Genomic DNA, 57,671 nt, shown 5'->3' on the forward strand with positions numbered 1-57,671 from the left:
CGCTCCTCAACCAGCGGGGAGGAGACGGGGGGTGTCGTTGGTCGGGGTGCCCGCGAGCGGAGCGAGTCGGCGTCTCGAGACCATGACGGCCGGTGGCCGGGGGGTGGTTTCGAGTCGCGTCCTCGCTGCGCTCGGGCGCTCCTCAACCAGCGGGAGGAGACGGGGTGTGTCGTTGGTCGAGGTGCCCGCGAGCGGAGCGAGCCGGCGTCTCGAGACCATGACGGTCGGCGCGCCGGTGGTTTCGAGACGCGTCCTCGCTGCGCTCGGGCGCTCCTCAACCAGCGGGAGGAGACGGGGGGTGTCGTTGGTCGGGGTGCCCGCGAGCGGAGCGAGCCGGCGTCTCGAGACCATGACGGTCGGTGGCCGGGGGTGGTTTCGAGTCGCGTCCTCGCTGCGCTCGGGCGCTCCTCAACCAGCGGGGAGACCTCGGGCGCTCCTCAACCCGCGAAGGGACGGGTCAGGCCGCGAAGGGACGGGTCAGGCCGCGGGGGGAGGCGTCGGCTGGCCGCCCGCGGGGCGACGGCGACGACGGCGACGGCGCGTGGGGGAGGCCCCGTCGTGGGTGCCGGATCCCTCGGGCTTGGGCGCGGCATCCGTCGGTCCGTTGTCGACGGCGGCGGTCGAGGCGGCGCTCGACGGGCCCGAACCGGCCACGCTCGACGCCGAACCCGTGCCCGAGCCGCCGCTGCGCGTGCGGGTGCGCTGACGCGCCGGGCGGCCGCCCGAGCGCTCGCCGCGCTCCGAGCCCGAGCCCCGCTCCGAGCGAGCCGCGCGCTCGGTCGTCGCGGGCTGGTGCGAGCTCTTGATGCGGCCCTTGGTGCCCTCGGGGATGCTCAGATCGCTGTACAGGTGCGGGCTCGACGAGTACGTCTCGAGCGGCTCGACGCCCATCTCGAGCGCCTTGTTGATGAGGGCCCACTTGTGCAGGTCCTCCCAGTCGACGAAGGTCACCGCGATGCCGGTCTTGCCGGCGCGGCCGGTGCGTCCGGCGCGGTGCAGGTACGTGTCGTGGTCGTCAGGCACGGTGTGGTTGATGACGTGCGTGACGTCGTCGACGTCGATGCCGCGAGCCGCGACATCCGTGGCGATGAGGATCTCCTTCTTGCCCGCCTTGAACGCGGCCATGGCGCGCTCGCGCTGCTCCTGGTTGAGGTCGCCGTGCACGGCGACCGCCGGGAAGCCGCGGTCGGTGAGCTCCTCGACGAGCCGGGCGGCGGCGCGCTTCGTGCGCGTGAACACGACCGTCTTGCCGCGGCCCTCGGCCTGCAGGATGCGGGCGATGACCTCGTCCTTGTCGAGCGAGTGCGCGCGGTACACGATGTGGCGGATGTTCGCCTGGGTGAGGCCCTCATCCGGGTCCGTGGCGCGGATGTGGATCGGCTTCGACATGAAGCGGCGCGCGAGCGCGACGATCGGGCCGGGCATCGTGGCGGAGAACAGCATCGTGTGCCGCACCTCGGGCACGCGGGCGAAGATCTTGTCGATGTCGGGCAGGAAGCCGAGGTCGAGCATCTTGTCGGCCTCGTCGAGCACGACCTCGCTCACGCGGCTGAGGTCGAGCAGGCGCTGTTTCGCGAGGTCGATGAGGCGGCCGGGGGTGCCGACAACGATCTGCGCGCCGGCCTTGAGCTGCTCGACCTGGCCCTCGTAGGCCTTGCCGCCGTAGATCGCCACGACCTTTGTCGGGCGGTTCGAGGTCGCTAGCTCGAGATCCTCGGCGACCTGCACGCACAGCTCGCGGGTCGGTACCACGACGAGCACCTTGACGCCGGGCTCCGGGTCCGGGCCGATGCGCTGGATGATCGGCAGGCCGAAGCCGAGGGTCTTGCCCGTGCCGGTCTTGGCCTGGCCGATGATGTCCTGGCCGGAGAGGCCGAGGGGGATGGTCTGCTCCTGGATCGGGAACGGCTCGATGATGCCCTTGCCGGCGAGTGCGTCGACGATGTCCTGATCGATGTTGAGTTCTGCGAAAGTCACGTGGTCCTCTGAGGGTGCCGGGCGGATGCCCGTGTTCGGTGCTGCGCCCGAATTCGTCCACGAGGGCGCTGCCGGCTCCCGCCAGAATCGGGGAGCGCCCGACGAGTCTACCCGCGCGGCCGCGATCCCGGCCCGGCGCGCCCCGCGACGCGCCCTATGCTGGCGTTCGTGAAGTGGTTCGGACGTCGCCGTTCGCGCGCGGCGGCGCCCACGGTGCGCTCCCGATCGGATGCCGCGGCCGCCCGCCGCGTCGACCTCGCCGAGCTCACGCCGTCGCTGCTGCACTACCTGGGGCTCGCGTCGTACGTGCAGCTGGCGCTGTTCGAGAACCTGTCGCGCGCCGTGCAGACCGCGCCGACCGCCGACGCCAAGGAGGCGGTGAGCCGCGTCGCTGCGCTCTCGCTCGAGAAGCACCATGCTCTCGCTGGGCTCATCGTGCGCCACGGCAACCAGCCGGGCCCGGTGATGGAGCCGTTCGCGGCATCCATCGACGAGTTCCAGCGCCGCACACGCGGCGCGGACTGGGCCGAGACGCTCCTCGCCTGCTACCTCACAGCGGGCTTCCTCGACGACTTCTTCCTCGCGCTCGCGGGCGGTCTGTCGCGCGACTACGCGGACGACGCGGCCGCCGCCCTCGCCGCCGACAACGCCCACGACATCCTCAAGGACCGATTGCGCGACCTCATCGACGCGCAGCCGCGGCTGTCGTCCCGCCTCGCGCTGTGGGGCCGCCGCCTCGTGGGCGACACGATGCTCGTGGCCCGTGCGGGTCTTGCGCCGACCGCCAACGGCGTGCCCGACGAGGAGCGCATCGAGCCCGTGTTCTCCGAGCTCATCGCGGCGCACTCGCGCCGTATGGACGGGCTCGGCCTGACCGCCTAATCGAAGCTGCGGAAGCGCGACTGAGCGCCGAAGGGGGCGGACGGGGGCGCGATGAGCCCGCGTCCGCTCCCCTTCGGCCAGTCAGATTGTTCAGAATCTGTGCGCGTTTGCCACCAGCTGCGAGAGAACGTCCCCGCCTCCGTTGTCGAGAACATAGGCCCAGTAGCCGTCGCCGAATGCGTATCCGCCGTCGTAGCCATCCGGGTGTGTGTAGCGCTCGAAGGCGGCGTCCACGGGCTTGGAGCCCTGCTCGATGAGACTCTTCTTCTCTGCCTCGGCGTCCTGCGCGCTGATCGGCCCGTATGCGAACAGCACGCCGGCTTCATCGTTTTCGAGGCCCCAGGCGCAGATCACCCCGCCTCGTTTGACAAATCGCGCGACCGATGTCGGCACGTCGCTACTCTCCGCCACGATCTTCTTTTCGAACTCAGAGCCCCATGCCGTCCAGCCGTACCCGCGGTATGTCTCGACCGTCTTGGCGTCAAGGAGCGACGTGCAGAGCGAATAGTCGCCTGCGATCGCTGTCGATACTGCAGTCTCGGTTACATCTGGACTCGCCGCGGGCAGTGCGACAGAGTTGCTGCCGTCGGCCTGGCCAGCACAACCAGCGAGGCTGACAGATGCAGCCACCACTAGGCCGGCGAACATAACGATCGTCGTCTTCTTCATCGAAACTACTCCTCGTGAGGCTCGCAAAACGATCACTCCTGCCCAGTCCATCCGTTTGCGCCCACGCCGTGAGTGGTCAGGAAGGCACGCCCGTCGAAGAAGTGTGTACTGGCCCATCCGAGCCAGCTGCCCTTAAACATGCTGAAGTGTTCGTGATCGACGCCGCCGACACACCCCGTCCCACCCGAGTCGGCAAGCTTCTTTCCCTTGTCGAACGTTGTGTCTGCCACAGTCATGCCGGTGTTGTATGCGGACAGGTGTCCGAAAGCAGCGCGATTGCCGTCGCCGAAGCGGATGACGAGGTAGTTACCCATATGTTGCGGTTGCCGTCCCAGCGCAGCTCGCGCGTCATCCGGCGCTCAGGCGCGGCCGTGCGAGAGGTCGCGCAGGAGCGTGCGGTCGTGCTCGACGCGGCGGCGCGGGAGCGTGAGCGCGACGATGAGGGCCACGAGCGGACCCGAGAGAAGGCCGACGACCCAGATCCAGGTGCCGTCGAACGTCCAGCCGAGCCAGAGGAGCGCCTCCCACACGATCGCCGTCACGACGGCGGCGACGGCGGGCACGAGCAGCACGCCGTAGGTGTCGCGGCCGCGGCGGCTCGCGTAGCGCACGATCACGCCGAGGCCCGCGGCGATGAGGATCGCGAACATCGTCTCCATGACGGCTCTCCCGGCGATCAGGCGACGAAGCCGACGCGGCGCGACTGCTCCGTGCCGAGCTCGATGTAGGCGATGGCGGCCGTCGGCACGATGACGACCTTGCCCTTGACATCCGTGAAGGTCACGAGCGGCGACGACGAGGCGAGCGCGTCGGCGATGGCCTGCTGCACCTCCGCCGAGGACTGCGCGGACTCGAACGAGATCTCACGCGGGCTGTTCTGGATGCCGATGCTGATGTCCACGGAGGAGAGATTACGGCACGCGCGCACGGCGAACGCGTGCGTTCACCGTCGGCAGAACGCGTACAGCGGCGGGAGCGTCGGTGGTGGCTGGCTAGCGTGGGCGGGTGCCTCACGACGTGCCCGCGCTCGATCCGTCGCAGCGCGCCGTGCTCGAGCTCGCGGACGCCGCGTCCGCCGTCGTGCTCGGCGCCCCCGGAACCGGCAAGACGACGACCCTCGTCGAGCTCGTCGCCGACCGCGTGCTCGGGCGCGGCCTCGATCCGGATACCGTGCTCGCGCTGGCCGCGACGCGCGCGACCGCGACCCGGCTGCGCGACCGCCTCGCCCGGCGGCTGGGCGTGCCGACGAACGGTCCGCTCGCGCGCACGGCGGCGTCGCTCGAGTTCGAGGTCGTTGCGGCCGCCGCGGCCCGCGCGGGGTTGTCCGCGCCGCGCCTGGTCTCCGGCGCCGAGCAGGATCGCGATCTCGCCGAGCTGCTCGCGGGCGACCTCGCGGACGGCACTGGCCCGTCGTGGCCTGACGAGCTCGGCGCCGAGGTGCGCTCGCTCGCGTCGTTCCGCGCGGAGCTGCGCGACCTGCTCGCGCGCGCCACCGAGTACGGCATCGATCCGCAACGGATGCGGCGCCTCGCCGCCGCGCACGGTCGCCCCGAGTGGGCGGCCGCCGCCGACTTCGCCGACGAGTACCGCCGGGTCGTGACGGCTTCGCGTCCCGACCAGCTCGATGGCGCCGAGCTCGCCCAGTTCGCGATCGCCGCGGTGGCCGACGGCGGCGCGGGCGAGCGCGTCGACCGGCTGCGGCTCGTCGTCGTCGACGACCTGCAGGAGGCGACGGCGTCGACCGTGCACCTGCTGCGCGCGCTCGCGGCTCGCGGCGTCGCGGTCGTGGCGTTCGGCGATCCGGATGTCGCGTCGAACGCGTTCCGCGGCGGAGAGCCCGAGCGCGTGGGCCGGTTCGGCGCGGACCTCGGCGCGCCGACGCTCCTGCTCGACCGGGATCACCGGCACGGCGTCGAGCTGCGCGGGCTCGTCGCCCGGGTGACGGCGCGCATCGGGGCGGCCGCCGCGGGCACGCAGCGCCGGGTGACCGCGGCCGGCGGAGGGACGGATGCCGCTCCCGCGGTCGATCGCGTCGGCGTGCGCGCGGGAGCGACGGCGCCGGTCGCGACGATCGCGGCCGCGACGCCCGCGCGCGAGATCGCCGCGATCGCCCGTGAACTGCGCATCGCGCACCTCGAGCGGGGGGTGCCGTGGGGCGAGCTCGCGGTCGTCGTGCGCAGTGGGTCGGCGGCGGACGGCATCCGTCGCTCGCTCGCGCTCGCGGAGGTGCCGACGCGGGCCGCGGCCTCGCGCCGGCCGCTGCGCGAGCACCGGGCGGCGCGAGCGCTGCTCGACCTCGTGTCGGTCGGCGTCGGACGGGAGCCGCTCGACGCAGCGTCGGCGACGGCTCTGCTCACCGGTCCGTTCGGCGGTCTCGATCGGCTCGCGCTTCGGCGGCTGAAGCTGGCGCTGCGCGCGGAGGAGCTCGCGGGCGGCGGCACCCGCACGGCCGACGCGCTGCTCGTAGAGGCGCTCGAGGATCCCGCGCGCCTGGCCACGATCGACCACCGCGTCGGACGGCGGGCGACACGGCTCGCGCAGACGCTCGCCGCACTGCGCGCGGCCGCGGGCGCCGGCGCGGGCAGGGAAGGGGCTGCGGATGCGCGGGCGACGGGCGCGGGCGCGGCCGGCCCGGCGAGCGTCGAGGAGCTCCTGTGGCTCGCGTGGGAGCGCAGCGGGCTCGCGGAGCCGTGGCGGCAGCAGGCGCTCGGCGCCGGGCTCGCGGCGGCGGAGGCCGACGATGCGCTCGACGGCATCGTCGCGGTGTTCGCGGCGGCCCGCGACTACGTCGAGCGCGTGCCCGCGGGGTCGGCGGTGAGCTTCCTGCGCCGCGTGCTCGAGGAGTCCGTCGGCGACGACACCCTCGCCCCGGCGTCCGCGGTCGACGCCGTCGTCGTGACGACGCCCGCGGGTGCCGTCGGGCTCGAGGTCGACACGGTCGTCATCGCCCAGCTGCAGGAGGGCGTCTGGCCGAACCTGCGCCTGCGGGGGTCCATGCTCGGTGCGGCCGACCTCGTGCGCGCGGCGACCGACCCGGACGCCCCGGTCCCGACGATCGATGAGCGCCGCGCGGTGCTCGACGACGAGCTGCGGCAGTTCGCGCTCGCCGTCTCCCGCGCCCGTACGCGCGTCGTGCTCTCGGGCGTCGAGAACGACGACACCGCGCGCAGCCCGCTCGTCGCGTTCGCGCCGGCCGACGCGGAGGTCGTCGACGTCGCATCCGCTGCCCCGTTCACCCTGCGCGGCGCCGTGGGACGGATGCGGCGGCAGCTCTCCTCGCCGCGCGCGACCGTCGCGGAGCGGGCCGCCGCGGCATCCGGGCTCGCGCAGCTCGCGCGCGCCGGCGTGCCGGGCGCCGATCCCGACGACTGGCACGGCCTGCGGTCGCCCTCGACCGACGTGCCGCTCTACGTGCCCGGCGAGGACGTGCCCGTGTCGCCGTCGCAGCTCGGGCGGTTCGAGGAGTCTCCGCTCGACTGGTTCCTCGGCCTCGTGACGGATGAGACCATGCCCGCGATCGTCGGCCTCGGCACGATCCTGCACTGGGCGATGGAGACGGCGACCGATCCGAGCGTCGACGGGCTCCTCGCCGCGGTCGAGTCGCGCTGGGGCGAGCTGCTCTTCGAGTCGCCGTGGCTCGCCGAGCGGCACCGGCGGATGGCGCGCACGTTCGCGACGGGGATCGCCGGATACCTCGCGGATGCCGCGGCGAGCGGTGCCGCCGTGGTCGGTGCGGAGAAGCGCTTCGAGCTGCCGGTCGAGATCCCCGCCGACGGCGATGAGCCGCGAGTCGAGCGCGCCGTCATCCGCGGCTCGATCGATCGCGTGGAGCGGCAGGGCGACGGTCGCGTGCTGATCGTCGACCTCAAGACCGGCACGCCCGAGCCGCCGAAGCGCATCCCGGAGCACCCGCAGCTGAGCGCCTACCAGCTCGCCTACGCGAGCGGGGCTCTCGACGACGTGCTCGCCGAGCACGGCGAGCACTCCGGCGGCGGCGCGCGCCTGCTGTGGGTCAAAGAGCGCACGCGCGATCGGGCCTACAAGACGAGCGACCAGGAGCCGTTCGACGCCGAGGCGGTCGAGCGCTTCCGCGATCGCATCCGGGTGGCGGCGCTCGGCATGGCCGTCGCCGAGTACCAGGGACTCATCGAGCCGGCCGGCCGCGGGGGCGCGCCCGGCTGGTCGGTGCTCGTGCACCGGGTCGGGCAGGTCTCGGGTGACTGACCTCTCGACGCGCACCATCACGGCGGATGAGATCGCCGACGCCCTCGGCCGCCCGCGACCGACGGCGCAGCAGCGGGCCGTCATCGAGGCGGAGGACGGACCTGCCCTCGTCGTCGCGGGCGCGGGCAGCGGCAAGACCGAGACGATGGCGAATCGCGTGCTGTGGCTGCTCGCGAACGGCCGGGTGCGTCCGAGCGAGGTGCTCGGGCTGACCTTCACGCGCAAGGCTGCGGGGGAGCTCGCGGTGCGCATCCGCGAGCGGATCGCGCAGCTCGAGGCCTCCGGGCTCGAGCTGGTGCGGCCGGCGCGCGACGACGAGCCGATGACGGATGCCGTGGTCGCCACGACCGCATCCGTGGCGCCGGGCGTGGGCGCCGCATCCGTCGCCGGCACGCACATCGACGAGTTCGACGTGCCGACGATCGCGACCTACAACGCGTTCGCGGCGACGCTGTGCCGCGACAACGCCATGGCGATCGGCCGCGAGAGCGACGGCGCGGTGCTCGGCGAGGCGGCCGCCTGGCAGCTCGCCCGGTCGGTCGTGCTCGAGGCGCACGACGACCGGCTGCCCGACCTCGACAAGACCGCCGACCTGCTCACCTCGGCGGTGCTCGAGCTCGCCCGCGCGATGGCCGAGAACGTGGTCGATGCCGACGACGTGCGCCGGGTCGCCCGGGAGGTCGGCGCGCTCGACGCGCTGCCGCTCGGCGACCGGGCGGTGCGTCAGCCGGTGATCGACCGCGTCCGTCCGGTCGCGGCGCTCGACGTGCTCGTCGATCTCGCGCTCGAGTTCGAGCGGCGAAAGTCCTCGCGCGACCTCATCGAGTTCAGCGATCAGGTCGCGCTCGCGCTGCGGGTCGTGCGGCGCGCGCCGAAGGTCGTCGCCGAGCTGCGCTCGCGCTACCGCGTCGTGCTGCTCGACGAGTACCAGGACACCTCGGTCTCGCAGACCTGGCTGCTCTCAGAGCTCTTCGGCGGCATGTCGGTCATGGCCGTCGGCGATCCGAATCAGTCCATCTACGGATGGCGCGGCGCCTCCGCCGCGAACCTCGAGCAGTTCTCCGCCCAGTTCGCCGAGTCTCTCGGGGCGCCCCCGGCGCAGCGGTTCAGCCTCTCGACGAGCTGGCGCAATGGACACGGCATCCTCGCGGCGGCGAACGTGCTCGCGGCGCCGCTCGCGGCCGTGACGCGCGTTCCCGTGTTGCCGCTCGACGCGAGCCCGATCGCGAGCGGAGCGCCCGTCGACTCGGTCGTCGCCGAGACGATCGAGGAGGAGGCCGAGGCGGTCGCGCGCTGGTTCGCGTCGATCCTGAACGCGCCGCGGCATCCGGAGCGGGCGGTGCCGAGCGCCGCGCTGCTGTTCCGCGCGCGGGCCGCGCAGCCGCCGTTCCTCGCCGCGCTGCGCCGCGCGGGCGTGCCGTTCCACGTGCTCGGCGTCGCGGGACTGCTCGCGGAGCCGGAGATCGCCGACCTCGTGAGCGCGCTGCGCGTCGTGCACGACCCGACCGCGGGCACCGAGCTCGTGCGGCTGCTCGCCGGGTCGCGCTGGCGCATCGGCGTGCGCGACCTGCACGCGCTCTCGCGGCTGGCGTCGTGGCTGCGCGACCGCGACCACGCCTACCAGCGGCTCGACGACGACGTGAAGCAGCTCTTCCGCGACTCGGTCGCCGAGGGCGAGTCGGGCTCGATCGTCGAGGCGCTCGATTTCCTGGTCGACGCGCGGGACGGCCACTCCGAGCTCGGACGGTTCAGCGCCGAGGGGCTCGAACGGATGCGGGACGCCGGCCGCGTGTTCCGCCGCCTCCGGGCGCGGGCAGGCCTCGAGCTCGTCGACTTCATCGCCTACGTCGAGCAGGACTTCCAGCTCGACATCGAGGTCGCGGCGAACGAGTCCCGCGCGCTCGGCGCGGCGAACCGCGACGCGCTCGCCGACGCGCTCACCGGCTACCTGGCGGTCGCGGAGTCGAGCTCGCTCGGCGGTTTCCTGTCGTGGCTCGACGAGGCGCAGCGCCGCGAGGACCTCGCCGCCCGTCAGGAGGAGCCCGAGCCCGGCACGGTGCAGGTGCTCACGATCCACTCGGCGAAGGGCCTCGAGTGGGACGCCGTCGCGGTTCCCCGGCTCGTGCGCGACGAGGTGCCGTCGAAGCCCCGCGACTCGACCGGCTGGCTCTCGCTCGGGCGGCTGCCCTACGAGCTGCGCGGCGACGCAGCCGACCTGCCCGTGCTCGCCTGGCGCGCGGCGACCACCCGCAAGGAGCTCGCGGCTGCGATCGACGCGTTCAAGGTCGAGGTCGCCGAGCGGCACGCGCGCGAGGAACGGCGACTCGCCTACGTCGCGGTGACGCGCGCCCGCCATCGCCTGCTGCTCTCGGCGTCGTTCTGGGGGCGGCAGGTCGCGCCGCGACCGCCGAGCGTGTTCCTCGAGGAGCTCGCGGCCGCCGGGGTCGTGCCGTCGCTGCCCGCGGAGCCTGCGGCCTCCGAGAACCCGCTCGGCGACCAGGCGTCGCTGTTCAGCTGGCCGATCGACCCGCTCGGCGAGCGGCGCGCGCGCGTCGAGGCGGCGGCCGAAGCGGTCCGCGCCGCCGAGCCCGGGCACGCCGGGCGATGGCAGCGCGACCTCGACCTGCTGCTCGCGGAACGCGAGGCGCGCTCGGCGGGCGACGCCGGCATCCGGGTGCCGTCGCGCGTGCCGGCGTCGCGGTTCAAGGACTGGGTGACGGATGCCGCGGCGGTCGCGCGGGATCTGCGGCGGCCGATGCCCGAGCGCCCGTATCGCGCCACCCGGCTCGGCACGGTGTTCCACCGCTGGGTCGAGCAGCGCTACGGCGCCGGGGTGCGCGGCGGCGCGTCGAGCGACGAGCTCGACGCGCTCGGTACGGAGCTCGACGTGGCGGAGTTCGCCGAGGAGGAGCGCCTCGCCGAGCTGCGGGCGACGTTCGAGCGCTCGCCGTGGGCCGGGCGTGCGCCGCTCGAGGTGGAGCGCGAGATCGAGCTCGTGCTCGACGGCCAGGTGATCGTGTGCAAGATCGACGCGGTCTACGCCGCCGACGGGGACAGGCTCGAGATCGTCGACTGGAAGACCGGCAAGGCGCCGCGGGATGCCGCCGATCTCGAGGCGAAGCAGTTCCAGCTCGCGCTCTACCGACTCGCCTACGCGCGCTGGAGGGGCATCGACCCCGACCGCATCGACGCGCTGTTCTACTTCGTGGCCGACGACGAGGTCGTGCGCCCGGCCCGCGTCTACGACGAGGCGGAGCTGGTCGCCGCCTGGCGCGCCGCGACCACGAAGCGCTAGGCGCGACCGGGAACGGGGACGGGACGGACGACGGGGTGTGCCCGTCGCGTTCGCCAGATCCGCCGTGCCCGGCCCGTCGCGAGTCCGAACCGGATGCGTCGCTACGCGCGGTCCGGGGTCGCCGTGATCACGTGCCCGGCTGGGCGGGGCAATCCGGTGCCCCGAAGGTGCGACGTTGGAACGCGTCGCGTGAGGACGTTTTCGGCGTGTGAGGACGGTCCATACCGTCCTCACACGCCGAAAACGTCCTCACACGGGGTAGCTCGCGGGGCAGTTGGCCGGGCGCGGGGCGGCGCTGGGCGCGGGTCAGACGGCTCGCTCGGCGCGGGCGAGGAACTCGGCGAGCTCCTCGTCCGAGTGCACGATCCCGTCCTCGGCATCCGTCGGCCCTGTCGCTGTCGCCGTCGCTGCCCCTGCGCCCGCTGCTGCCCCCGCGCCCGCCGCCGGAGCGGCGCTCGCCTGCACCGAGGTCGGCGCCGTGGGCACCTTCTGCGTGTGCAGGGGGTTCATGACGTCGTTCTCGGTGCTGTCGACGAGGCCGCCGAGCATCTCGACCGCGTCGTCGACGATGTCCGTCGAGCGCGTGTCCGTGCCGTGCAGCAGCCACTTCGCGACCTCGAGCTCCGCGTAGAGCGTGGCGCGCTGGCGCACCTGGCGGTCGCCGGGGCGCACGCCGAGGTAGGCGTCGAACGCCGAGTCGACAGCGCCCTCGTCGCGAGCGCCGAGGACCCAGGCCAGGTCGCGCGCCGGGTCGCCGACGCGCAGGTCGTGCCAGCCGAGGATGCCCGTGACGGTCCGGTCCTGCACGAGCAGCGACTCGGCGGACAGCGCGCCGTTGATGACGGCGGGCTGGAACTGCCACAGCGCCTGGTCGTCGACGGCCTTCTGCCACCGCTCGAGCAGCGGCTGCGGCACGAGTCCCGTCGCGGCGGCGCGGTCGATGACGCTCACGGCGCTGCGCAGCGCCTCGATCGGCGCGAGCTGCGGCAGTCCGGCGTCCGCGACGAACCCGGTCTGCAGGCTGTGCACGGCGGCGAGCGCGCGGCCGGCGGATGCGGCGAGGCCGTCGGGACCTGCGCCGAGGTCGCCGAGGCCGACCTTCGAGCCGTACACGAACCGGTAGACGATGGCGCGGGTCGAGCCGTGGGCGACCTGGCCCGCGTAGGTCGAGATCGTGAACGGCAGGCGCTCGCGCACGCCCGGGCTCAGGGCGCGCAGCGCGACGAGATCCGCGGACTGCTGGGCCTCGGCGCGCGGGTTGCGGGGGATGCGGATGATCCAGTGCGAGCCGTCGCGGTCGGTCAGCAGGGCGGAGAGGTAGTCGGCGTCGCCGTGGGCCGTGAACCCGGAGGCGTTCACGAGGTCGATGCCCGGAACGGCCGCGGTCGCGAGCGCGGCTAGAGTGAGGTGGGGTCTGGCCATGAGGGCATGGTAGGTCGGGGTCCGGGCAGTTCCGGGGCACGCCACGCGCGAGTCGTCGCCCGCGGCGCCGATCGCACCGGACGCAGCACAGCCCCGCAGCGCGGGTCGCGCCGGCCCGCAGCGCAGCTCACGCAGGGGAGAACGGATGCCGCGATCGTTCGCCGATCGGCTGCCGCTCGCGCACGTGCCCGTCGATCGCGACCACGCCTCCCGCGCGGATCCGGGCGTCTTCGACCGCCCCGCGATGCGGTTCCTGGTTCTCGAACGCGGTGCCGCGCTGCTCGACGAGCACGGCGGGCTCGCCCTCGTCGAGCGCGACGCGCTGCCCCCGGACGCGCTGCTCGTGTACCTCGGCGTGACGCTCGAGCCCGCGGCCGGGGCGCCCGCGGGCACGCCCGTCTCGGCGGCCGTCGTCGACCACGCCGACGAGCCGTACACCCCGGGCCCGGGCGGACGCTTCGGCGACCTGCGCCGGCTCGTCGCGACCCTCGGGCCGCGCGACGCGGCGCTGTACGCGCACGCGCTCGCGATGGCGAACTGGCACGCGGCGCATCCGTTCTCGCCGCGCACGGGCGAGCCGACGGTGCCCGCGTCGGCGGGCTGGACCCGCCACGGCGCGGACGGCCGGGAGCTGTTCCCGCGCACCGACCCCGCGGTCATCGTGGGGGTGACGGATGCCGCCGACCGCCTGCTGCTCGGCCGCAACGCCGCCTGGCCCGCCGACCGCTATTCGCTGCTCGCCGGGTTCGTCGAGCCCGGCGAGAGCCTCGAGGCGGCGGTCGTGCGCGAGGTGCACGAGGAGGCCGGCATCCGCGTCGTCGAGCCGCGCTACCTCGGCAGCCAGCCGTGGCCGTTCCCCGCGAGCCTGATGCTCGGCTTCCGGGCGAGGGTCGACCCGGCCGCCGCCGAGCTCGCGCCGGACGGCACGGAGATCCTCGACCTGCGCTGGTTCACGCGCGACGAGATCCTCGCCGGCGTCGTGGCGCTGCCCGGCCGAGCCTCGATCGCGCACGCGATCATCGCCGACTGGGCCGGCGCCGAGATCCCGGACGGCTCCTGAGCGTGGGCGCCGAGGAACTGCTGGCGCCGCTCGACGAGCAGCAGCGGCGGGCGGCCACGAGCCTGCTCGGGCCGGTGTGCATCCTCGCGGGCGCGGGCACCGGCAAGACCCGCGCGATCACGCATCGCATCGCGTACGGCGTGGCGACCGGCGTGTACCCGCCGAACCGCGTGCTCGCGCTGACGTTCACGAGCCGTGCCGCGGGCGAGCTGCGCGCCCGACTGCGGATGCTGGGCACCGGCGCCGTGCCCGCGCGCACCTTCCACGCCGCGGCGCTCAGCCAGCTCGGCTACTTCTGGCCGCAGGTCGTCGGCGGGCAGATGCCCGCCCTCGTGCCCGGGAAGGCGCGGCTCATCGCGCACGCCGCCGACGGTCTGCACCTGCGCCTGGACACCGCGGCGCTGCGCGACCTCGCCGCCGAGGTGGAGTGGCGCAAGGTCTCGAAGCTCTCCGTCGAGCAGTGGGCGGCGCGTGCGGGGGCGAGCACGGCATCCGGTCATCCGGCGCGCCCGCTGCCGCCGCGCGTGACGATCGAGCAGGCCGCCGATCTCATGCAGCGCTACGAGGACCTGAAGGACGAGCGCCGCCAGCTCGACTTCGAGGACGTGCTGCTCGCCGCGGCCGGGATGATCGCCGTCGAGGAGCGGGTCGCCCAGCAGGTGCGCGAGCAGTACCGGTTCTTCGTGGTCGACGAGTACCAGGACGTCAACCCGCTGCAGCACGACCTGCTCGCGCTGTGGCTCGGCGACCGTGACGACGTGTGCGTCGTCGGCGATGCGAGCCAGACCATCTACAGCTTCACGGGCGCGACGAGCGACTACCTGCTGCGCTTCGGCGCCGAGCACCCGCAGGCCCCGGTGCTGCGGCTCGAGTCGAACTATCGCTCGACGGGTGCGATCGTCGAGACCGCGAACCGCCTCGTGCGCGGGCGCGCCGGGGCGCTCGACCTGCGCGCGGTCGGCGAGCGCGGGCTCGCCCCCGTCGTGACGGAGCACGCCTCGGATGTCGCGGAGGCATCCGCTGTCGCCGCGGCCGTGGTCGACGAGATCGTGCGCGGCACGGCGCCCTCGGACATCGCCGTGCTGTTCCGGGTCAACGCGCAGTCGGCGGGCCTGGAGGCGGCGCTCGCGCGCGCGGGCGTCTCGACCCGCACGATCGGCGCGAAGGCGTTCTTCGACCGACCCGAGGTGCAGCACGCGATGAGCACGCTGCACGCGCAGGCGAATCTCGTCGACCCGGCGACGCCGCTGTTCCAGTCGGTGAGCGACATGCTCCGGGTGGTCGGCTGGACCCACGAGGCCCCCGCCGGGCCGAGCGTGGAGCGGGAGAAATGGGAGAACCTCGACGCGATCATGTCGCTCGTCGACAGCGCGCCGGCGGGCACGACGCTGCGGCAGTTCGTCGACGACCTGCGCGACCGGCAGCAGGTGCAGCACGCTCCCGCGGTCGCCGCCGTCACGCTCGCGACGCTGCACTCGGCGAAGGGCCTCGAGTGGCCGAGCGTGCACCTCGTCGGCCTCTCCGAGGGGCTCGTGCCGATCTCGTACGCCACGACGCCGGAGGCGGTCGACGAGGAACGGCGGCTGCTCTACGTGGGCGTCACGCGGGCGCGGACGAGCCTGCGGATGTCGTGGGCCGCACGGTCCGGCGGGTCGGGAGCATCGCGGCGGCCGAGCCGCTTCCTCGCCGACCTCGGCTGAGGCGCGGCTCGTCGGCGCACGCGCAGTCCGGGTGCCGGTGCTCGACGCGTTCCTCGAGCGTGCCGTCCGCGACCGCGATGCGGACGGTGCGGTGCTCGCTCGCGGCGCCGTCCCGCAGCCGGGCGAGCACGCGCCGGCCGGCGAGCGCCGAGACCTCGGCGACGACGAGCGCCGGCTCGGGCGCGGCGCGCGTCTGCAGCTGCGCGGCGATCGCGGGCCACGCCGGGTCGGCATCCATCCGGGCGCGGGCCAGGCAGTAGCCGCACGGACCGACACCGGCCTCCACGACCGGGCCGAGCTCGACGTGACGATCGCCGATGACGACGGGCAGGTGCGGGATGTCGCGGCGCAGCCACGGTCCGTAGCGCGCGGGTTCGACCGCCCAGGCCGCGACGACGACGGCGAGGTCGGGGGAGCGCCGGGCGAGCGGCTCGTCCTCGCCCGTGAACACCGCGACGCCCAGGTCGGCGAGCTGTGCGGCGATCGCGGCCGCGGTCGCGCCCGAGCCGCTCACCGCGACGCGCGGGGCCGGGGCATCCGTCGCGGTGTCGAGCACGGGTGCGATGGTGGCGAGCAGGCGGTCGACGTCGGCCGACTCCCCGCCCGCGTCGCACGCGATGACGTCGAGGGCGCTGCGGGCGGCACCGCGGCTGAGCGCGCCGAGCATGAGCTCGTCGACGGGGGCGAGATCGCGGATCACGACGAGCGGTTCGGTCACGCCGAACTGCAGGCTCGCGGGATCGCGCCAGACCAGGGGGATGCGGGGGTCGAGTCGGAGCACCATGGCGCGGGAGTATGCGCGCTCGCTCTCGCCCGTGCGGCTTTCCACAGGGAAGCGTTCCCCCCGCTGGTCGAGGAGCGCCCGAGCGCAGCGAGGTCGCGTCTCGAGACCATCACGGGTCGAGTGGTCTCGAGACACGACGCTCTCTTCGGTCGCGGCGTTCCTCGACCAGCGGGTGGGCGGGTCGGAGGGCCGTGGCGTGGGGGTGTGCGCGCCCGTGCGGCTTTCCACAGGGAAGCGTTCCCCCCGCCCCGTTGGTCGAGGAGCGCCCGAGCGCAGCGAGGTCGCATCTCGAGACCATCATGGGTCGAGTGGTCTCGAGACACGACGCTCTCTTCGGTCGCGGCGTTCCTCGACCAGCGCGGCGGGTCCGGTCGCGGCGTTCCTCGACCAACGGGGCGGGCCCGGGGGCGGCGTTCCTCGGCCGGCGCGCGGCGCGCTGCGCTACTCCTCGCGGGGGCGGTCCGTGTCGTCGCGCAGCAGGTCCTCGATGGCGCGATCGATCGAGTCGGCCTCCGGCTCGTCGCCCGCGGCCCGCGCGATGAGCAGGGTCGGCTCGTCGATGTCCGCCGCCGTGGGTGCGAGGTCGGGGTGCGACCAGAGCGCGTCGCGCGCGTCCGCTCCGACCGCATCCGTCACGGCGTGCCACATGGCGGCCGCCTCCCGCAGCCGGCGCGGCCGCAGCTCGAGGCCGACGAGCGCCGCGAGCGCCTGCTCCGAGGGACCGGCGGATGCGCGCCTGCGCCGCACGGCCTCCGCGATCGACGCGGCGTGCGGCAGGCGCGCGGTCGCCTGCTCGGTGACCACGTCGACCCAGCCCTCGATGAGCGCGAGGGTCGTCTCGATGCGCGCGAGCGCGGCCTCCTGCTCGGGCGAGCGCTTCGCGAGCAGCTCCCCGTTCGTGAGCGCGTCGCGCAGCCGCTCCGGGTTCGACGGGTCGAAGTCGGCCATGAGCTCCTCGAGGCGGTCGGTGTCCACGCTCGTGCCGCGCGTCGCCTCGGCGATCGCGGTGAGGAACTGCAGGCGCAGCCAGCGCGCGTGCCGGAACAGCCGGGCGTGCGCGATCTCGCGCACCGCGAGGTAGAGCCGCACCTCGTCGGCGGGAACGTCGAGCCCGGCGCCGAAGGCCTGCACGTTCTGCGGGATCATGACGGCCCGCTGATCGCCCTCGCCGGCCCCGATGAGCGGCAGGCCGATGTCGCCGCCCGAGACCACCTCGGTCGAGAGGCCGCCGACGACCTGACCGAGCTGCATCGCGTACATCGTCTGGGTCACCGAGCGCATGATGCCGCCCGCGTTCGCGAGCGCGGCGCCGAACTCCTCGGGCGCCTGCTCCTGGAGCAGCTGGCCCATCGAGGTGCCGATGTTGCCGACGACCGGCTCGACGAGCTCGATCCAGACGGGCATGGTCGCGGCGACCCACTCGGCGCGGCTCATGATCTGCGGATCGTTGCCGAGCTCCGAGATCGACGTCGCCTCGGCGAGCCACAGGCTCGCGATACGCAGCGCCTGTTCGAGCTCCACCCGCTCGGATGCGATCGACACGACGGACGACCGCTGGGCGATCTGCGTGGCCTGGTTCGTCGCGACGGACCAGTCCGGCCCGCTGCCGTCGGCATCCGCCCGGATCGCGTTCTGCAGTTGCGACATCAGCTGCGCGATGAGCGCGGGATCGCTCGGCAGACCCGCGGCGCTCGCGAGCTGGGCGGGGTCGATCTCCCCGTTTCCCTCGAGGAAATCGCGCAGCATGTCGCGGATGTCGCGCTCGCCATCGTCGCCGTTCCGGTCGTCGTCGGCGCGGTCGTCACCGGGGTCATCGGACATGCGATCCACGCTAGACCGCCCTCAGCCGGCCGTCAGGACGATTCCCCTAGGCTGAGGCTCCCCGCGATGCGCTCGTGGCGAACACCCCCCAGCACGGCCCTCGATCGGGAGAACGGTGACCCTCTTCTCCTCCGCAACCGACGACGGGGCGACCGACGGCGACGCCCCGGCATCCGGCCGCCCGCCGCGCCGCCCCCGCCGGAATGCCGCGCTCTGGGTCGTCGGCATCGTGCTCGTCGCCGGGGTCGGCATCGCGGCGTTCGCGCCGTCGCCGTACGTCGTCGAGAAGCCGGGACCCGTCTACGACACGATCGGCGACGTGCGGGTCGACGGCGACCGGGTGCCGCTCATCGACATCCCGCACGAGCAGACCTACCCGACCACCGGCACGCTCGACATGCTCACCGTGACGGTCGCGGGATCCCGCGAGCACCCCGAGTCGTGGCTCGACATCGCGCTCGCGCGCCTCAACCCGAGCTACTCGGTGCTCGACGTGGACGACGTCTACCCGGCGGGCCAGACCGTCGAGCAGTCGAACGAGGAGGGTGCCGCCGAGATGAAGTCGTCGCAGCAGTCGGCGATCGCCGCAGCGCTTCGGCATCTCGGCTACGACGTGCCGGGCGAGCTGGCCGTCGCGTCGATCCAGCGCGGCGGACCCTCGGACGGCGTGCTGAAGGAGGGTGACGTCATCCGCTCCGTCGACGGCACCGCGGTCACCGACTTCGACGCGCTCCGGTCCGCCATCTCCGCGAACGGCACCGCCGCGCCCGTGACGATCGGTGTCGAGCGGGACGGCACGGCGTCATCCGTCGCGATCACGCCCGAGACGAGCGACGACGGCGCGATCATCGGCGTCGCGGTCGGCGTCAGCTACCACTTCCCGATCGACGTGACGATCCGGCTGCAGGACGTCGGCGGCCCGAGCGCCGGGCAGATGTTCGCGCTCGGCATCATCGACAAGCTCACCCCCGGCTCGCTCACCGGGGGAGCGGATGTCGCGGGCACCGGCACGATCGACGACGACGGCGAGGTGGGCGCGATCGGCGGCATCGTGCAGAAGATGCACGGTGCGCGGAATGCGGGAGCCGACTGGTTCCTCGCGCCGGAGTCGAACTGCGGCGAGGTCGCCGGCCACGTGCCGCAGGGCCTCACCGTGGTCGCGGTGCGCACCCTCGACGACTCGCTCGCGGCGCTCGGCGCCATCGCGGCGGGCGACGCGAGCGGCCTGCCGAGCTGCACCGCCGGCTGAGCGCGTCGGCCGCATCCGCCCGCCGGAAACCGCCGGAATCCGCCGCCGACGGGGGACGCGCCCGGCGCACTCCCCGCACCCCGCCCATACAATGACCACCGACCGCCGGGCTCCGTCCATCACGAGCCCGGGAAGGGATCCCGAGTGTCCACCCCCGCAGCAGCCCCCCGCAATCGCACGCGGATCGCGCTGACCATCACCGCCGTCGTCCTCGCAGCCCTCGTGGTGCTGCTGTTCATCGGGTCGGGCCTGTACACCGAGGTGCTCTGGTACGACCAGCTGCACTTCCTCAGCGTGCTCACGACGCAGTGGGCGGGCATCGCGATCCTGTTCGTGATCGGATTCCTCGCGATGGCCGTGCCGGTCTTCGTGAGCATCGAGATCGCCTACCGTGCGCGCCCGGTCTACGCCAAGCTCAACCAGCAGCTCGACCGCTACCAGCAGGTCATCGAGCCGCTGCGCCGCCTCGCGACGTTCGGCGTGCCGATCGTGCTCGGCATCTTCGCGGGCGTCTCCACGGCGAGCCGGTGGACGGTCGTCGCGCAGTGGCTGAACCGCACGCCGTTCGGCGACGCCGATCCGCAGTTCGGCCTCGACAGCTCCTTCTACGTCTTCGAGCTGCCGTTCTACCGCGGCGTCGCGGCGTTCGCCTCCGCCGTCGTTCTCGTCGCCGGTCTCGCCACGATCGCGACCGCGTACCTCTACGGCGCGGTGCGCATCGCGGGACGCGAGGTGCGCATCTCGAAGGCGGCCCGCATCCACCTGGCCACGCTCGCCGCGGTCTACCTCGCGGTGCAGGCGGTGAGCATCTGGCTCGACCAGTACACCTCGATCATCGACGCGAGCCAGGGCTACCTCTCGACGGGCGCCGGCTACACGGAGGCGCACGCGACGATCCCGGGCCGCGCGATCCTCGCCGGCATCGCGGCGTTCGTCGCGATCCTGTTCATCGTCACGGCCGTCATCGGCCGCTGGCGCCTGCCCGTCATCGGCACGGCGCTGCTGCTCGTGAGCGGACTCGTGGTCGGCTCCATCTACCCGTTCGTGCTGCAGCGGTTCATGGTCGACCCGAGCGCGCGATCCCTCGAGGCCGACTACATCCAGCGCAACATCGACGGCACCCGCGAGGCGTACGGCGTCGCCGACGTGCAGGAGCAGGACTACAGCGCGGTGACGGATGCCGAACCCGGCGCCCTGCGCGCCGACGCGAACACGACCGCGAGCATCCGCATCCTCGATCCGTCGCTCGTGTCGGACTCGTTCCGCCAGCTGCAGCGCTTCAAGCAGTACTACACCTTCGAGCAGCACCTCGACGTCGACCGGTACACGATCAACGGCGCGACCCAGGACACCGTGCTCGCCGTGCGCGAGCTCGATCAGTCCGGTCTCGGCGACGCGCAGACCTGGTACAACGACGCCCTCGTCTACACGCACGGCTACGGCGTGGTGGCGGCGTACGGCAATCAGCGCGCGAGCGACGGCCAGCCCGCGTTCCTCGAGTCGAATATCCCGGTGTCCGGCGAGCTCGGCGACTACGAGCCGCGCGTCTACTTCGGCGAGTCGTCGCCGGCGTACTCGATCGTCGGCGGTGCGAAGGGCTCGACGCCCATCGAGCTCGACTACCCCTCGGGCGACAACGACGACTCGCAGAACGCGAAGACGACGTTCGACGGCGACGGCGGCCCGAAGCTCGACAACGTGTTCACCAAGCTCGCCTACGCGATCAAGTTCTCGAGCGAGCAGATCCTGCTGTCGGATGCCGTCACGAACGACTCGCAGATCCTCTACGACCGCGACCCGCGCGACCGGGTGCAGAAGGTCGCGCCCTACCTGACCCTCGACTCCGACCCGTATCCGGCGATCGTGAACGGCCGCATCCAGTGGATCGTCGACGGCTACACGACGACCGCGAGCTACCCGTATTCGACCACCGAGGACCTCTCCGACGCGATCGCGGACACCCAGACGGAGCCCGGGACATCCGTGCTCGACCAGATCAACTACATCCGCAACTCGGTGAAGGCGACGGTCGACGCCTACGACGGCTCCGTCACGCTCTACGCGTGGGACGCGAAGGACCCGCTGCTGAAGACGTGGGAGAAGATCTACCCGGGCACGATCAAGCCGGCGAGCGACATGAGCACCGAGCTGCTCGCGCACGTGCGCTACCCGGCCGACCTGTTCAAGGTGCAGCGCGCCGTGCTCGGCTCGTACCACGTGACCGATCCGGAGTCGTTCTACTCGGGCGACGACCAGTGGGTGACGCCGCCCGACCCGACCGGGTCGGCCGCAGCGCCGACCCTGCAGCCGCCGTACTACCTGACGATGCAGGTGCCCGGCACCGACTCGCCCGCGTTCACGCTGTACTCCACGTACATCCCGAAGTCGAGCGCCAACTCGAGCAGCAACGTGCTCACGGGCTACCTCGCGGTCGACTCGGATGCCGGGAAGGACTACGGCAAGCTCACACTCCTGACCCTGCCGAAACAGAAGACGGTGCCCGGGCCCGGCCAGGTGCAGAACCAGTTCAAGTCGGACACGGCGGTGTCGTCGTACATCAACACTCTCTCGATCGGCGGCAACACGACGCCGAAGTACGGCAACCTCCTGACCCTGCCGGTCGGCGGCGGACTGCTCTACGTGCAGCCCGTGTACGTGCAGTCCACGGGGGAGACGAGCTACCCGCTGCTGCGCAAGATCCTCGTCGGCTTCGGCAACAAGGTCGCGTTCGAGGACACCCTCGACGCGGCGCTGAACTCGCTGTTCGGCGGCGAGTCGGGCACCGACGTGCCCGACAGCGGCGACGGAACGGATGACGGCGGCGGCCCGGCGGAGGGCGGCGGCGGTCCGACCGACGGCGGCACGAACCCGGCCCTGCAGCTGGCGCTCGCCGACGCGAACGCGGCGCTGCACGACCGCGAGGCGGCCTACGCGAAGAACGACCTCGTCGCGGCGGCGCAGGCGGACCAGCGACTGCAGGATGCCATCGCGCGCGCCCTCGCGGCGGACGGCACCGACACCCCGGCGCCGACGTCCCCGGCACCGAGCCCGACCCCGACGGACAGCGCCGACGGCTGATCCCGCCCGCGCCCCCGTTGGTCGAGGAGCCCGCGAGCGCAGCGAGCCGGCGTCTCGAGACCAACACCCACCGCCCCGCTGGTCGAGGAGCCCGCGAGCGTAGCGAGCCGGCGTCTCGAGACCACCACCCGCATCGCCCCCGCTGGTCGAGGAGCCCGCGAGCGTAGCGAGCCGGCGTCTCGAGACCACCACCCGCGCCAGCAGAACAGTCGTGGTCTCGAGACGCGTGCGACTTCGTCGCGCGCTCCTCGACCAGCGGAGGGGCGCGGCGAGCCGGCGTCTCGAGACCACCACCCGCATCGCCCCCGCTGGTCGAGGAGCCCGCGAGCGCAGCGAGCCGGCGTCTCGAGACCACCACCCGCGCCAGCAGAACAGTCGTGGTCTCGAGACGCGTGCGACTTCGTCGCGCGCTCCTCGACCAGCGGGGGCGCCGCGAGCCGGCGTCTCGAGACTAAACACCCACCGCACCGCCGGTCGAGGAGGCACTCCAGCGCCGTCGCGAAGCCCCGCGTCACCACAGCTCCGCCGCGCATGCTAGGCTTGCTGATCGTGCCGCGGGGTGGAGCAGTTCGGTAGCTCGCTGGGCTCATAACCCAGAGGTCGTAGGTTCAAATCCTGCCCCCGCAACCGCAGTCGGCACGCTCGCTCTTCGCTCGTACGAAGAACGGGCGGCAGCTCGACACGAGAAAACGAACGAAGCCTCCGCCGATGGGCGGAGGCTTCGTTCGTTCACGGGTATCACTCCACGGGTGAGCACGCGGCGTGATCTCGTCATCCTCTGCGGGATGTCGTTCGCCGGGAAGTCGAGGTTCGGGCGGGCGCTCGCGCCCGTCTTGCCCGCTCGGATCATCAGCCTCGACGGGATAAACGCTGAGCGCGGCGCTCGCGGGCACGAACCGACGAGAGCCGCGTGCTGATCACGTCATGCGCGGACGGGACCGAGCGAGCCCTTGTCTACGAGGCTGGCGGGGGGGATATCGACGTCATCGGGGTCATCGCCATCGATGAGTGCTAGCAACAGGCGCGCGCCCTCCCGGCCGAGCGCGCGCGGGTCAGTGTGCACCGAAGTGAGGCGTGGCCGCACGTAGTCCCCGACCGCGATTCCGTCGAAGCCGACGACCGAGATGTCGTCGGGCACGCGGAGACCGCGCTCGATCGCCCGGCTCATGAATCCGAGTGCCATGAGGTCGTTCGCGCAGAACACCGCTGTCGGTGGTGAGCTCTCGGCTAGCAACTGATCCGCCGCTCGCTCGCCGCCCGCGTACGTGAAGTCGCCGGCCAGCACGAGCTCGGGTGATAGTCCCGCGGCCGACATCGCGTCCGTCCAGGCCGCGAGCCGCTGCTCGGTGTGCACGTACGCGCTTCGCCCCGTGACGTGCGCGATTCGTCGATGACCGAGCGCTGCCATCGCGCTCACGAGCTCGTGGACGGCGGCGCTGCCATCCTGGCGCACTGCCGGAAAGGGGAATCCCGCCGGTGGATTGATTCCAACGGCGGGGAGACCTCGCTCGAGGAGCGCCGCGATCCGCCGGTCGTTCGTGCGGATCTCGTTGAGGAATACCCCGTCGACCCGGCGCGCGTCGGCGAGCTTGACTTGGCGCTCGAGGCTGGATGCGGCATCGCCCGCGATCTGCAGGGAGAGCGCGTAGCCATTGGGTTCGAGCGTCTCCTCCACCCCGCCGATGAAGGCGCCGAAGAAGGGGTCCGCCTCGAGCACGGTGAAATCACGTTCGACGACGAGCCCGACGGAGAAGGCGCGCTTCGCGGATAGGGCGCGACCGCGAATGGAGGGGACGTACCCGAGTTCGTCGGCCGCTCTCCGGATACGATCGCGCGTTGCCGATGAGACGCCCTTGCGGTCGTTGAGCGCCGCCGATACCGAGCTGATGGCGACGCCCGCCCTCTGAGCCACGTCGACGATCGTCGCGTGGGCGCGTTCCCCGGCCGGCATGGTGGTCACATTACCGGCGGGTCGGCTCCGCTACCGGACTCTTCGCGACACGCGGCCTTGCGCCGCCGCCGCGGTGTGCTAGCCTCGGCCTCGAAGCCCGAAACGTTTCGGCTTCACCTGCCCAATCACAAAGGAGTGCATCATGGCAATTCGCCGACCCCGAGGATGGCGCCTTCGTGGCATCGTTCTCGGCATCGCCGCGGGGGCGGCTGCGGCCTCGACCCTCGCCGGCTGCTCGTCTACCGGTACCGACACCGGAGGAGACGTGACGGGAACCGTGACGGTACTCGTCAGCAGTGCGCCCGGGTCGGACAAGGCCTTCGACGCCCTGAACACCGCCTTCGAGGCGAAGTACCCGGGCGTGAAGGTCGACTTCAGCAGCGTGCCCAATGAGACCTTCGCCTCGTCTCGCTCGACGCGCCTCACCGCGGGCAACCTCGACGTCACGCTCGCGGCTCCCAAGGAGGCCCCGTCGTACGCCGGAGATGCGAGCCAGAGCGACGACAACCTGGCGGCCGACGCAGGGCTGTTCCTCGACCTGTCGAACGAGGACTTCGTCAAGAACTTCACACCGTCGGTCATTGACGCGCTGAAGTACAAGGACAAGACCTACACGCTTCCGGCCGGCCTCAGCTACTACACGGGCGTGTACTACAACAAGGCGCTCTTCGAGAAGAACGGACTCTCGGTACCCACTACGTGGAGCGAGTGGGAGAACGTCGTCTCGACCCTGAAGGCCGCGGGCGTCACCCCGCTCGGTATCGGCGGCAAGGACAGCTGGCCCGCCGGTCTCGACATGATCGCTGCGGTCCAGGGGCTCTACCCCACGACCGACGACAAAGAGAAGCTCGCCGAGGATCTCTGGGAGAAGAAGGCCAAGCTGACGGATCCCACCGAGGTCGAGGTGCTCGATCGCGTGAAGGCGCTCTACGACGCTGCGGACCCGAACTTCCCGGGCGTCGGCTATGACGCGATCCCCGGCGACTTCGCATCCGGCAAGGTGGCGATGACGATCGACGGCACCTGGAATCAGACCACGATCGATTCTGCCGTGGCGGGCGCGTTCGACTACGGCTACTTCCCGCTGCCGGCGAGCGACAATGCCGCGGACAACGCCACCCTGGGCGGCAAGGTCGAGTTCCGCCTTGCCGCAGCGAGCAACGCGCCGAACAAGACCGCGGCGCTGGCCTATCTGAAGTTCTTCTCTCAGCCGGAGAACTACAAGAAGTTCGTCGAGATCTGCGGATTCGCGCCCTCGCAGCCGGATGTCGCCACGAGTGACTTCTTGAAGGGTCTCGAGCAGTACACGACGACCTTTACACCCGCGTGGGACACGCTGTGGACGCAGAACGTAAATGCCGGCCAGGGCGCAACCTTCCCGTTCAACTACACGGCGGTCGCGCCGATGGGCACGTCGACGCCGCAGGAAGCGGCGAAGACGGCGCAGAGTGACTGGGCGGCTGCCGGCTGATCGAGCCGAACTCGGGGTGCCGGCGCTGAGACACCGGCACCCCCACGCCCCGTCGCGACCATCGAGGATCACATGAACTACTTTCCCTTCAGCAGGCGGACCCCCCTTCGCCTGACCTTCTGGTTCGGCATCGCCGTCATCGGCGTGTTCGGCCTCATTCCGGCGATCGCCGTCTTCGTCATCTCCTTCACCAACATCCGCGGTCTGCCTGGTCTGCCCGTCGACTGGGTGGGCTTTGAGAACTACGTGCGCTGGTTCTCGCCCGCGAAGGTCGGGTATAACCTCAACGCGCTGCGTAACACCATCGTGTACTCAGTAACGGTCACTCTGATCTCCAACGTGCTCGGGATCGCGATCGCGGTGCTCCTCAACCAGAAGCTGCGCGGACGGAACGCCTTCCGGGCGATCGTGTTCCTGCCGACGGTGCTCGGCGTGACGGTGATCGGTCTGATCTGGACGCTGTTCTTCAACCCCGGCGGCGGGCCCGCGGCGACCGTCTGGTCGTGGTTCGGCGCGAAGTCCGCGTTCTTCGGGGATCCCCACCTCGCGCTGGCACTGGTCATCTTCGTGCAGATCTGGATGGGGCTGGGCGTCAACGTCGTGATCTACCTCGCGGGACTTCAGGCCATACCGGAAGACCTCTACGAGGCGGCGGCGATCGACGGCGCGACGGGGTGGCAGCGTTTCCGCAACGTGACGGTGCCCTTGCTCGCCCCATCGGTCACGGCCAACGTGCTGCTCTCCATCGTCGGCACGCTGCAGAGCTACCAGCTCGCGTACGTACTCACCGGGCCGAGCAACCTGGCCACCCAGCTGCTCTCTCTCGCTCTGTTCTCCCAGGCCTTCGGCGGCAACGCCGCGAGCGGCCTGGGGAACACGCAGGGCTACGCGGCGACGATCTCGGTCATCCAGTTCGTCATCGTGGGCATCGCCTCTTCGCTCGTGCTGATCTACCTGCGCCGACGCGAGGCGAAGCTGTGACCGCGCAAACCGCACCTCGCCGCCGCCGCCGGGTCCGGCCGCAGTCGGTGATCAATTACGCGCTAGCGCTGGTCGTCGCGTTCGCATACCTCTTCCCGCTACTGTTCGTGTTGAACACGTCGCTGAAGAGCGACCAGGACTTCTTCCGCAACCCCGTCGGCCTCGTCACCTCGCCGCAGTTCGGCAACTTCGTCGAGGCGTGGAATCGCGGCCACTTCGGTGCGCTGATCGGAAACAGCGTGCTCTACACGCTCGCCGCAGCGGGACTCGGCACCCTCGTCTCACTGATGATCGGGTTCCCCGTATCGCGGGGCTACTTCAAGCACTCGAGGGCGTGGTACGGACTTTTCGTGGTGCTCCTGTTCCTGCCGAACGCGATCATCACGCAGTTCCAGTTGCTGCTGCGCATCGGGTTGTACAACAGCCAACTCGGCTACATCCTCATCATGGCCGCAGCGGTCGGCGTGGGGCCGATCCTCATCGCCGCGTACGCTCGCTCGATCCCCATCGAGCTCGACGAAGCCGCGGCCGTCGACGGTGCCGGCTATTGGCGGTACCTGTTCACCTTCGTCGTTCCGCTCGCGCGTCCGGCGCTCGCCACGGTCTTCATCCTGCAGGCGATCGGTATCTGGAACGACATCATCCTCGCGACCGTGCTGCTGCCCGATCGTCAGAAGGCGCCGATCTCGCTCGGGCTCTACGCCTTTCAGGGCACGTATAACAACGAGTGGGGCCTTCTGGCGGCGGCGACGCTCATCGTCGCGGCACCGCTGGTCGTTGCATTCCTGGCCCTGCAGCGCTACCTGATCGGCGGAATCGTCGGAAGCGTCAAGGGCTGACGCGTGCACGAAAGCGACATTCAGACACTCGGCCGGGTGCGCCGCGTGCTGCGAGAGCGGATCCGTCCTGCGGTGTACAGCGCCGCGCACCCTCTATCGATCGCAAGCCACGGGGTGAACGGCGAGCCGATCGCCGTCGCGGACGGCATCTCGGCTCCGTATCGGGAGTTCGCGGTCGGAGACGCGTGGGGTCGCGCGTGGGGAACGACCTGGTTTCGGCTGACGGGCGTCGTGCCGCCGGAATTCGCCGGGCGTCACCTCGAGATCGTGTTCGACCTCGGATTCGACCGCAGCAAGCCGGGTTTTCAGGCCGAAGCACTCGTCTACCGCGGTGACGGCACCCCGGTGCGCTCGCTGCATCCGCTCGCCCAGTGGATACCCGTATCGCGCACGGCCGCGCGGGGAGAGCGGATCGAGTTCTTCGTCGAGGCGTCATCCAATCCGCTCATCCTCGATGACGACGACCCGTTCCGGGTGACGCTCGAGGGCGACTGGGCGACCTCGAACGAGGCGTTGCTCTACCGGGTGCAGCGGGCCGATCTGTGCGTGTTCGAGGAGGAGGTGTTCGACCTCGTGCACGACGTCGAGGTGCTGCTCGAGCTCGCTGAGCAACTTCCCGCGGAATCGACGCGACGCGCACGCGTCCTCGTCGGTCTCGGTCGCGCCCTCGACCGTCTCGACCTGACCGATATCGACGGCACGGCATCGGCTGCGCGCGAGACGCTTGCCCCCCTGCTCGCCGCTCCCGCGAGCCAGACCTCGCATCGCATTGCCGCGGTCGGCCACGCTCACATCGACTCCGCGTGGCTCTGGCCGCTGCGCGAGACGGTGCGCAAGGTCGCGAGGACGGCGAGCTCGATGGTCACGCTCATCGACGAGCACGACGAGTTCGTCTACGCGATGTCGAGCGCGCAGCAGTACGCGTGGCTCAAGCAGCATCGCCCCGAGGTGTTCGAACGCGTTCGCCAGGCCGTGGCCGGGGGACGATTCGTTCCGGTCGGCGGCATGTGGGTCGAAGCGGATGCCGTGCTGCCGAGCGGCGAGGCGCTCATCCGTCAATTCACCTACGGTCAGCGGTTCTTTCGGGACGAGTTCGGCATCGAGTGCCGTGGCGCGTGGCTGCCCGACAGCTTCGGCTACTCCGCGGCGCTGCCGCAGCTTCTCGTCGGCGCCGGCTTCGAATGGTTCCTCACCCAGAAGCTCTCGTGGAACGAGCGCAACCCGTTCCCGCACAGCACGTTCCTGTGGGAGGGCGTCGACGGGTCGCGCATCTTCACGCACTTCCCACCGGTCGACACCTACAGCTCTCAGCTGTCCGGCGCCGAGCTTGCGCTCGCGGCGCGGCAGTTCCGCGAGAAGGCCGTCGCGTCGTCGTCGCTCGCGCCGACCGGATGGGGTGACGGGGGCGGAGGCACGACGCGTGAGATGATCGCCCGCGCCCGGCGACTCGCCGACCTCGAGGGCAGCCCGCGGGTGTCGTGGGAGAAGCCGGACGCGTTCTTCGCCCGCGCGAAGGAGGAACTCCCCGAACCCCCCGTCTGGCGCGGCGAGCTGTACCTCGAACTGCACCGGGGCACGTACACCACCCAGCATGCGATGAAGCAAGGCAACCGACGCAGCGAAGTGCTCGCCGTCGAAGCCGAGCTGTGGAGTGCGGCTGCGGCGGTGCGCGTGGGGCATCCGTATCCGTACGACGCGCTGGATGCGATCTGGCGCGACATCCTGCTGCTGCAGTTCCACGACATCCTGCCGGGCTCGTCGATCGCCTGGGTGCACCGCGAAGCGCGCGACCGTTACGCGGATATCGCTACCCGGCTCGAGGACATCGTCGGCTCGGCGCTCGGGGCGCTCGGGGCCGAGCTCGACCCAGACGGCGACCTCTCGGTCAATGCCGCGCCGGTCGCTGCGGCGGGCGTGCGGTCCGGCGCGATCGATGCCGCCGCGCCGGCGCGGGTGTCGATCGAGTCCCGCGACGACGGCTCGATCCTGCTGACGAGCGGCAGCATCTCGGCGCAGATCGACGCCGACGGTCTCGTGGTGCACCTCATCGATCTCGCCTCTGGTCGTGACGCGATCCCGGCTGGCTCTCGAGGCAACCTGCTGCAGCTGCACCAGGACTTCCCCAACCTCTGGGACGCGTGGGACGTCGATCAGCACTACCGCGGGACGCGCCGCGACCTCGCTGAGGGAGCGAGCGTGCGCGTGGAGGGCACGGCTGTCGTCGTCGAGCGCTCGTTCGGCAATTCGAGCATCGAGCAGCGCATCTCGATCGGGCTCGACGGCGCTGCACTCGTGATCGACAACCGCATCGACTGGCGTGAGCGCGAGAAGTTCCTCAAGCTCGCGTTTCCGGTTGACGTCTTCGCCGACACCGCGCTCGCGGAGACCCAGTTCGGCTATCAGACCCGAGCGACGCACGAGAACACGTCGTGGGATGACGCGCGGTTCGAGACGCACGCGCAGCGCTGGTTCCTCGTGCAGGAGCCGGGGTTCGGAGTCGCGTTCGCGAACGATTCGACCTACGGTTTCGACGTCACCCGGGTCGAGCGCGACGGCCGGATCACTCAGGATGCGCGCTTCTCGCTGCTGCGGGCCCCGCGGTACCCCGACCCCGAGACGGACCAGGGCGTGCAGACGATGCGCGTCGCGATCGTGCCCGGAGCGGATGTCGCGGCAGCGACCGCGACCGGGCACCTGGTGAACGCTTCGCGGCGAACGGTACGCGGCACTGCGCTCGGGCCGCTCGTCGCGAGTTCCACGCCGGCAGTGCTGGTCAGCGCGGTGAAGCTCGCCGACGACCGCTCGGGCGACCTCATCGTGCGCGTATACGAGGCGCTCGGTGCCCGTGCGCACGCGACGCTCCAGGTCGCCGGCCGGTGGTCCGACGGGCATCGCGTCGACCTGCTCGAGCGGATCACCGGTGCCGTTCCGCTCACCCAGGCGGCGGATGCATCGAGCATCGCCGTCGACCTGCGACCGTTCGAGGTCGCGACCTTCCGCCTGCGGCGGGTGGACTCGGGCCGTTGACTGTGTCTGGGGCGGCGCCGCGATCCGGACCGTCGGTGGCGCACGCGGCCACTTCCCGCCCTGGCGCCGGGTTCGTTTCTCCCGCCGCCGCCTATGTGTTCGGCGCAGGCGGCGTCGAGGTGCCCGGTGATGTCGGCGTGGACCTCCGAGGACACCGCATCGGCCCGGAGGAGGAGCTGTGCTACGCCGTGCTTCCCGAATGGGATGCCGGTGCCGATGCCGTGGACGGGTTCGCTGCCGATGCCGTCGCGGTGGATCTCGTGTTCGCCAGCGGTGGTCGGCTGAGCGCGCGAGCGCCGGTCGACCAGTACGGGGTGGCGGTGAGCGCGCGCGCCCAGCACGAGGGCCGCACCCTGCACCCCGACCAGTGGAATCTCGTGCGCGTCGGGCTGGCCGCGGCCGTCGGGGAGGTCGTGGCGGGGGTCGACGTCCACCTGGAGGAGACGCGAGCTGGGGGTCGTCGCGGATTGCTGACCGGCTGGATCGACGTGCTCGGCATCCGGCCCATCCCTGTCGAGCCGGCTCGCCCGGTCGATCGGGCGCGGATCCGGCAGGGCTCGATGTCGGCCCCCGGCCTGTCGCGGGGCAACTGTGTACCGACCGTGGCTGTTCCGGGCGGCTTCGTCGGCGGCATCCCGGTCACCCGCGCCGATTCGCCAGGCTGGCCGTACTCGTGGCACGCGGACAACCGCGACGACAACCGGCCGGCGCTGCAGGCGTTCGCGACCTCGCACCTGCCGAGCCCGTGGATGCGCGACCGTGGTGTCTTCCAGGTCATGCCCGCATTCGCCAATGAGTCTGTTCCCAGCACTCCGGAGGCCCGTGCCCTCGGCTTCTCGCATGATGACGAGATCGCGCGGCCGCACGACTATCGCGTGCGATTGGACGGCGGCATCCTGGCCGAGATGACGGCCACCGACCACACCGTGCTGCTGCGGTTCACCTGGCCGCCCGGAACCGACGAGGGACTGCTCGTCTTCGATCAGATCGGCGGCCGCGGCGAGCTGCGGCTGCCCGAGCCGCGGCCGACATCATCCGATGCGGTCCTCACCGCGTATACCGACGACGGGGCCGAGGCGCAGGCCGACCGCGCGGCAGCGCCGCGCGCCTACCTCCACGCGCACGTCGATCGTCCGGTGGTGGCGTGCGGGAGCATCCGGCGCGGGCCGTTAGCGGCGACCGCGTCTTCGCCGGCCGGGTGGGTGAGGGTCGGGCTCGATGCCAGCCGCACGGTCACCCTGCGGCTGGCCACGAGCTTCATCGGCACCGACCAGGCGGGCCGGAACCTGGTGCTCGACCGTGCCGACGACGACTTCGAGGTCGTGCGCGAGCGCTCGGCGGATGCCTGGGACGAATGGATCGGGCGTGTGGAGCTCCCCGATGCCAGCCCCGAGCAGCGCGCGATGATGGCAACGGCACTGTATCGGGTGGGACTGTTCCCGTCCCGCGGTCACGAGAACCTGGGGACCGCGGAACACCCGGATCCGCACTACGCCAGTCCCTTCGACCCCGTCGCCGGGTCGGACGCCGAGCGCACCGGCGCGCGGGTACGCCGGGGCGAGCTGAGCGTCAACCACGGCTTCTGGGATGTCTACCGCACCGCGTGGCCGCTCTACGCGCTGCTCGATCCCGATCTCGCGGCGCGCCTGCTCGACGGGTTCGTCGAGCACTATCGCGCGAGCGGATGGACGAGCCGCTGGGCGGCGCCCGGCCCCATCGACTCCATGACGGGCACCTCGAACGACATCGTGCTCGCCCATGCCGTCGCGGCGGGCGTGCCCGTGCGTGTCGGTGCCGCGTCGGGACCGGAGGACCATCGCCTCGACCTGTGGTCGGCGTTCGACTCGGCGCTGCGGAACGCGACCGTCATCCCGCCCGTCGCCCGCGTCGGACGGAAGGGCATGGCGACCTCTCCCTACCGGGGCTGGGTGGACACCTCCGTGCCCGAGGGGCTCTCGTGGACGCTTGACGGTGCGATCAACGACCTCGCGGTCGCCCGGCTCGCCGACGAGTTGCGGATGCGCACGGCGAACGACCATCCCCGCTATGAGGAGCTCGACGCCGCGGTGGACTATTTCACCGCCCGCGCCACGTCGTACGCGACCGTTTTCGACGCGCGCACCGGGTTCTTCGTGGGCCGCGACAGCCGCGGACGGTTCCGCGCCGACCCGGAGCACTACGACCCGCGAGTCTGGGGGCACGACTACACCGAGACGAACGGCTGGGGCACCGCGTTCACCGTGCCGCACGACGGTGCGGGGCTCGCCGCGCTTCACGGTGGGCGGGAGGCACTCGGTCGCAAGCTCGACGAGTTCTTCGCGACGCCGGAGCGCGGCGACGTCACCATCAGCGGCTCGTATCCCGGCGTCATCCACGAGATGGTCGAGGCTCGCAACCTCCGGTCGGGGCAGTGGGCGCCATCGAATCAACCGGCCCACCACATCCCGTTCATGGCGTTGTTCGCCGGTCGCCCGGACCTCGCCCAGGACGCGGTGCGCACGGCCGTCGAGCGCATGTTCACGGGCGGTGAGATCGGTCAAGGGTGGCCGGGCGATGAGGACAACGGCGAGATGGCGGCGTGGTGGGTGTTCGCCGCACTCGGGTTGTATCCCCTCGTGCCGGGGAGCGCCGGCTACGTGCTGGTGGCGCCGTCGGTGCCGTGCGCCCGGATCAGGATGGGAGACGAGCGCTGGCTCACGATCAGGGCGCTCGGCCTCGATCGAGCCCACCGCTACGTGGAGTCGGTGCGCATCAACGGCGAACCGTGGCACAGCACGTTCGTGCCGCACGATCTCATCGCCCGGGGTGCGACCATCGACGTCGTGCTCTCCGAGCGGCCGACCGCGTGGGGGAGTGCGGTCGACAGCGAGCCCCCTTCTCTCACGGCGCCTGGGCAGCTCCCGACGGTGCTGCACGATCTGACCTCAGACGCCGTGGTGCGCGTCTCACCGGGCGTCGTCGGCGACGCGGTCGGAGTGGTCGACGACGAAGCGTGCGAGCCCGGCCTCGTGCTCGAGGCGGGTGCGTGGATCGAGGTGTCTCTCGCGGCCGGGGCCGCCCCCCACTGCTTTACCCTCGCGAGCGCCATTGCCGGCCGACATCGCTTTCGACTGGAGCGTCGCTCCGGCGAGCGCTGGGAAAGCGTGCTGCGTTCGGATGCCGTATTCCTGTGGGACGCACAATTGCGTCCCTTTGCGCTCACCCCTGTCCGCGCCCGCCGATGGCGCCTGATCGCGGAGTCGCGCTTCGTCGTGCAGCAGATAGAGCTGCTCGTCAGTCGGTGAGGGTCTGGCGTCGACGCACGCTCCATGGTTGACGCGGGAACCGAGACGTCCTAGGCTCTTAATGCCGAAACGTTTCGGCCTTTCGGGAGATGTTCAATGAAGAAGATCCACGTCGTTGTCGCAAACGCCGCAACGCTCGCCCTTTCCGCGGCCGCGTTCTGCGGACTGCCCGCGCCTCAGTCGGCACGTGCCGACGCGGTGACGGCGGCGCGGGCGAGTCGCGGGTGAGCCGTTGCTTGCGAGAGGGGCCCGCGCGCGTGATAAGTTCAACCTGGCCGAAACGTTTTGTTTCACACGACAGGGTGTGGAACTGCCAACGCGTGACAAGTGCCGCCCATCGCCAGAACGAACCGAAAACGCTCGCTCCGCCTCAGCCGCCTTCAGCGCTTGTGACGCGTGTCCGCCGGTGGCCGCGCTCGTCGGAGCCGCATCATCGATCCCCTCCTCGCCAAGCATGACGGGCTGACCGAGTTCCCCACAGAAAGACACCATGACCTTCACCGAACGATCTACGGCCATCCCTTACGCGCTGGAGCGGGTGGGCGAGGTGATGGCGCCCGAGCCCGGCAACCCCCTGGAAGCCGAGGGTGTGCTCAATCCCGCCGCCGCGTGGTCGCCCGAGGGCGATCTCATCCTGTTCCCGCGTCTGGTCTCGGCGGGCAATTTCTCACGGGTGGGGCGCGCACGCGTGGTGACGACCGACGGCGTGCCGACGGGGGTCGAGCGCGAGGGCGTGGTGCTCGAGCCGGCCCGGGCGTGGGAGCACGGCACGGAGCACGGCGGCACGGAGGACCCGCGGATCACGGCGATCCCGTCGCTCGGCGTGCACGTCATGACCTATGTCGCCTTCGGCCCGATGGGTCCGCGCCCGGCGCTCGCGATCTCCCGCGACCTGACGGAGTGGACCCGTCTCGGCCCCGTGCTGTTCGATTACGACGATGCGCTCGACACCGATCTGAACCTGTTCCCCAACAAGGACGTCGTGTTCTTCCCCGAGGTCGTGCCGGCGCCGGATGGCACGCCGAGCTATGCGGCCCTGCACCGTCCGATGTGGGAGCTCGGCTTCAGCCGCCCCGACGAGGTCTCCACGGCCCCCGCAGTAGCCCCTGACGATCGACCGAGCATCTGGATCTCGTACATCCCGGCCGCCGAGGTCGAGGCGGACATCGCCCGGCTCGTGCGGTTCGGCTCGCACCGGTTCGTCGCCGGACCCGCGCACGACTGGGAGGCGATCAAGATCGGCGCCGGCCCAGCACCGATCCGAGTGCCCGAAGGGTGGCTCCTGCTGCACCACGGCGTGTCGGGCGAGATCTCGGGCGGCAGCTTCGAGCCGCAGTCGAACGTGCGCTACTGCGCCGGCGCCATGTTGCTCGACGAGCGCGACCCGAGCCGACTGCTCGCGCGCACGCCGCATCCGCTGCTGAGCCCGGAGACGGATGCCGAGGTCGACGGCATCGTCGCGAACGTCGTCTTCCCCACGGCCATCGAGGTCATCGACGGGGAGACCTACGTCTTCTACGGCATGGCCGACAGTCGCATCGGCGTGGCCCGCCTCATCCGGGTCGACACCGGGGCCCGCACGCCGGGCGACGCGTCATGACGGATGCCGAACGCGCCCTGGCGGACGCGAAAGCGACGGAGAACCCGCACACGGACGTGCTCTCGGAGCAGACCTTCCTCGACCAGGACGTCGAGCAGCCCGGGTGGGCGCCCGGGCCATTTCGCGTCGACCCCGAGCTCACCTTCGAGCTCGACGCGCAGTGGCGCGACCCGGCCGGTGTCGGCTGGTCGAGCGAGTCGCTCATCAACCCGTCGGTGATCGAGGTCGGGGGGTTCCTGCACGTCTTCTACCGGGCCTCCCCGCGCAAGGAGTCGCTCTCCTCGCGCATCGGCCACGCCGTGCTCACCGACGAGGGCTGGCGCGACGACGCCGCCAACCCGGTCGTGTGGCCGACGCTGCCCGGCGAGGAGCTCGGCGTCGAGGACCCCAAGGTCTACCGCAGGCCCGAGGGGTTCGCACTGTTCTACAACGCGGTCTTCGCGACGACAGAAGCGCAGCGGTCGCGGCATCCGTCTCCCGGCTATCCGGTGGGTGACATCGGGTGCGACATGAGCGTCGCCACCTCGACCGACCTCGTCACCTGGACCAAGCACGGGCCGATCACGCGGCACGAGGAGAGCCGGCTGTGGGCGAAGGGCGCCGTGATCCCGCGCGCCGCCGACGGCTCGGCCGTCGCGATCGACGGCCAGTACCTCATGTACGTGTCGGAGGGATTCGACGGCGTGCTGCACGTGGGCCGGTCGACCGACCTCGTGTCGTGGGAGTTCGAGCCGATCGACTACCTGGGCGACATCGGCGGTCACCTGCACGAGATCGCGACGGCGACCGTCATCGACGACCGCATCGTGCTCGACTACTTTCTCAGCGACGAGAGCGGATGGGCGGCCGCGCGCACCGAATACGCCGTGTCCGACCCCTTCACGCCGGTGCGCCGCGCGCCCGGCGGAACCCTCGCGTGGGGCGGACTCATCCGCTGGCGCGATCGCTGGCTGTTCAGCCAGGGATGGGACGCCGCCCCCGGACGCCGGCAGCTGCTGTTCTACCGATCCGAGCACTGACGAACCATGACACTCACCATGACCGCGCTGTTCACCGGCGACAGCATCACCGACGCGTGCAGACGCACCGACCCGAGCGGATTCCTCGGAGCGGGCTACGTGCGCCGCGTCGCGGAGATGTCCGCGGCGTCGGAGTCGAGGCGAACCACACGACGCTGCTCGAGCGTGTTCGCGCGGAGCTCGAGCTGCGGCAGCTCGTGATCATGGAGCCGTTCCTCGTGCCGGTGCTGCCCGAGCAGGAGTCGTGGTTCGCGGACGACCTCGCCGCCAAGTTCGTCGTCGCGCGCGAGCTCGCCGCGCGATTCGACGCCATCCACATCCCGCTGCACGACCTGTTCACCGAGCGCGCCGCTGCCGAGGGGGCGGCCAGCGTCATCGACGACAGCGCGCACCCCAGCGCGGGCGGGCACGAGCTCATCGCGCAGACGTGGTGGTCCGTCGTCGCGCCCGCGCTGACGTGACCGAGGTCGACGGGGAGCGGCCGTTCCGCAGCATTGTGAGGATGCTGCGGCCGTTCCGCGGACGTCTCGTGGTGGCGCTCGCTGCGTTCGTCGTGAAGGACAGCCCGCTGTGGCTCATGCCCGTCATCACCGCGGGGATCGTCGACATCGTCGTCGCGCGCGGGCCCCTGCCTCGCCTCGGGATGCTGGCCATCGCGGCGGTCGTGCTGCTCGTGGTCAACGTGCCCACGAGCGTCGTGTTCGTGCGGCTCTACAACGGCGCGAGCCGTCAGCTCGGGTCGAATCTGCGCAACAGCCTCGCGCAGCGCATGCAGAGCCTCTCGATCGGATTCCACTCGAGGTCGAGCGCGGCCGTGATGCAGTCGAAGGTCGTCCGCGACGTCGAGAACATCGAGCTCATGCTGCAGCAGACAGGGCCGAGCGCCCTCTCCGCCATCCTCGTGATGGGCGGCGCGCTGGTGATGACCGCGATCAGCGCCCCCGCGTTCCTCGTCGTCTACCTCGTCACGGTGCCGATCGCGGCCACCCTCACGCTCGTGATGCGCAGGCGCTCGGCGCGCCGCAACGAGGCGCTCCGCCTCGAGATGGAGCGACTCTCGTCGAACGTCGGCGAGATGGCGAGCCTCATCCCGGTGTCACGCGCGCACGGACTCGAGCGGATGGCCACCACTCGCGTGTCGGCGAGCGCCGAGCACGTGCGCGCCGCCGGCATGGACCTCGACGCGCTCAACAGCCGGTTCGGCGCGTCCACCTGGGTCGCCTTCCAAGTGCTGGGGGTCGGATGCCTCGTGCTCGCCGCTCTCGCGTCGATCCTCGGCTGGCTGCCGATCAGTGCGGGCCAGGTCGTGCTCCTGAGCGGGTACTTCGCGCTCCTGACGGGCGCGCTCACGCAGTTCATCGCGCTCCTGCCGATGGTCACACGCGGCGGCGAGTCGGTGCGGTCGATCGCCGAGGTGCTGCAGGAGCCGGATGTCGAGCGCAACGAGGGCAAGGCGCGCGTCGACGCGGTGCGGGGCGGCATCCGCCTCGACGACGTGCACTTCCGCTTTCCGGGATCGACGTCGTCGGCGCTCGGCCACCTCGACCTCGACATCCCGGCCGGGGAGACCGTGGCGTTCGTGGGTCACTCGGGCTCGGGCAAGTCCACGCTGCTCAATCTCGTGCTCGGCTTCCTGCGCCCGACCTCGGGCCGGGTGCTGCTCGACGGGGTCGACATGGAGACGCTCGATCTGCGGACCGTGCGGCAATTCGTCTCCGTGGTGCCCCAGGAGTCGGTGCTGTTCGAAGGCTCCATCCGTGAGAACGTCACGTACGGGCTCGAGCACGTGTCCGACGCGCGCGTCCGGCTGGCCCTCGAGCAGGCCCACGCCCTCGACGTCGTCGACACCCTGCCCGACGGATGGGACACGGTCGTCGGTCCCCGCGGCGCCCGACTCTCCGGGGGCCAGCGCCAGCGCCTCGCGATCGCGCGCGCGCTCGTGCGCGACCCGCGCATCCTGCTCCTCGACGAGGCGACGAGCGCCCTCGATGCCGAGTCGGAGCAGCAGGTCAAGGCCGCGCTCGCGACGCTCATGCACGACAGGACGACGCTCGTGGTGGCCCACCGGCTGTCGACGATCCGGGCGGCCGACAGGATCGTCGTGCTCGATGCGGGCCGAATCATCGAGAAGGGCACGCACGAGAGCCTGCTCGCCGCGGGCGGCGCTTACGCGCGGCTGCACACGCTCCAGTCCGCGTAGGCAGCCGCGCCCGCGATAGGTTGGAGCGCGGCGTGCCGCGCCACACACCGCACGTTCGCGAGCACCTCGGGAGCCCCCATGACGACCCTGTCCGCCCGCGCCCTGCTCTTCGACATGGACGGCACGCTCATCGACTCGACGGCCGCCGTCGAGCGCATCTGGGGCGTCTTCGCGGACCGGTTCGGCCTCGACGTGGCCGACATCCTCGCGACCAGCCACGGCGTGCGCATGGTCGAGACGGTGCGGCAGCACGCTCCCGAGGGCACGGATGCCGAGGCCGTCACGCGCGAGCTCGGCGCGATCGAGCGCGAGGACCGCGAGGGCATCGTGCCGCTGCCCGGCGCCGTGGACTTCCTCGCGGGGCTGCCGCGCGCATCCGTGGCCCTCGTGACGAGCGCGACGCGCGACCTCGCGGAGATCCGGATGGCGGCGTGCGGTCTCCCGCTGCCGGACGCGGTGGTCACGGCCGACCTCGTCGAGCGCGGCAAGCCCGCGCCCGACCCGTACCTCGCCGCCGCCGAGCTGCTCGGCGTCGAGCCGGCAGACGCGATCGTTCTCGAGGACGCCGAGGCGGGCATCCGCTCGGGCCTCGCGGCCGGTGCGCGCGTCATCGTGGTCGGCGGGCTCGACGCGGCCGTGACGGCGGGGCTGCCGCGCATCCGCGACTACCGCGACATCGCGGCCGAGGTCGCCGCCGACGGCAGCGTCACTCTGACCCTCCATGAGGCGGTCGAGGGGCGCCGCGAGCGCGGCGAGTGACGTGTCCCGGGACCACCGCTCGCGGACGGCACCGTGCTGGTTTCGAGACGCCGGCTCGCTGCGCTCGCGGGCTCCTCGACCAGCGGGGTGGTTGCGCTCGCGGGCTCCTCGACCGACCGGCGGCTCAGTCCTCAGCGAGGAGCTCGCGCACGCGCGGCACCACGGCGGTGCCGTAGAGCTCGATCGTCTCGAGCAGCGCCGTGTGGGGCAGCGTGCCCGCCGAGTACTTGAGATCGAAGCGCGAGAGGCCGAGGGCGCGCACGACCCCGGCGATCTTCTGCGCGACCGTCTCGGGGCTGCCCACGACGAGCGCGCCCTCGTCGACATCGTGCTCGAACGCCTCGCGCGTGAGGGGCGGCCAGCCGCGCTCCCGGCCGATCGTGGCGACCATGCCGCTGTAGTGCTCGAAGTACCGATCGCGCGCGAGCGCGTCCGTCGCGGCGACGTGCCCGGGCGAGTGCACGCCCACGGGGAGATCGGGCGCGCCGAACTGCGCGAGCGCGCGGTGGTAGAGGTCGACGTAGGGGGCGAAGTGCGCGTGGGCGCCGCCGATGATCGCGAGCATGAGGGGCATCCGGTGGCGGGCCGCGCGCACGACCGACTCCGGGCTCCCGCCCACGCCCACCCAGGTGCGGATGGCGCCGGAGTGCGAGCTCGGGTACACGCGCTGCTCGCTGAGCGCGGCGCGCGTGGCACCCCGCCAGGTGACCGGTCCCTCCGTCAGCAGCTCGGCGAAGAGCTCGATGCGCTCCTCGAAGAGCCGTTCGTAGTCCTGCAGGTCGAGCCCGAACAGCGGGAACGACTCGGTGAACGATCCGCGGCCGATGATGACCTCGGCGCGTCCCGACGAGATGCCGTCGAGCTCGCTGAACCGCTGGAAGACGCGCACGGGGTCGTCCGACGACAGCACGGTGACCGCCGAGCCGAGGCGGATGCGCTCGGTGCGCGCCGCGATCGCCGCGAGCACGACCTCCGGGGAGCTCACGGCGAAGTCCGCCCGGTGGTGCTCGCCGAGCCCGAAGAAGTCGAGACCCGCGCGGTCGGCGGCGACACCCTCCTCGACGACGTCGCGGAGCACCTGCGCGTGCGGCGTGCGCTCCCCGGTCCCGTCGATGGTCACGTCGCCGAACGTGTCGATGCCGAACTCGACGGCCATGGGTCCTCCTCGGTCCTCGCACCCGTTCCATGCGGATGCATCGACTGCGAAACCGGGCGTCACCCGAGGCTATTCCCGGCCCGGTCGGGCGCACCGTCGCCCTAGGCTGAACGGATGACGCCCCCGCCCGCCGCGCTCGCCGTCGCGCAGTTCGCACCCGGCGCCGACGCGGACGCGAACCTCGCCGCCATCGCCGGGCTCGTCGCCACCGCGGTCGCCCGCGGCGCGAGCCTCGTCGTGCTGCCCGAGTACTCGTCGTTCTTCGTGCCGAGCCTCGGCCCCGACTTCGTCGCCGGCGGTCAGAGCCTCGACGGAGCCTTCGTCGCGGCCCTCGCCGCCCTCGCCCGCGAGCACGGCATCCACCTGGTCGCGGGGCTCGTCGAGGCGCGGCCCGATCGGGCCGACGGGTCGGCCGTGGGCAAGGTGTCGAACACGCTCGTCGCGATCGACCCGACCGGCGCGATCGTCGCGACCTACCGCAAGCTGCACCTCTACGACGCGTTCGGCGATCGCGAGTCCGACTGGGTCGTGCCGGGGGAGGTCGCCGAGCCCGAGACGTTCGCGTGGGCGGGTCTCACCGTCGGCCTGCAGACCTGCTACGACATCCGCTTCCCCGAGGTCACGCGGCGCATCGTCGACGCGGGCGCCGACGTCGTGCTGCTGCCCGCGGAGTGGGTGCGCGGACCGCTCAAGGAGCACCACTGGCGCACCCTCGTCACGGCCCGCGCCATCGAGAACACGATCTACGTCGCCGCGGCCGACCACGCGCCGCCCGTCGGGGCGGGCAACAGCATGGTGGTCGATCCGATGGGGGTGGAGGTCGTCGCGATCGGCGAGCAGACGGATGTCGCGGTCGCCTGGATCGCCGCGGATCGCATCGCGAGCACGCGCGAGCGCAACCCGGCGCTGGGGTACAGAAGGTTCGCGATCGTGCCCAGGCCCGCGCCCTGACCCTCCCGGACGGGGTACATCCGGCCCTCGAACGAGCGTCACGCGCGCCGGGCCGACTGGATAGGCTGAGCACGAGTCTCAGGAGGTGCGGCACGTGGCCGATCACGAGCGCGCGCCCGTTCGCGTGGTCGTCGCGGATGACGACGCGGACATCCGCATGCTCGTCGCGATCGCGGTGCGCCGCGCCGGCGTCGAGCTCGTGGGGGAGGCGGCCGACGGGGAGTCGGCGCTCGCCGCCATCCGCGAGCACCGCCCCGATTTCGCCATCCTCGACGTCTCGATGCCCGGGCGCACCGGGCTCGACGTCGTGCGCGACGTGCGCGCGGACCCGGCGCTCGGCGGCATCCGTCTCATGCTGCTCAGCGCGGGCGTGACCGACGCGGCGATCGACGCGGGCATCGCGGCCGGCGCGGACGACTACCTGACCAAGCCGTTCAGCCCCAAGGAGCTCGCCGCACGCATCTCGGCAGCGCTCGATGCGTGGGCGGCCGGCGCGGACGCCCCGTGAGTCTGCTGTCCCGCCTCGACGTGTTCTCGCGCCTGGCGACCACGTCGCCGATCGTCAAGCAGACGCCGATCGTGGCCTTCTTCGCCGTCGCGTTCGGTCTGACGGCGTTCGTGCCCGACCTCGCGCCCGCGACCTGGTCGATCGTGTGGGCCGGCGTGCTGGGGATCGTGCTGTCGACCGTGCTCGCGGTGGTGTGCACGGTGAGCGCGTCCCTCTCGCACCTCGCGATCCTCGTGCCGTGCATCGACTTCCTCGCGCTCGGCATCTACCGCTTCGGCATCGGGGAGAGCGCGAGCCTGTTCAGCGCGATCATCGTGCTGCCCGTGGTGTGGCTCGCGAGCGAGGAGGGGCGCGCGTACATCCTGCTCGCGGCGCTCGGCACCTCGGTCGCGCTCATGATCCCGAACATCATCGAGGGACGCCTGCCCGCGACCCCGTCGGAGTGGCTGCGCGGCATCTTCACGCCACTCGTGTTCGCCGCGGCGGCGGCGATCGTGAACCAGATCGCGAACCAGTCCCGGCAGCAGCTCGCGAGCATCCAGAGCCTCGCCGAGGAGCGCGAGATCATGCTGCGCGGCGCGGTCGACTACACCGATCGGCTGCGCGAGAACGAGGAGGCACTGCGGGCCGCCGACCGGCTCACCCGCAGCGTGCTCGACGCCGTGACCGAGCAGTCGGTGATCGGCTCCGACGTCACCGGCCTCATCGACGTGTGGAACCCCGGAGCCGAGCGGATGCTGGGGCTCACCGCCCGCGAGACGCAGGGCAAGCGCTACGTGCACGAGTTCCACGTCGAGGCCGAGCTGCTGCAGCGCTCCAAGGAGCTCAACTACCCGCCCGGGGAGACCGTGCTCAACCCGGGGTTCAGCGCGCTCGTCGAGTCGGCCAGGCTCGGCAAGCCCGAGGTGCGCAACTGGACCTACGTGCGCGCCGACGGCTCCACGATCTCCGTCGAGGTCGCGGTCACGCGTCGCGTCGACGAGACGGGCGCGACGACCGGCTACCTCTACGTCGCGACGGACATCACGCAGGCGCTCGAGGTCTCGCGCCTCAAGGACGAGTTCGTCGGTCTCATCTCGCACGAGCTGCGCACGCCGCTGTCGTCGATCCTCGGCTACCTCGAGCTGATGCGCGACGACGACGAGAACCCGATCTCCGAGGAGCAACTGCAGTACCTCGGGGTCGCCGAGCGCAACGCCCACCGACTGCTGCGGCTCGTCGGCGACCTGCTGTTCACCGCCCAGGTGGGTTCGAGCTCGTTCACGCTCGAGACTCACGAGGTCGACGTGGCGCCGATCGTCGTCGCCTCCGTCGAGTCGGCGCGCCTAGGAGCGTCGGCCGCGGGCGTCGAGCTGAGCGTCGCGGTGACCGGCGACTCGCTGCTGCCGGGCGACGCGCAGCGCCTCGGCCAGGCCTGCGACAACCTCATCTCGAACGCGATCAAGTTCACGCCCCGCGGCGGCCGCGTGGCCGTCACGGTCGAGGGCACCGCGGACCGCGTGGTGATCCGCGTCTCGGACAGCGGCATGGGCATCCCGGAGGCGGAGCTCGACCAGCTGTTCGCCCGCTTCTTCCGCGCCTCGACCGCGACGCGCAACGCCGTGCCCGGCGTGGGGCTCGGCCTCTCGATCACGAAGGCGATCGTCGTCGCCCACGCGGGCGAGCTCGACGTCGAGTCCGAGGTGGGCGTCGGCACGACGTTCATCATGCGACTGCCCCGCTAGAGCGCCCGAGCGCTCAGGCCGCCGGCCTCACCGGGACAGCGCCGCGAGCCGCGCCGCCGCCTCGTCGAGCGTGCCGAGGCGCTTGCAGAATGCGAACCGGATGAGGGATCGGTAGCCCGCGCGGTTCGGCTCCGACACGAGCGCGGTCACGGGCACGCCGACGACCCCGGCGCGGTGCGGAAGCTCGCGCGCGAAGGCGTGAGCGTCCTCGGCGCCGAGCGGGGCGGCATCCGCGATCACGAAGTACCCGGCGGCGGGCGCCGCGACCTCGAAGCCCGCCGCGCGCAGCCCGGCCGTGAGCACGTCGCGCTTGTGGGCGAGGGCCGCGGCGATCCCGGCGAAGAACGCGTCGGGCAGGTCGAGTCCCGCGGCGATCGCCGGCTGGAACGGCGCGGCGTTCACGAAGGTCAGGAACTGCTTGACGGCGAGGATCGCGTCGACGAGGGGCGCGGGCGCGGTGATCCAGCCCACCTTCCAGCCCGTCGTGCTGAAGGTCTTGCCGCCGCTCGAGATGCTCACGGTGCGCTCGAACGCGCCGGGCAGCGTCGCGACCGGCACGTGACGCGAGCCCGGGAAGACCAGGTGCTCGTAGACCTCGTCGGTCAGGATGATCGCGTCGTGGCGGGTCGCGAGCTCGACGATCTCGGTGAGCGCCTCGACACCGAGCACGGTGCCCGTCGGGTTGTGCGGGGAGTTCACGATGATCACGCGCGTGCGGTCGCTCACCGCGGCGCGCAGCGCGTCGAGGTCGAGGGCGAAGTCCGGCCAGCGCACCGGCACGGTGACGAGCCGGGCGCCCGCGAGGTCGGTGATCGCGCCGTACTCGTCGTAGAACGGCTCCGCGACGACCACCTCGTCCCCCGGCTCGAGCAGCGCGAGCAGGGTCGCCGAGATCGCCTCCGTCGCGCCGGCCGTGACGAGCACCTCGCGCTCCGGATCGACGCGGATGCCGTAGAACCGCTCCTGGTGCCGCGCGATCGCCTCGCGCAGCACGGGCGCGCCCCTCCCGGGCGGGTACTGGTTGATCCCGGCGTCGATGGCGTTCTTGGCGGCCGCCAGCACCTCGGCGGGACCGTCCTCGTCGGGGAAGCCCTGCCCGAGGTTGACCGCGCCGGTCTCCGCGGCGAGCGCGCTCATCTCGGCGAACACGGTGGGTGCGGGGCGGCCGTCGACGAGCAGCATCGCGCCTCGGGCGGCGCGGATCCACGCGCCGCCGACGGCGTTCTGCTGCTCGGGCTCTGCGATGCTCATCGCGTCCACGCTAGACCGCGCAGGTCGCCAGCGCGTGTGCAGCGGCGTCATAAACAACGTTCAGGTTGGGGCACCATGCTGATGACCGCTGGAAGGAGCACCACCCATGCCCGAGACCCCGGATACCCCGTCCGGCGAGACGCCGTCCGAGACGCCCGCACCCGAGGCCACCGCAGCCGCCCCGGCCGTGTCCGGACCGCCGCCCGTGCCGACGACGCCGCCGCAGTCCTGGTCGGCTCCGACCACTCCGGTCGCGTCCACCGCGCCCGCACCCGCGGGCCACGCCGCGCCGTACGGCGCCGTGCCCGGCGCGAGCTTCCAGGTTCCGCCCGCCCAGCACCTGCCGCCGCACCTGCAGGTGCCGCCCACGATCCCCGCTCCCGGCGCGCACGGTGCCGCCGCATCCGTGCCGCGTCGTCGTCGTCCGCTCGTCGGAGCGGTCGCCGCGCTCGCCGTCGGCGCCATCATCGGCGGTGCCGCCGGTGCCGGAGTCACGCTGCTCGTCACGCCCAGGAACACGTCGAGCACGACCGCCGCGGCCAGCCCGACGACGATCACCGTCAACGATCCGGGCGACGCGACCGTCGTGACCGCGGTCGCCGCGAAGGCGTCGCCCTCCGTCGTGACCATCTCCGTGAGCGCGACGAGCGAGGCCGGCACCGGATCGGGCGTCATCCTCAGCCAGGACGGCTACATCCTCACCAACACCCACGTCGTGACGCTCGACGGCGCGACCGCGGGCGCGGCCATCAAGGTCACCCTCAACGACGGTCGCATCTTCACCGGCAAGCTCATCGGCACGGACCCGATCTCCGACCTCGCCGTCGTCAAGATCGACACCACGGGACTCGCCCCCGCGACCTTCGGCGACTCGTCGAAGCTCAACGTGGGCGACCGCGCCATCGCGATCGGCGCGCCGCTCGGCCTCTCCGGCACGGTCACCGACGGCATCGTGAGCGCGCTCAACCGCAGCATCACCGTCGCCTCGTCGGCGGCGCCCGACACCTCGAGCGGCCAGGACGACCAGGACCAGAACGGCGACGGCGGCCCGTTCGACCTGTGGGGCTTCCAGTTCCCCGACCAGAACGGGCAGACGCAGGCGCCGACCTCGTCGAGCTCGTCGATCTCGCTCGCAGTCATCCAGACGGATGCCGCGATCAACCCCGGCAACTCCGGCGGTGCTCTGCTCGACTCGAACGGCGACGTGATCGGCATCAACGTGGCCATCGCATCCGCGAGCAACTCGAGCTCGACGGGCGGTCAGTCCGGGTCCATCGGCGTCGGCTTCGCGATCCCCGCCTCGCTCGCCCAGCGCGTCGCGAAGGAGATCATCGCCGACGGCACCGCGAGCCACGGCCTGCTCGGCGCGACCGTCGGCGGCAGCGACTCGGATGTCGCGGGCGCCGTGATCCAGCAGGTCACCTCCGGCAGCGCGGCCGACAAGGCCGGGCTGAAGTCGGGCGACATCGTCACGTCGTTCAACGGGGTGCCGATCGCCGACTCGACCGACCTGACCGCCCAGGTGCGAGCGCTCGCCGCCGGCTCCACGGCCCAGCTGGTCTACCAGCGCAACGGCTCGAGCTCGACGGTGACGGTCACGCTCGGCGAGCTCAAGCCGTGACGGCCGGGCGATAGGACACCGCCCCATCGAGGGGGCGGAACCGACACGGGCGCGGGAGGAATGGATGGGCCTCCCGCGCCCGTTCTCTGCGGGTAGGGTCGATTCGTCCCGCGATCGCCCGAGGAGCCCATGGCCGACAACGACGCCCCGCCCGGGGCCGAGCCGGTCGGCGTGTCCTACGTGATGCCGGTGCTCAACGAGGTCGAGCACATCGAGGCGGCGATCGAGAGCCTGCTCGCGCAGGACCACCCGGGTGCGTTCGAGGTCATCCTCGCTCTCGGCCCGAGCGTCGACGGAACCGACGAGGTCGTCGCAGCGATGGCGCGCGAGGAGCCCCGCATCATCCGGGTCGACAACGACGCGGGGTCGACCCCGGGCGGATTGAACGCCGCCATCCGCGCCTCGCGCTACCCGTTCGTGATCCGCGTCGATGCCCACTCGGTGCTCCCGCCGCACTACGCGCGGGTCGCCGTCGCCGCGCTCGAGCGCAGTGGTGCGGCGAACGTCGGCGGCGTCATGAAGGCCGAGGGCATCTCGCCCTTCGAGCGCGCCGTCGCCCACGCCTACCGTGCGCCCGAGGGCCTCGGCGGCACGCCCCACCACGTCGGGGGGGCGGAGGGGCCGGCGGACACCGCGTACCTCGGAGTGTTCCGGCGCGACGCCCTCGAGGCGGTCGGGCTGTTCGACGAGGACATCAAGCGCGGCCAGGACTGGGAGCTCAACAAGCGCCTGCGCGAGGCGGGCTTCACGGTCTGGTTCACGCCGGAGCTCGAGGTGGTCTACCGGCCCCGCTCGAGCCTGCGCACCCTGGTGCGGCAGTTCGTCGCGACCGGCATCTGGCGCGGCGAGCTCGCGCGCCGGTTCTGGGCGGCCAACGGCATCCGTTATTTCATCCCGCCGCTCGCGGTGCTCGCGACGCTGCTCGGGCTCGTGCTCGGGACCGTCGGGATCGCGACCGGCGTGCCCGCGCTCGCCGCGACGCTCGTAGTTCCCGGGCTGTACGCGGCGTTCGTCATCGTGGCCGGAGTGCGCGCGACGGCGGCCGAGGGTGCGCGAACGGGCCTCTGGTATCTCGTAGTGTTGCCGTGCATCCACTTCGGATGGGGCACGGGCTTCCTGCTGGGATTCCTGCAGCTCACGAGGAACATCACGCAGCACACGGGACGGTGACGCGCATGACGGTCGCCGATCGAGCGGACCGACCGGAGCGCCCGGCTCGCCCGACGATCGCGCAGCTGCGCGAGGTCACCCAGCCGCCCGAGGTGCGTCTGCGCGCCAACGCCGAGCACTGGACCGCGTCGCTCTACCTGCGCGACCTGTCGCCCTACCTGACCTCGGTGTTCCTGCGGCTGGGGATGCGGGCGAACGGCGTCACGGGCGTCATGATCCTCGTCGGCTGGTCGACGGCGGCCGCGCTGCTCATCCCGGGCATCGCGGGGCCGGTCGTCGCCCTCGTGCTCGGACAGCTGCAGATGCTCGTGGACTGCTGCGACGGCGAGGTGGCGCGCTGGCGCGACGAGCGCAGCCCGGCGGGGGTGTTCCTCGACAAGGTCGGGCACTACTCGACCGAGGCGCTCATCCCGGTCGCCCTCGGCATCCGTGCCGCCGGCTGGCCGTTCGACGCGCCCGAGGACTTCGCCTGGACCACCGCGGGCCTCGCGCTCGCCCTCGTCATCGTGCTCAACAAGGCGCTCAACGACATGGTGCACGTCGCGCGCGCGAACGCCGGCCTCGAACGGCTCGCCGACCGCAAGGAGGAGGCCGTGCCCACGTCGAGCCGGCTGGCCCGCGTCCGCGCGATCGCCCGGTTCGTGCCGTTCCACCGGCTCTACCACTCGGTCGAGCTCACGATCATCGCGTTCCTGGCCGCGCTCGTCGGCATCGTCGCCGGCCAGGTCGCCGTGGATCGCGTGCTCGTGCTCGTGCTGCTGCCGCTCGCCGTGATCGCGCTCGGCGGGCACTTCGTGGCGATCATGGCATCGAAGCGCGTGCGCGCGTGAGAGCACGTCCCCGGGTCGGGGTCGTCGTGCTCACGCAGGGCACGCGTCCCGACGACCTCGCGCGCGGCCTCGCGTCGGTCGCTGCCCAGCGCGAGGTCGACACGGATGTCGTGGTCGTCGGCAACGGATGGTCGCCCGCCGGCGTGCCGGCATCCGTGCGCACCCTCGCGCTGCCCGAGAACGTCGGCATTCCCGCCGGGCGCAACCGCGGGGCCGAGGCGCTCGCGGCCGGCGACCACGGGTGGCTGCTGTTCCTCGACGACGACGCGTCGCTCGCGGGGGAGACGTTCCTCGCCGACGCCATCGCGCTCGTCGAGCGCGACCCGCGCATCGGCCTCGTGCAGCCGCGCGTCGTCGACCCGGCGCTCGCGGCCGGCCCCGGCGCGGCGAGCCCGCGCCGCTGGGTGCCGCGCATCCGCAAGGGGGACCCGGCCGCATCCGGTGCCGTGTTCAGCGTCTGGGAGGGCGCCGTCGTGCTCCCGCGCGCCGTCTTCGAGCGGGCCGGCGGCTGGGGCGAGCCGTACTGGTACGCGCACGAGGGCATCGAGCTCGCCTGGCGCGTCTGGGCCGCCGGGGGCATCGCCTGGTACGCGGGCGGGCTCGTCGCGCACCACCCGGCGATCTCGCCGACCCGCCACGCCGAGTACTACCGGCTCAACGCGCGCAACCGGGTGTGGCTCGCGAAGCGCAACCTGCCGTGGCCGCTCGTGCCGGTCTACGTCGCGAGCTGGACGGGCGTGCAGCTCGTGCGCGGCATCCGCTCGCGCGGAGCGGGGCTGGGACCCTGGTTCGCGGGCTGGCTCGAGGGCTGGCGCCGGGACCCGGGCGGACGCCGAAGCATCGGATGGGTAACGGTACGGCGGATGACCGCGGCCGGCCGACCGCCCTTGATCTAATGGAAGAACCGGACCGCAGGAGACAGCAGTGCCCATCTTGACCGACATCCGCATGGGTATCGGCGTCATCAGCAACGCGATCGCGTCCTGGCGCGCCCGGCGCCGGGTGCAGGAGTTCGTCGACGCGCACCCGTGGCCGAGCGCGGACGAGACGGAGATCGTCGTGCACTTCGCGGACGCGCCGGTGAACCTCTACCAGATCCGCCAGTGGTACGCGCCGCTCGTCGAGCTGTCCCGAACGCACCCCGTCGTCATCATGGCGCGCTCGCCGCTCGCGATGATGACGCTCGCGCAGGAGAGCCCGCTGCCGGTCGTGTACGTGCGCAAGATCGTCGACCTGGAGAACTTCGTCGCGAGCCGCGAGCCGAAGGTCGCGCTGTACGTCAACCAGAACGTGCGGAACTTCTCCATGCTGCGCTTCGGTCGCCTCTGGCACGTGTTCATCAACCACGGCGAGAGCGACAAGGCCTACATGGTGAGCAACCAGTTCAAGGCGTACGACTTCGCACTCATCGCCGGGCAGGCGGCCCGTGAGCGGCTGTCCCGCACGCTGTGGGGCTACGACGTGGCGGCGCGCACGTTCGAGATCGGGCGCCCGCAGGCCGACCACTTCGCCGGCGAGCTGCCGTACGCGCCGGACGACCGCACCGTCGTGCTGTACGCGCCGACGTGGGAGGGCGACCGGGAGTCGATGCGCTACGGATCGGTGTCGAGCCACGGCGAGACCCTCGTGAAGGCGCTGCTGCAGACCGGCAGGCACCGCGTGATCTACCGCCCGCACCCGCGGAGCGGCATCGCCGACAGCGAGTACGGCGCGGCCAGCAAGCGGATCGTCGCCGCGCTCGCCGCCGCCAACGCCGACGACCCGACGGCCCAGCACGTCTTCGACGATCGCCCGGAGCTCGGCTGGCAGCTCGCCGCCGCCGACCTCGCGATCACGGACATCTCCGCGCTGGTCTACGACCGGCTGGCGACCGGCAAGCCGCTCATCGTCACGCGGCCGCTCTCGGATGCCGCGGAGATCGACGAGGGCGGCTACCTGAGCGCGGCCGAGTGGCTGACCGCCGCGGAGGCGACGGATGTCGTGGCGATCGCCGACCGCGTGCTCACGAGCGACGAGGCCCACGCCGCGCTCGAGCACTGGGTGTCGTGGTACTTCGGCGACACGACCGCCGGCGCCGCGACCGCGCGATTCCGCGCGGCGATGGACGCGCTCATGGTGCGCTGGGCCGCCGCGGATGCCGCGGACGCGGCCCGGAACGGCTGACGCACGCCGTCGCGCACGGGCGGGAACGGTCGGTCGTTAAAATTTCGCTCGACTCGGCGACTCAGGACCGCTACTGTGCGATCGTCCCCTTAACAGGGGAGCCCCGAACGTGGGTAGCGGCGCACCGAGGCCCGGCGGTGCGGTCGCTTCCTTCCGTTGCCGCCACAGCGCGCACTTCGGACGTGCGCCCGACCCTCAGAGACGAAGGCCCCCATGAGAACACGACGATTGACCGCGATCGGCGCGGTGGTCGCGATCGCCGCGGCGAGCTTGCTCGCCGCGACTCCCGCATCCGCGAATTCCGCGAGTTTCCCCAATCCGCTCGCGGCCAGCTCGGGACTGCGGATCACCTCGATCGACGCGAACTACGACGAGACGAGCCTCGTGGTCACGCAGCACGTCGCCGACGTGGCGCCCACCGGCGACTGGTCGACGACCCTCGTGATCCTGCCGCAGCCGACCATCGTCGCGACGGGAACACCGCCCGACATCTTCGGCGTCATCTTCTACGTGACCGCCGGTGTGGCCGACCTGCAGGTCGTGCACGTCGTCGGCTCGACGAGCGTGCCCGTCGATCCCGCGGGCGTGAGCGTGCTGCGCAATGACGTCACGCACACGATCACGACGACGATCCCGACGGCGACCGTGCCGTACCCCGGCGACATCTACCTCGTGTCGACGCTCCAGGACAGCGTCGCACCGGATCAGGCGCTCGCCGCCCAGAGCTACTCCGGGACGGAGCTCACCGGACTCGGACCGATCCGTCCGGCACCGGCACCGACCTCGATCGTCGCGACCGCGACGTCGAGCACGCAGAGTGTCGACGGGCCGACGGCGGCGATCATCGCGATCGTGAACCCGTCCGGTGCGGCCGGCTCGGTGCAGGTGCTCGACGGCGGCTCGGCGATCGCCAGTGCCCCCGTGACGAACGGAATCGCCGTCGTGCCCATTCCGTCGACGCTCGCCGTCGGCGACCACACGCTGACGAGCCGGTTCGTGCCGGCGGATGACACCGCGTTCGCGTCGTCGCTGTCGTCGGCCCTGCCCTTCACCGTGAAGAGCATCGTCGGGCCGGCCGGGCCCGCTGGGCCTCCCGGACCGGCCGGACCGGCCGGACCGGCTGCGTCCCCTGCGTCGAAGGCGACGACCACCGCGCTCGCGCTGTCGAAGCCGTCGCAGAAGCACGGATCGAAGAAGGTCGCGAAGCTCACGGTGACGGTATCGCCGACGGCGGCCGGAACGGTGGCCGTGTATGACGGCACCAAGGTGCTGAAGACGCTCACCGTGAAGAAGGGCAAGGCCTCCTACGCGTTCCCGAAGACGCTGAAGAAGGGTGCGCACAAGATCCGGGCGGTGTTCGTACCGTCGAACTTCGCTGCCTTCGCCGCCTCGGCATCGAAGACGGTGAAGTTCACCGTGAAGAAGTAGCGGGCGGCTGCGGGCGGCGGGACGATCCCGCCGCCCGCAGCCGTGCCGGGCCGTTCTCCAGCGGCGCCGGTCCGAACGCCTCGCGGGCGCCGCGCACGATCTGGCGTCCGAGCAGGTGGTTGCCCACGCCGCCGACGACCGCGCCGATGCCGAACGGGATCGCCCGTCCGATCGCCGATGCGCCCTGCGACGCCGCGAACCGGCGCACGAAGCGGGAGCGCAGCTCGCCGCCGAGGCGCCCGAGGGCCGCCTTCGGCAGCTGCTTCGTCACGAGCTCGCCCCAGTAGCGCTGGCGCGCGGGCGCGACCCCCGCGGCCTGCCCGGCGAGCTGGCGCACGAGGTCGCCGCCGGCGCTGCCGAGCACGAGCGCCATGACGAGCGCTCGCGCCCGCTCCGGGTCGTCGACCGCGATGCCGTGCACCTCGGCGACCGACTGCGCGAACAACGCGCTCGCCTCGAGGAAGCCGCCCGTCTCGACCGCGCTGAGCGCGAACGAGGCGCCGACGCCGACCACCGGGAGAACGGATGCCGCGCCCACCGCGGCCCCGCCCATCGTCACGGCCGCCAGGTAGCGGCGCTCGAGCGTCGCGACGACCTCCGCGGGCGTGGCCTGCGGTCGCGCCGAGCGGATGCCGCGCAGGTGCGCGAGCACGACCGGCCGCTGCACGGAGAGCACGCGGTCGACACCGGACGCGAGCCAGCGCTGGGGGACGCCCGGGGCGGGGGTTGTGCTGGTGGTGGTGGTCTCGAGACGCCGGCTCGCTGCGCTCGCGGGCTCCTCGACCGGCGGGGCGGGACGCCGTCGCCCCTCCGCTGGTTGAGGAGCGCCCGAGCGGAGCGAGGACGCGTCTCGAAACCATTCGTTCGCCGATGGAGCTGTGGTGGTCTCGAGACGCCGGCTCGCTGCGGTCGCGGGCTCCTCGGCCGGCGGGGCGGGACGCCGTCGCCCTTCCGTTGGTTGAGGAGCGCCCGAGCGCAGCGAGGACGCGTCTCGAAACCATTCGTTCGCCGAATGATCCGTGGTGGTCTCGAGACGCCGGCTCGCTGCGCTCGCGGGCTCCTCGACCGGCGGGGGAGCGGGCTCCTCGGCCGGCGGGGTGGGACGCCGTCGCCCTTCCGCTGGTTGAGGAGCGCCCGAGCGCAGCGAGGACGCGTCTCGAAACCATTCGTTCGCCGAATGATCCGTGGTGGTCTCGAGACGCCGGCTCGCTGCGCTCGCTGGCTCCTCGACCGGCGGGGCGGGACGCCGTCGCCCCTCCGTTGGTTGAGGAGCGCCCGAGCGCAGCGAGGACGCGTCTCGAAACCATTCGTTCGCCGATGGAGCTGTGGTGGTCTCGAGACGCCGGCTCGCTGCGCTCGCGGGCTCCTCGACCGGCGGGGTGGCTGTGGTGGTGGTCTCGAGACGCCGGCTCGCTGCGCTCGCGGGCTCCTCGACCAGCGGGGGAGCGGGCTCCTCGACCAGCGGGGGAGCGGGCTCCTCGACCGGCGGGGGAGCGGGCACGGCCGGCGGGGGAGCGGGCACGGCCGGCGGGGTGGCGGGCACGTCGGCCGACGGTTGGGTCACGACGTGACAGCGTAATCCTCGTGGTAACGGCTGAGCACCGTCTCCAGGTCGCCGTCCAGCACGAGGCGGCCCTTGTCCAGGTAGAGCCCGCGTGTGCAGAACCGGCGCAGGTCGTTCTCGTTGTGCGAGACGAAGAACAGCGTGCGTCCGCCCTCGAGCAGCTGGCCGATGCGGGCGTAGCACTTCTCCCGGAACGCCTTGTCGCCGACGGCGAGCACCTCGTCGACGAGGATGATCGGCTCCTCGAGCTCCGTCACGACGCTGAACGCGACCCGCACCTTCATGCCGTTCGACAGGTGCTTGTACGGGGTGTCCAGGAAGTCCCCGACCTCGGCGAACGCGATCATGCGGTCGAAGCGCTCGTCGATCTCGCGCCGCGACATCCCGTGCAGCCCGGCGGCGAGGTACACGTTGTCGCGCACGGTGAGCTCCCCGACGAAACCGCCGGTGATCTCGATGAGCGGGGCGACGCCGCCGTGCACGCGCACGCGCCCCTCATCCGGAAGCATCACCTGCGCGACGAGCTTGAGCAGCGTCGACTTGCCTTGCCCGTTGCGCCCGACGACACCGATCGCCTCGCCGGCGCGCACCTCGAACGAGACGTCGCGCAGCGCCCAGAACTCACCCGGCAGCGTTCGACGGCTCGAGCCCGCGAACAGGTCCTTGAACGTGCGGCGGGCCTGGCGATTGCGCTTGAAACGGATGCCGAGGCCGTCGACCTCGATCACCGGCGCGGCGCCGCGCGTCGTGGCGGCCGCATCCATCAGATCTCGCACGTCTCAGATCTCCTTGAGCACGGCGGCTTCGGATCGGCCGAACACCGCGAGTCCGAGCAGCAGGATGCCGATGCTCACGAGCGCGCTCACGAGCACGGACGGAACGTCGAGCTGCTGCGGGAAGAAGCCCGCGCGGTAGAGGGAGAGGATGCCGGTGAGCGGGTTCAGGCCGGCCCAGTCGTGCAGCGCGGCGGGCAGGTCGGTCACGCCGTAGACGATGGGGGAGGCGTAGAACAGCACGCGCAGGATGAGCTTCACCGCGCGGTGCAGGTCGGTCAGGAACACGACGAGCGGCGCCACGATGAGGCCGACGCCGAGGGTCAGCACGGTCTGGATCGCGATGGCCGGCAGCCACAGCACGAGCTGCCAGTGCGCCGTCGCGCCGCCCACGATCGCGAACACCGCGAGCACAGGGATGCTCAGCAGGAACTCGACGCCCTTCGAGAGCACGAGGCTCGCGACCCAGATCGTGCGCGGGATGGTCGTGGAACGGACGAGCTTCGCCTCGAACGAGAAGGCACGGGTGGCATCCGAGACGGCGCCGTTGAACCAGGTCCACGGCAGCAGCGCGGTGAGCAGGAACACGATGTAGGGCGTCTCGCCGACCGCGCCGCGCCCGAAGACGACCGCGAACACGAACCAGTAGACCGCCGCCATCAGGAGCGGGTCGAGCACCGACCAGATGTAGCCGAGCGCCGACGTCGAGTAGCGCTTCTTGAGGTCACGGCTCGCGAGCAGCCAGAGCGCGTGCCGGTACCGCGCCACGGGCGATCGCGTCGCGCGCGCGGGCAGAGCAGTCACGGGCGTCCTTCGTCGGGTGGAACGGCCCCGATCCTATGCCCGCGCGGCGAAGCGGAGGACGCGATCAGACGAAGAGGTTGGCCCGCTCGAGGTCTTCGGCGAAGTCGATCTCGACCGCGTAGAGGTCGCTGATGTCGAGCGGCTCGACGCGCGCGCCCTGCTCGATGGCGAGCTCGAGGCCGCGCTCGAAGTAGTCCTGGTCGTCGACGCGCTTGAGCTGCGCGATGAGCGCCGCCTTGTGCTCGCGCGAGATGTAGTTGATGCCGACGGCCTCGCCGAGTCCCCCGCGCACGGTCTTCGACAGCTCGCGGATGTAGCCCGCCGCATCCGTCGTGTACTTGACCTCCTCGTCGGACACCTTTGCGGTGTTGACCGAGACGAAGGACTGGTCGCGCGCGATGAACGCCGCGGCGCGGGTGAGCGCCTCGGGGTCGAAGACGACGTCGCCGTTCATCCAGAGCACACCGCCGGGCGCGCTCGCCTGCAGGGCGCGCAGCAGGCTCTTCGACGTGTTCGTCTGGTCGTAGAGGTCGTTGTAGACGAACGTCGCGTCGGGGTGCGCCTCGATGATGTGCTCGAGCTTGTAGCCGACCACGATGGTCACCTGCGCGGCCTCGCCGAACGCGAAGCGGATGTTGTCGAACTGCTGCTGCATGATGGAGCGGCCGTCGGCGAGCGGCGTGAGCGGCTTCGGCAGCGAACGGCCCAGTCGGCTGCCCATTCCGGCAGCGAGGATCACGATCTGCGTGGTCACGGTCGGCCTCCAAAGAGAAATCGTCGAGAGGTGCGGCGGGAGGTGTTTCCCGGCTGTTTACCGCACGTTGTCTGGCGCGACACGTCCTTGTGCTGATGCCACTCTACGGGATGGGCCCCAACGCGAGCCTAAATCCAATCGAACCCGGTGCATAACCCAGTGTGCACCGACCGGTCGATAGGGTGGTCGCGTGGACTCGGGGGGCGCGGAGACGGCATCGACCGCGGCGGCGCGCCCCGGCCGGCCCACGCGATCGCGGGCCGCGAAGAAGCCCGCGCCCGCGGCGCCCCGCGAGATCGCGCTCCGCCTCGACGGACTCGTCAAGCGCTTCGACGACACGACGGCCGTGGCCGGCATCGACCTCGCCGTCGAGCAGGGCTCGTTCTACGGCATCGTCGGCCCGAACGGCGCCGGCAAGACCACGACCCTGTCGATGGTGTCGGGCCTGCTCCGTCCCGACGCGGGCAGCGTGCACATCGGCGACCTCGACGTGTGGCGCGATCCCGTCGCCGCGAAGCGCCTGATGGGGGTGCTCCCCGACAAACTGCGGATCTTCGACCGGCTCACCGGCGGGCAGCTGCTCTACTACAACGGGGTGCTCCGCGGTCTCGACCGGGCCACCGTCATGCTCCGCTCCCGCGACCTGGCCGCCGCGTTCGGCCTCGAGGACTCGCTCGGCCGGCTGGTCAGCGACTACAGCGCGGGGATGACGAAGAAGCTCTCGCTCGCCGCGGCGATGATCCACTCGCCGCGACTGCTCGTGCTCGACGAGCCGTTCGAGGCCGTCGACCCGGTGTCCGCCGCGAACGTCATCGAGATCCTGCGGCGCTACGTCACGGCGGGCGGCACGGTCGTGCTCTCGAGCCACACCATGAACCTCATCGAGCGGATCTGCGACCACGTCGCGATCATCGTCAACGGCGCCGTGCTCTCCAGCGGCACGATGGCGGAGGTGCGCGGCGCGGCAACCCTCGAGGACCGGTTCGTCGAGCTCGCGGGCGGTCGCCGGGCGGCGGAGGGGCTCGAATGGTTGAGCAGTTTCTCGGACTGAAGCTCCGCCTCCTCGCCGGCGCGTTCCGGCGCAATCCGTGGCAGCTGGTCGGACTGGTCTTCGCCCTGCTCTACGGGCTCGGCACGTCGGTGCTCGTCATCGCGGGCCTCGTCTCGCTGCGCTTCATCGACATCGAGGTCGCACGCAGCGCCGAGGTCGTGTTCGGTGCGGTGGTGCTCGTGCTCTTCGCGGTGCTGCCGCTCGTGCTCGGCCTCGACGACGCCCTCGATCCGCGACGGTTCGCGCTGTTCGGCATGTCGACGACGCGACTGTCGGTGGGCCTCGGGCTCGCCGCCCTGCTCAGCGTGCCGGCGCTCGTCATCCTGCTCATCGCCCTCGCGCTCATCGCCACCTGGAGCCGCACGGGACTCTCGGTCGGCCTCGCGATCGGCAGCGTGCCGGTCATCGTCGTGACGTGCGTGCTGACGGCGCGGATCGCGACATCCGTGGGCGCCGTGCTGCTGTCGACGAGGCGCGCCCGCGACGTGACCATGGTCGCGGGCCTGCTGCTCATCGTGTGCGCGCTGCCGGTGGTCGCGCTGCTCGCGCGCGTCGACTGGGCGACGGATGGCGTGGCCGTGCTGTCGAGGATCGAGCGTGTCGTGTCGTGGTCGCCGCTCGGCGCCGCGTG

Annotated in this window: 44 protein-coding genes and 1 tRNA gene (1 of these 45 running past the window's edge); 30 read left to right on the forward strand and 15 right to left on the reverse strand. The window is 71.7% G+C overall.

What is annotated here, in order from left to right:
• Nucleotides 1-477 precede the first annotated feature (477 nt).
• Nucleotides 478-1,977: a DEAD/DEAH box helicase gene (locus tag QT381_RS10850; protein ID WP_289248961.1), complete on the reverse strand. Its 1,500-nt coding sequence runs from the start codon at nt 1,975-1,977 to the stop codon at nt 478-480.
• A 168-nt stretch (nt 1,978-2,145) separates the two neighbouring features.
• Between QT381_RS10850 and QT381_RS10855 the strand changes: the two genes are divergently transcribed.
• The gene (locus tag QT381_RS10855) at nt 2,146-2,859 is read left to right on the forward strand and encodes a ferritin-like fold-containing protein (protein WP_289248962.1); all 714 of its coding nucleotides are present in this window, start codon (nt 2,146-2,148) and stop codon (nt 2,857-2,859) included.
• 90 nt (nt 2,860-2,949) lie between these two features.
• On the opposite strand, the gene QT381_RS10860 is transcribed toward QT381_RS10855, so the two are convergent.
• From QT381_RS10860 to QT381_RS10875, 4 genes are read right to left on the reverse strand one after another with little or no spacing between them, the layout of a single operon-like run.
• Nucleotides 2,950-3,528, reverse strand: coding sequence for a hypothetical protein (locus QT381_RS10860; protein ID WP_289248963.1), 579 nt, complete (start codon nt 3,526-3,528; stop codon nt 2,950-2,952).
• A 32-nt stretch (nt 3,529-3,560) separates the two neighbouring features.
• Nucleotides 3,561-3,842 carry a hypothetical protein gene (locus QT381_RS10865; protein ID WP_289248964.1) on the reverse strand — a complete coding sequence of 94 codons (282 nt, stop codon included), beginning with the start codon at nt 3,840-3,842 and terminating at the stop codon, nt 3,561-3,563.
• Nucleotides 3,843-3,887: 45 nt separating this feature from the next.
• Nucleotides 3,888-4,187: a hypothetical protein gene (locus tag QT381_RS10870; RefSeq protein ID WP_289248965.1), complete on the reverse strand. Its 300-nt coding sequence runs from the start codon at nt 4,185-4,187 to the stop codon at nt 3,888-3,890.
• 17 nt (nt 4,188-4,204) lie between these two features.
• A complete protein-coding gene (locus QT381_RS10875; protein WP_289248966.1) occupies nt 4,205-4,429 on the reverse strand; it encodes a DUF3107 domain-containing protein in 225 nt (74 codons plus the stop codon).
• 104 nt (nt 4,430-4,533) lie between these two features.
• On the opposite strand from QT381_RS10875, the gene QT381_RS10880 reads away from it, so the two are divergent.
• Nucleotides 4,534-7,752 (forward strand): UrvD/REP family ATP-dependent DNA helicase, encoded by a 3,219-nt coding sequence (locus QT381_RS10880; protein WP_289248967.1) that lies wholly within the window; start codon nt 4,534-4,536, stop codon nt 7,750-7,752.
• Nucleotides 7,745-11,047, forward strand: a complete 3,303-nt coding sequence (locus QT381_RS10885) for an ATP-dependent helicase (protein WP_289248968.1) — start codon at nt 7,745-7,747, stop codon at nt 11,045-11,047. The genes QT381_RS10880 and QT381_RS10885 overlap by 8 nt, the downstream gene beginning before the upstream one ends.
• Before the next feature lie 306 nt (nt 11,048-11,353).
• On the opposite strand, the gene QT381_RS10890 is transcribed toward QT381_RS10885, so the two are convergent.
• Nucleotides 11,354-12,469 (reverse strand): phosphotransferase, encoded by a 1,116-nt coding sequence (locus QT381_RS10890; protein ID WP_289248969.1) that lies wholly within the window; start codon nt 12,467-12,469, stop codon nt 11,354-11,356.
• Nucleotides 12,470-12,614: 145 nt separating this feature from the next.
• Between QT381_RS10890 and nudC the strand changes: the two genes are divergently transcribed.
• A complete protein-coding gene (gene nudC, locus QT381_RS10895) occupies nt 12,615-13,529 on the forward strand; it encodes an NAD(+) diphosphatase (protein ID WP_289248970.1) in 915 nt (304 codons plus the stop codon).
• Nucleotides 13,526-15,229, forward strand: a complete 1,704-nt coding sequence (locus tag QT381_RS10900; protein ID WP_289249027.1) for an ATP-dependent helicase — start codon at nt 13,526-13,528, stop codon at nt 15,227-15,229. Before nudC ends, QT381_RS10900 begins: the two co-directional genes overlap by 4 nt.
• Here the strand turns inward: QT381_RS10900 and QT381_RS10905 are convergent.
• Together QT381_RS10905 and QT381_RS10910 are read right to left on the reverse strand one after the other, a co-directional pair.
• Entirely contained in the window at nt 15,129-16,013 is an 885-nt protein-coding gene (locus QT381_RS10905) for a hypothetical protein (protein WP_289248971.1), read from the reverse strand. The two genes, QT381_RS10900 and QT381_RS10905, sit on opposite strands and share 101 nt — an antisense overlap.
• A gap of 441 nt (nt 16,014-16,454) precedes the next feature.
• Nucleotides 16,455-17,834, reverse strand: a complete 1,380-nt coding sequence (locus QT381_RS10910) for a zinc-dependent metalloprotease (RefSeq protein WP_289248972.1) — start codon at nt 17,832-17,834, stop codon at nt 16,455-16,457.
• A 115-nt stretch (nt 17,835-17,949) separates the two neighbouring features.
• On the opposite strand from QT381_RS10910, the gene QT381_RS10915 reads away from it, so the two are divergent.
• From QT381_RS10915 to QT381_RS10925, 3 genes are all read left to right on the forward strand, one after another.
• The gene (locus tag QT381_RS10915) at nt 17,950-19,083 is read left to right on the forward strand and encodes a YlbL family protein (protein WP_289248973.1); all 1,134 of its coding nucleotides are present in this window, start codon (nt 17,950-17,952) and stop codon (nt 19,081-19,083) included.
• Between the two features lie 144 nt (nt 19,084-19,227).
• Nucleotides 19,228-22,161 carry a UPF0182 family membrane protein gene (locus QT381_RS10920; protein WP_289248974.1) on the forward strand — a complete coding sequence of 978 codons (2,934 nt, stop codon included), beginning with the start codon at nt 19,228-19,230 and terminating at the stop codon, nt 22,159-22,161.
• Between the two features lie 553 nt (nt 22,162-22,714).
• A tRNA-Met gene (locus QT381_RS10925) sits at nt 22,715-22,788 on the forward strand.
• A gap of 295 nt (nt 22,789-23,083) precedes the next feature.
• On the opposite strand, the gene QT381_RS10930 is transcribed toward QT381_RS10925, so the two are convergent.
• The gene (locus tag QT381_RS10930; RefSeq protein WP_289248975.1) at nt 23,084-24,112 is read right to left on the reverse strand and encodes a LacI family DNA-binding transcriptional regulator; all 1,029 of its coding nucleotides are present in this window, start codon (nt 24,110-24,112) and stop codon (nt 23,084-23,086) included.
• 142 nt (nt 24,113-24,254) lie between these two features.
• Between QT381_RS10930 and QT381_RS10935 the strand changes: the two genes are divergently transcribed.
• From QT381_RS10935 to QT381_RS10985, 11 genes are all read left to right on the forward strand, one after another.
• Complete coding sequence (locus tag QT381_RS10935) at nt 24,255-25,583, forward strand: ABC transporter substrate-binding protein (RefSeq protein ID WP_289248976.1); 1,329 nt, start codon at nt 24,255-24,257, stop codon at nt 25,581-25,583.
• A gap of 72 nt (nt 25,584-25,655) precedes the next feature.
• Nucleotides 25,656-26,564 (forward strand): carbohydrate ABC transporter permease, encoded by a 909-nt coding sequence (locus QT381_RS10940; protein ID WP_289248977.1) that lies wholly within the window; start codon nt 25,656-25,658, stop codon nt 26,562-26,564.
• Nucleotides 26,561-27,403 (forward strand): carbohydrate ABC transporter permease, encoded by an 843-nt coding sequence (locus QT381_RS10945; protein ID WP_289248978.1) that lies wholly within the window; start codon nt 26,561-26,563, stop codon nt 27,401-27,403. Before QT381_RS10940 ends, QT381_RS10945 begins: the two co-directional genes overlap by 4 nt.
• Before the next feature lie 45 nt (nt 27,404-27,448).
• On the forward strand, nt 27,449-30,430 hold the full coding sequence (locus QT381_RS10950; protein ID WP_502877507.1) for an alpha-mannosidase: 2,982 nt from the start codon (nt 27,449-27,451) through the stop codon (nt 30,428-30,430).
• 137 nt (nt 30,431-30,567) lie between these two features.
• Nucleotides 30,568-33,714, forward strand: coding sequence for a GH92 family glycosyl hydrolase (locus QT381_RS10955; protein WP_289248980.1), 3,147 nt, complete (start codon nt 30,568-30,570; stop codon nt 33,712-33,714).
• Between the two features lie 490 nt (nt 33,715-34,204).
• Nucleotides 34,205-35,314: a glycoside hydrolase family 130 protein gene (locus QT381_RS10960; protein WP_289248981.1), complete on the forward strand. Its 1,110-nt coding sequence runs from the start codon at nt 34,205-34,207 to the stop codon at nt 35,312-35,314.
• Entirely contained in the window at nt 35,311-36,333 is a 1,023-nt protein-coding gene (locus tag QT381_RS10965) for a glycoside hydrolase family 130 protein (protein WP_289248982.1), read from the forward strand. Before QT381_RS10960 ends, QT381_RS10965 begins: the two co-directional genes overlap by 4 nt.
• Before the next feature lie 6 nt (nt 36,334-36,339).
• Nucleotides 36,340-36,534 carry a hypothetical protein gene (locus tag QT381_RS10970; RefSeq protein WP_289248983.1) on the forward strand — a complete coding sequence of 65 codons (195 nt, stop codon included), beginning with the start codon at nt 36,340-36,342 and terminating at the stop codon, nt 36,532-36,534.
• A gap of 2 nt (nt 36,535-36,536) precedes the next feature.
• Nucleotides 36,537-36,794: an SGNH/GDSL hydrolase family protein gene (locus QT381_RS10975; RefSeq protein WP_289248984.1), complete on the forward strand. Its 258-nt coding sequence runs from the start codon at nt 36,537-36,539 to the stop codon at nt 36,792-36,794.
• A 41-nt stretch (nt 36,795-36,835) separates the two neighbouring features.
• A complete protein-coding gene (locus QT381_RS10980) occupies nt 36,836-38,533 on the forward strand; it encodes an ABC transporter ATP-binding protein (RefSeq protein WP_289248985.1) in 1,698 nt (565 codons plus the stop codon).
• A gap of 78 nt (nt 38,534-38,611) precedes the next feature.
• A complete protein-coding gene (locus tag QT381_RS10985) occupies nt 38,612-39,292 on the forward strand; it encodes an HAD-IA family hydrolase (protein ID WP_289248986.1) in 681 nt (226 codons plus the stop codon).
• A gap of 124 nt (nt 39,293-39,416) precedes the next feature.
• On the opposite strand, the gene QT381_RS10990 is transcribed toward QT381_RS10985, so the two are convergent.
• Nucleotides 39,417-40,448 (reverse strand): LLM class flavin-dependent oxidoreductase, encoded by a 1,032-nt coding sequence (locus QT381_RS10990; RefSeq protein WP_289248987.1) that lies wholly within the window; start codon nt 40,446-40,448, stop codon nt 39,417-39,419.
• Nucleotides 40,449-40,562: 114 nt separating this feature from the next.
• On the opposite strand from QT381_RS10990, the gene QT381_RS10995 reads away from it, so the two are divergent.
• The 3 genes from QT381_RS10995 to QT381_RS11005 all read left to right on the forward strand — a co-directional run bounded on the left by QT381_RS10995 (nt 40,563) and on the right by QT381_RS11005 (nt 43,631).
• A complete protein-coding gene (locus tag QT381_RS10995) occupies nt 40,563-41,399 on the forward strand; it encodes a carbon-nitrogen hydrolase family protein (protein WP_289248988.1) in 837 nt (278 codons plus the stop codon).
• 94 nt (nt 41,400-41,493) lie between these two features.
• On the forward strand, nt 41,494-41,907 hold the full coding sequence (locus QT381_RS11000) for a response regulator (protein ID WP_289248989.1): 414 nt from the start codon (nt 41,494-41,496) through the stop codon (nt 41,905-41,907).
• Nucleotides 41,904-43,631 carry an ATP-binding protein gene (locus QT381_RS11005; RefSeq protein ID WP_289248990.1) on the forward strand — a complete coding sequence of 576 codons (1,728 nt, stop codon included), beginning with the start codon at nt 41,904-41,906 and terminating at the stop codon, nt 43,629-43,631. The genes QT381_RS11000 and QT381_RS11005 overlap by 4 nt, the downstream gene beginning before the upstream one ends.
• Nucleotides 43,632-43,658: 27 nt before the next feature.
• Here QT381_RS11005 and QT381_RS11010 read toward each other — a convergent pair whose 3' ends face one another.
• On the reverse strand, nt 43,659-44,882 hold the full coding sequence (locus QT381_RS11010; protein ID WP_289248991.1) for an aminotransferase class I/II-fold pyridoxal phosphate-dependent enzyme: 1,224 nt from the start codon (nt 44,880-44,882) through the stop codon (nt 43,659-43,661).
• Between the two features lie 106 nt (nt 44,883-44,988).
• Here QT381_RS11010 and QT381_RS11015 point away from each other — a divergent pair, with 106 nt between their 5' ends.
• From QT381_RS11015 to QT381_RS11040, 6 genes are all read left to right on the forward strand, one after another.
• Entirely contained in the window at nt 44,989-46,503 is a 1,515-nt protein-coding gene (locus tag QT381_RS11015; RefSeq protein WP_289248992.1) for a S1C family serine protease, read from the forward strand.
• A gap of 129 nt (nt 46,504-46,632) precedes the next feature.
• Complete coding sequence (locus QT381_RS11020) at nt 46,633-47,673, forward strand: glycosyltransferase family 2 protein (RefSeq protein WP_289248993.1); 1,041 nt, start codon at nt 46,633-46,635, stop codon at nt 47,671-47,673.
• A gap of 5 nt (nt 47,674-47,678) precedes the next feature.
• Nucleotides 47,679-48,503 (forward strand): CDP-alcohol phosphatidyltransferase family protein, encoded by an 825-nt coding sequence (locus QT381_RS11025; protein ID WP_289248994.1) that lies wholly within the window; start codon nt 47,679-47,681, stop codon nt 48,501-48,503.
• Nucleotides 48,500-49,399, forward strand: coding sequence for a glycosyltransferase family 2 protein (locus QT381_RS11030; RefSeq protein ID WP_289248995.1), 900 nt, complete (start codon nt 48,500-48,502; stop codon nt 49,397-49,399). The genes QT381_RS11025 and QT381_RS11030 overlap by 4 nt, the downstream gene beginning before the upstream one ends.
• Before the next feature lie 28 nt (nt 49,400-49,427).
• Nucleotides 49,428-50,666 (forward strand): CDP-glycerol glycerophosphotransferase family protein, encoded by a 1,239-nt coding sequence (locus QT381_RS11035; protein ID WP_289248996.1) that lies wholly within the window; start codon nt 49,428-49,430, stop codon nt 50,664-50,666.
• A gap of 213 nt (nt 50,667-50,879) precedes the next feature.
• Complete coding sequence (locus QT381_RS11040) at nt 50,880-52,094, forward strand: Ig-like domain repeat protein (protein WP_289248997.1); 1,215 nt, start codon at nt 50,880-50,882, stop codon at nt 52,092-52,094.
• Here QT381_RS11040 and QT381_RS15755 read toward each other — a convergent pair.
• The 4 genes from QT381_RS15755 to QT381_RS11060 all read right to left on the reverse strand — a co-directional run bounded on the left by QT381_RS15755 (nt 52,078) and on the right by QT381_RS11060 (nt 55,989).
• Nucleotides 52,078-53,658, reverse strand: a complete 1,581-nt coding sequence (locus QT381_RS15755) for a hypothetical protein (protein WP_353889770.1) — start codon at nt 53,656-53,658, stop codon at nt 52,078-52,080. The genes QT381_RS11040 and QT381_RS15755 overlap by 17 nt on opposite strands.
• On the reverse strand, nt 53,655-54,422 hold the full coding sequence (locus tag QT381_RS11050; RefSeq protein WP_289249028.1) for an ABC transporter ATP-binding protein: 768 nt from the start codon (nt 54,420-54,422) through the stop codon (nt 53,655-53,657). Before QT381_RS11050 ends, QT381_RS15755 begins: the two co-directional genes overlap by 4 nt.
• Nucleotides 54,423-54,437: 15 nt before the next feature.
• Nucleotides 54,438-55,235, reverse strand: a complete 798-nt coding sequence (locus QT381_RS11055) for an ABC transporter permease (protein WP_289248998.1) — start codon at nt 55,233-55,235, stop codon at nt 54,438-54,440.
• A 64-nt stretch (nt 55,236-55,299) separates the two neighbouring features.
• Nucleotides 55,300-55,989: a phosphocholine cytidylyltransferase family protein gene (locus tag QT381_RS11060; protein ID WP_289248999.1), complete on the reverse strand. Its 690-nt coding sequence runs from the start codon at nt 55,987-55,989 to the stop codon at nt 55,300-55,302.
• A 190-nt stretch (nt 55,990-56,179) separates the two neighbouring features.
• Here QT381_RS11060 and QT381_RS11065 point away from each other — a divergent pair, with 190 nt between their 5' ends.
• Nucleotides 56,180-57,040 (forward strand): ABC transporter ATP-binding protein, encoded by an 861-nt coding sequence (locus QT381_RS11065; protein ID WP_353889771.1) that lies wholly within the window; start codon nt 56,180-56,182, stop codon nt 57,038-57,040.
• Nucleotides 57,016-57,671 carry the start of an ABC transporter permease gene (locus tag QT381_RS11070; protein WP_289249000.1) on the forward strand. 916 nt of this gene lie beyond the right edge of the window, so the window shows 656 of its 1,572 coding nt (coding positions 1-656); the start codon lies at nt 57,016-57,018; its stop codon lies off the right edge, out of view. Before QT381_RS11065 ends, QT381_RS11070 begins: the two co-directional genes overlap by 25 nt.

It is taken from the genome of Galbitalea sp. SE-J8 (assembly GCF_030345695.1).
GTDB lineage: Bacteria > Actinomycetota > Actinomycetes > Actinomycetales > Microbacteriaceae > JAUASV01.

Coding starts and splice junctions, on each gene's coding strand:
- QT381_RS10860 (WP_289248963.1), bottom strand. CDS start 3,528: ATGAAGAAGACGACGATCGTTATGTTCGCCGGCCTAGTGGTGGCTGCA.
- QT381_RS10865 (WP_289248964.1), bottom strand. CDS start 3,842: ATGGGTAACTACCTCGTCATCCGCTTCGGCGACGGCAATCGCGCTGCT.
- QT381_RS10870 (WP_289248965.1), bottom strand. CDS start 4,187: ATGGAGACGATGTTCGCGATCCTCATCGCCGCGGGCCTCGGCGTGATC.
- QT381_RS10890 (WP_289248969.1), bottom strand. CDS start 12,469: ATGGCCAGACCCCACCTCACTCTAGCCGCGCTCGCGACCGCGGCCGTT.
- nudC (WP_289248970.1), top strand. CDS start 12,615: ATGCCGCGATCGTTCGCCGATCGGCTGCCGCTCGCGCACGTGCCCGTC.
- QT381_RS10905 (WP_289248971.1), bottom strand. CDS start 16,013: ATGGTGCTCCGACTCGACCCCCGCATCCCCCTGGTCTGGCGCGATCCC.
- QT381_RS10910 (WP_289248972.1), bottom strand. CDS start 17,834: ATGTCCGATGACCCCGGTGACGACCGCGCCGACGACGACCGGAACGGC.
- QT381_RS10930 (WP_289248975.1), bottom strand. CDS start 24,112: ATGCCGGCCGGGGAACGCGCCCACGCGACGATCGTCGACGTGGCTCAG.
- QT381_RS10935 (WP_289248976.1), top strand. CDS start 24,255: ATGGCAATTCGCCGACCCCGAGGATGGCGCCTTCGTGGCATCGTTCTC.
- QT381_RS10940 (WP_289248977.1), top strand. CDS start 25,656: ATGAACTACTTTCCCTTCAGCAGGCGGACCCCCCTTCGCCTGACCTTC.
- QT381_RS10960 (WP_289248981.1), top strand. CDS start 34,205: ATGACCTTCACCGAACGATCTACGGCCATCCCTTACGCGCTGGAGCGG.
- QT381_RS10965 (WP_289248982.1), top strand. CDS start 35,311: ATGACGGATGCCGAACGCGCCCTGGCGGACGCGAAAGCGACGGAGAAC.
- QT381_RS10970 (WP_289248983.1), top strand. CDS start 36,340: ATGACACTCACCATGACCGCGCTGTTCACCGGCGACAGCATCACCGAC.
- QT381_RS10975 (WP_289248984.1), top strand. CDS start 36,537: ATGGAGCCGTTCCTCGTGCCGGTGCTGCCCGAGCAGGAGTCGTGGTTC.
- QT381_RS10980 (WP_289248985.1), top strand. CDS start 36,836: ATGCTGCGGCCGTTCCGCGGACGTCTCGTGGTGGCGCTCGCTGCGTTC.
- QT381_RS10985 (WP_289248986.1), top strand. CDS start 38,612: ATGACGACCCTGTCCGCCCGCGCCCTGCTCTTCGACATGGACGGCACG.
- QT381_RS10990 (WP_289248987.1), bottom strand. CDS start 40,448: ATGGCCGTCGAGTTCGGCATCGACACGTTCGGCGACGTGACCATCGAC.
- QT381_RS10995 (WP_289248988.1), top strand. CDS start 40,563: ATGACGCCCCCGCCCGCCGCGCTCGCCGTCGCGCAGTTCGCACCCGGC.
- QT381_RS11010 (WP_289248991.1), bottom strand. CDS start 44,882: ATGAGCATCGCAGAGCCCGAGCAGCAGAACGCCGTCGGCGGCGCGTGG.
- QT381_RS11015 (WP_289248992.1), top strand. CDS start 44,989: ATGCCCGAGACCCCGGATACCCCGTCCGGCGAGACGCCGTCCGAGACG.
- QT381_RS11020 (WP_289248993.1), top strand. CDS start 46,633: ATGGCCGACAACGACGCCCCGCCCGGGGCCGAGCCGGTCGGCGTGTCC.
- QT381_RS11025 (WP_289248994.1), top strand. CDS start 47,679: ATGACGGTCGCCGATCGAGCGGACCGACCGGAGCGCCCGGCTCGCCCG.
- QT381_RS11040 (WP_289248997.1), top strand. CDS start 50,880: ATGAGAACACGACGATTGACCGCGATCGGCGCGGTGGTCGCGATCGCC.
- QT381_RS11050 (WP_289249028.1), bottom strand. CDS start 54,422: ATGGATGCGGCCGCCACGACGCGCGGCGCCGCGCCGGTGATCGAGGTC.